Here is a 56,508-nt window from a genome sequence, read left to right on the forward strand (position 1 = left end):
GTGCAGAACCACATCGGTACTTTCCATGCCATCGCGGCCTGCAACCTCGCCGAAACCGCAATGGGGATGGTGATGGAGGCTACGACGCCGCACACCCATCAGTGGATTCCCAAGGGAATGACCGTGCAGTACCTCGCGAAGGCAGGCACCAGCCTGCGCGCCGTGGCCACACTCGACCGAGACCTGGCAGCCGTCAACGAAGGTGAAGACGTTCCTGTCGAGATCGCGATCTACGACAATAACGGCGTAGAAGTTGTGCACGCACAGATCGTCACCTGGGTGCGGCCGAAATCCGATGGCCGCCCAGGATCGACACCCGGTTGAACGCGTTGATCGTGATCGCGGCTCAGATCAGCCGGTCGAGCCCCCTGTCGGCGGCGCGGGTGGCCTACCTCGAGAGCCACCCCGTTCATTGCTTTGAGCACGGACGGGGTCTGCTAGTCGACGTAGACCCGCCGACGCGCAGTCACGAGAGCGCTTCCACCGCGCGAGTGTGATCGGGAGTGACCGGATCGGCGTGTGCCGCGAATTCGTCGTGCTTCTCGATGTAGCCGGCGATGAACGAGCAGATCGGCACGATCCGCAGCTCTGTCCGCACGGTGTCGGTGAGTGCCTCCTTGGCGAGGGTGCCCGCCAGCCCCCGGCCGCCGAACTCTTCACCGATCTCGGTGTGAAAGAAGATCCGTTGCTGATCGCGATCGAGATATTCGGCGAACCCGGCGACAGCGCCGTCGACGGTGATTTCGTAGCGGTTTTCAGTTGCGGATTTGCGGACACTCGGATTCGAATCGGCAGTCATGTTCCCACTGTAGGTGTGGCGTCAGGATCCAACCTTGGCAGTGGTGTGGACGATGATCGCGCAGGAAGCGGGCACACTGGCGGGCTATGCAACCGAATGTGAAATCGAGCTTGTGGAACGGAGGCGGTTTCGCCGTGCTCTCCGCTCCGTTCGCCGCTGGTCTGACGGCCCTGGCGTGGCAGTTCCCCATAGCTGTCGCCGGCACCCACGGCCACTCGATCGGAGCCGCGATCGGCGCGACGATCACCATGGTCATGTTCATGACGTTGTTCTCTATTTTTGCCGGTGTGGTCGCAATAGGCGCGGTGGGAGCCGGAGCCGGTTACCTAGCACGGCACCGTTCTCCCGCAGCAGTGCGTATCTCCGGTATCGCCGTCGGCTGCGTCTCAGCGGTGGTGGTGGCTGTCGCAGACGTCGTTCTCACCGGTCACTAGATCTGTGTATGCACGCAAACCCGTGATCACGAACCCACCTTGGGCGTTGCGCGCGCGATGATCGCTGCGGTGTCGACGCTGGTCGGCAGTGTCCCGAACACGCTGCCCCAGTCGCCTGCCAGCCGGGTCGAGGTGAAGGCATCCGCGACGGCGGGATGCCCGAACCGCACCAGCAGCGACCCCTGCAGGGCGAGGGCCATGTCGCCGACGATGCTGCGTGCCCGATGCTCGAGTGTGCCCATGTCGGAGAAGCTTGCCTTGACCCGGGCTACGGCGTCGTCGAGCCGGCGGTCCACTCCTGCGCTGCGATCGAGCTCGTCGAAGAACGCCTGCAACGACTCCGGCTGCTTCGCCATCGCCCGCAGGGCATCCAGCGCGGCCACATTGCCGGATCCTTCCCACACCGACAGGACCGGCGCCTCGCGGTAGAGCCGCGGCATTCGCGAATCCTCCACGTACCCGTTGCCGCCCAAGCATTCCAGCGCCTCCGCTGCGTGGATCGGGCCGCGTTTGCACACGAAGTACTTGCTGACGGCCAAGGAGATGCGGCGCAGGGCGATGGCCTGCTCGTCTCCGGACGTCGCCCGGTCGGTGAGCGCTGCCAGCCACATCGCCACCGTGGTGGACGCCTCGGACTCCACCGCCAGATCGGCAAGGACGTTGCGCATCAACGGCTGGTCGACGAGGTGTTTGCCGAACGCGCTGCGATGCAGTGCATGGTGGGCTGCTTGGGCGGTCCCGGCTCGCATCCCGATGCTGGTGCCGATCGTGCAGTCGAGGCGGGTCATATTGACCATCTCGATGATGGTCGGAACGCCGCGCCCCTCGTCGCCGACCATCCACGCCACGGCGTCGTTGTATTCGACCTCTGCGCTGGCGTTGGAGTGGTTGCCCAGCTTGTCTTTGAGTCGCTGCAGGTACATCCGATTGAGAGTGCCGTCGGGCAGCACTCGGGGAAGGAAGAAGCACGAGAGACCGGATTCGGTCTGTGCGAGGACCAGGAAGATGTCGGACATCGGTGCCGAGGTGAACCATTTGTGGCCTGTCAGGAGGTAGCTTCCGTCGCTTTGCCGTACCGCCTGGGTGGTGCCGGCCCGGACGTCGGAGCCGCCCTGCTTCTCGGTCATCGACATGCCCGCGATCAAGCCCGTCTTCGTGAGCGGGACGCCGAGTTTCGGATCGTACGTATGGGAGGTCAGGAGCGGCTCGTACTGGGCGGACAGCTCCGGATTGTGGCGCAGGGCCGGGACGACGGCGTACGTCATCGAGATGGGGCACTGATGCCCGGCGTCCACCTGTCCCCAGACGGCCAGCTTCGCGCCCCGAACCAGATGCGCGTGCGGATTCGGGTCCGCCCAGGGGGAGCCGTGCAAGCCGAGTTCGACGGCCGTGTTCATCAGATGGTGGTAGGCGGGGTCGTACTCCACCTCGTCGATCCGGTGCCCGTACCGATCGTGGGTTCGCAACACGGGTGGGTGGGCTTCGGCAAGATCACCCCACCGCTGCGCCTCATCGCTTCCGGCGAGCCGGCCGACCCGATGCACCTCGTCCAAAGATTCGTGGGCGCCCTCGCGTTGCAGCGCCTCGAGGATGGGCGCGTACTCGGCGGCGTCGTAGTCCACCAGGGGCGGCGTCTGGTTGAACACTTCGTGGGTGGCGGTCATAACGGACTCCCTAACGATCGGAGGGTGAAGGTGCGGAGTGCGGGCAGGATGGCCGAGTCGGCCGATCCTGTGGCAGCTGATCTCTTGGCAAGGGGGAGAACGAGGGCTTCGCCGATGGCGCCGACGAGACAGGCGGCGGTCACGGTCGCATCCTGGGGCGGGAGTTCGCCTCCGTCCACGGCTGCGGCGATGGCAACGGCCAGGGCATCGCGGAACGATTCACGGAACAACAGTCGCTCCGTGTCGACGGCGGGATCGACGGGCTCGACGAGAAGTGCGTACGCCATCGTCGGGGCACGGAGCGCGCGTTCGGCGAAGGTGAGTACGAACGCCGTCGCCGCGTCGGTGCTCGAACCCGACGCCGCTCGGGCAGCGCTGCCTGCTTGCACCGATGCGTCGACCTCGCGGCCACACGAGATGCGGAACACCTCAGCGAACAATTCGCCTTTGTTCGCGAAATGCCGGTAGACGGTTCCGGTGCCCACCCCGGCATCCGCGGCGACCGCGGCGACGGAGCAGCCTGCGTACCCGTTTTGCGCAACCAGGCCCGTTGCAGACTCGATCAGCCGCTCGCGGAGTGCGTCGAGGCGGTCTTGAACGGCAGGGGTGCGCCGGTAGGCCATACAAGAAGTGAACACCTATTCCGTTCTTGGGTCAACATGGATACTGGTTTCGACCGTCAGCCGCCACTCCCAGGAGAACTCCCCTTGCCGGATCGAACGAACTTCGAGCTCTCGTCCATACCCGATCAAACGAACAAGACAATCTTGATCACCGGAGCGAACAATGGTCTGGGTTTACAGTCGGCGACAGAACTGGCCAGAGCGGGCGCTCGCGTGTTGCTTGCCTGCCGGAACCAGGAGACCGCGGCGGCGGCCCTCGCGCAGGTTCGGAAGGTCTCACCTGCCGGGGCCGAGCACCTCGTTGTCCCACTCGACCTGGCCGACCTGTCATCCGTCCGCGATGCGGCCGAGCAGGCACGCAAGGCAGCGCCGGTCATCGACGTTCTCATCAACAACGCGGGCCTGATGGCCGTACCCTTCGGCCGCACCGTCGACGGCTTCGAGATGCAGCTGGGGATCAATCATCTGGGGCACTTCGCACTCACCGACGCACTGTTGCCCGCGCTGATGGCCGCCCCGGCCCCACGGGTGGTGAGCCTCTCCAGCGTGGCTCACCGCCGTGGACGCATCGACCTCGACGACCTGAATTTCCACCGCCGCGAATACTCGCGTATGGGCGCCTACAGTCAGTCCAAACTTGCAAACCTGATGTTCAGCAGTGAGCTCGCACGACGAAGCGACGCGGCAGACGGACATCTGACAGCGGCTGCCGCGCATCCGGGGATCGCCGCTACCAACCTGTTCGACTCGATGATCCCCGCCATCCCCGGCGCACTCGCGTTGACCCACCTGGGCATGAAACTGTTCGCAAACGACGAGAAGGACGGTGCGCTCAGTCAGCTCTATGCCGCCACCATGCCCGATGTGCGCAGCGACGACTACCTGGGTCCCAACGAGCTCGGCGGGGCGCGCGGCCCCGTTCGAAGGTCCCCCCGGACCCGAACCTCGAAGAATCGGGAGCTCGCAGCCGGGCTGTGGGAGAAGTCCGTGGAGCTGACGGGCGCCCGGTACGAGGGGCTCGGCGCGGCGCGCGGGTAGTGTCACCCGGGACTTTCTGGGGAGGACGCAGCATGGGCAGTAGGGCACGGATCGCGGCGATCCTCGGCGTGGGGATGGTCCTGGCTGCCTGCGGTGGAGCAGAGGGTAGTCCAGCGCCGGTGCCGCCGAAACCCTTCAGTCCGGCACAGTCGCGTCAACTGGCGGTCGAGGACGCCCTGCGTGCTGCGGACCCGTGCGGACTACTCGACGAGAAAGTGCTGGCCGGCGAAGGCGAGGTGCTGCAATACGGGTCTGCGGTGCAACCCTCCGTCTGTTCCGCACTGATTCGCGACGGCGCAGGCGCCGAGACCGCTGTGGACGTCTCATTGCTCCCGTCGATGCTGTCGGACACCGCAGTGTCGAATCCTGTCGAGATGAACGGCGTGACCGCCTACCTCGGCGGTGGCCCGGATCTCGGGCGCGGCACCTGCCAGCGTGTGTTCGAGCTCGACCTGGGCGATCTTCCGGAACGCACGCCGGCGCAGTACGCCACCGTGCGAACCGGCGGGCCTGCCGACACGGACAGTTGCCCGCTCGCCGACGCCGTACTCGAAGGTGCGACCGCTCGTATGCAGGCGGGGCTCCCCAGCCGTGTCGACGGTGCCGACTGGTCCGTGGACGCCGTGGACTCGAACCCCTGCGAGATTCTCACGGCATTCCCCGAAGCAACTCCCATCGTCGACACTGCGCTGCCGCCGACCCCCTTCGAGTGCACCTTCTATCCGGACGGTGTGGAGTCGAATGGAAACGAGGTGTCGTTGGCCATCGGCGTGAAGGCAGTGAGCGACCGGGAAACGGACGAATCGTACGAGCCGGAAACGGTCGCGGATCGCTGCCGATCGAGCTTTCCGGTGGGTCGGGAGATCGACGTCACACGCCCGGATGTCGAGGTCGACCAGTTCGCCCGCGACCTGGGTCACGCTCGCGCCGTCATCACTGTTCACGGTGGTGACTGCACTGTCGTCCGAAAGGTGGCCGACGCGGCCCGATCCACCTTCGAATGAGGCGCTGTGGGCAATCCGCCTGGGGTTTCGAGGCCCTCCTCGGTAGGCTCACCACCTGGATAAGTTCATTTTTGTCGACCTGGAGGTAGAAACGCGTGGCTCTCGTCGTCCAGAAGTACGGCGGATCCTCGGTGGCATCAGCCGAGCGGATCCGACGCGTCGCGGAACGAATCGTAGAGACCAAGAAGGCCGGCAACGATGTCGTCGTCGTGGTATCGGCGATGGGTGACAGCACCGACGAATTGCTCGATTTGGCGCAGCAGGTGTGCCCGTCCCCGCCGGCCCGTGAAATGGACATGCTTCTCACCTCGGGTGAGCGCATCTCCAATGCTTTGGTAGCTATGGCCATCCACTCCTTGGGAGCGGAGGCCCGTTCGTTCACCGGTTCGCAGGCAGGTGTCATCACCACCAGCAGCCACGGTAAGGCCAAAATCATCGACGTCACCCCCGGCCGTGTGCAGGATGCACTCGACGAGGGTTCGATCGTTCTCGTTGCCGGATTCCAGGGTGTGAGTCAGGACAGCAAAGACATCACCACCCTCGGGCGCGGCGGTTCCGACACCACGGCAGTCGCACTCGCGGCCGCACTGAATGCGGACGTCTGCGAGATCTACACCGACGTGGACGGCATCTACAGCGCCGACCCGCGCATCGTGAAAGACGCGCAGCACCTGGCAAAGGTGTCGTTCGAGGAAATGCTCGAACTCGCAGCCTGCGGCGCGAAGGTTCTCATGCTGCGGTGCGTCGAATACGCCCGCCGCTACAACGTGCCCGTGCACGTTCGCTCGTCGTACACCGCCAAGCCCGGCACGATCGTGTCCGGATCGATGGAGGATATTCCCGTGGAAGAGGCCCTGATCACCGGTGTCGCGCATGATCGCGGCGAATCCAAGGTCACCGTTGTCGGCATCCCCGACAACCCCGGCTACGCGGCGCGGGTCTTCCGTGCGGTCGCGGACGCCGAGATCAACATCGACATGGTGTTGCAGAACATCTCGAAGATCGACACCGGTCGCACCGACATCACCTTCACCCTGCCGACCGCCGACGGTCCCCGCGCGGTGGAGATGCTGACCAAGCTGCAGGACGACCTCGGCTTCACCCAGGTGCTGTTCGACGATCACATCGGCAAGGTGTCGCTCGTCGGCGCGGGTATGCGCAGCCACCCCGGCGTCACGGCCACGTTCTGCGAGGCGCTGTCGGACGCGGGCATCAACATCGACCTGATCTCGACGTCGGAGATTCGCATCTCGGTTCTCGTCGACGACGACGAACTCGACGACGCAGTTCGGGCCATCCACAACGCATTCGATCTCGGCGGCGATCAGGAAGCTGTCGTGCATGCGGGAACAGGGCGGTAGATCTTCATGACCACCATTGCTGTAGTTGGTGCCACCGGTCAGGTCGGCATCGTCATGCGCACCCTCCTCGAGGAGCGCAACTTCCCGGCCGACAAGGTGCGGTTCTTCGCATCCGCGCGCTCGGCCGGTAAGAAGCTGCCGTTCCGCGGCGAGGAGATCGTCGTCGAGGACGCGGAGGCCACGTCGGACGAGGATTTGAAGGGTATCGACATCGCCCTGTTCTCGGCCGGTGCCACGTTGTCTCGCGTGCAGGCTCCGCGGTTCGCCGCTGCCGGTGCCACCGTCGTCGACAACTCGTCAGCGTGGCGCAAGGACCCCGAGGTGCCCCTCGTGGTCAGCGAGGTCAACCCGGAGGCCACCGAGAATCTGGTGAAGGGGATCATCGCGAACCCCAACTGCACCACCATGGCCGCCATGCCGGTCCTCAAGGCCCTGCACGACGAGGCCGAACTGAAGCGTCTGGTCGTGTCCAGCTACCAGGCCGTGTCCGGTAGCGGTGTTGCCGGTGTCGAGGAGTTGCTCGGTCAGGTGCGCGCCGTGGTCGACGACGCCGAGAAGCTGGTTCACGACGGCAGTGCCGTCGACTTCCCGGCACCGAACAAGTACGTCGCACCCATCGCGTTCAACGTGCTCCCGATGGCGGGCGGCATCGTCGACGACGGCAGCGGCGAGACCGACGAGGATCAGAAGCTGCGCAACGAGAGCCGCAAGATCCTCGGCCTTCCCGACCTGTTGGTGTCCGGCACCTGCGTGCGTGTCCCGGTCGTCACCGGTCATTCGCTGTCGATCAACGCCGAGTTCGCGAACCCGCTGTCGGTCGAGCGTGCCCAGGAAATCCTGAAGGCCGCCCCCGGAGTTCAGCTGGCGGACGTGCCGACGCCCCTCGCGGCGGCAGGCGGCGACGCTTCGCTTGTCGGCCGTATCCGTCAGGATCCGGGAGCGCCGGAAGGCCGCGGACTCGCGCTGTTCGTCACGGGCGACAACCTACGCAAGGGCGCGGCACTCAACACCATTCAGATCGCAGAACTGCTGGTCTGAGTCACCGACAGTTCTGTGTCGCGTCACCCGCGGCGAGCATGTCTCGCCGCGGGTGACGCGTCTTCCAGGCCGCTTGCCCAGGCCCCGGTTTGCGTGTCGACATGGACTGCATAGGGTTGCCGAGTGCGACATTCTGGGCAAAACCGAATCGACTCGACACCATCCGAACTGTTCCTCGGCAACCGGGGCCGTGCTGCCGTCGCGGTGTCCGCAGTGGTGGTTTCGCTCTATCTCGGCGTCATGTTCCTGCTCGGTGACTTCATCGACCTGCTCGTGTACCGGCTCGGCGCAACGGTGTTGCTCGACGGCGACGACATCTACGGCTCGTTGCCTGCGGTTGTCGACGGCGTCTGGTTGCCGTTCACGTATCCGCCGTTCGCGGCAATGCTGTTCGCTCCGTTGGCGTTGATTCCGGTCGAGCTCGGCAAGGTCGTCTTCACTCTGGTGTCCGTTGCGGCGCTGGCGATGACACTGCGGATGGTGCTCGCTCGGGTGTGGCCGCAACTCGAGGCGAGGGCTGCATGGGCCGCCAGTGCCATCGCGGTAGCGGTGGCACTTGTGCTCGAGCCGATCCGCGAGACCGTCAGCTTCGGGCAGATCAACATGATCCTGATGGCACTGGTGGCGATCGACGTCCTGGCGAAGAATCCGAAATGGCCACGTGGATTGCTGATCGGTATCGCAGCCGCGATCAAGTTGACCCCCATCGGGTTCCTGCTGTTGTTCCTGGTCAAACGAGACTGGCGGACCAGTGCCCACATCGTCGGTGGGGCACTGGGAGCGACCGCACTGGCCTTCGTCGTGATGCCCGGGACCTCGGTGAAGTATTGGCTGCACACTCTCGCTGATACGGGGCGAATCGGCGCCGAGTACTTCGCCAACAACCAGTCCTTCAAGGCTGTCATCTCGCGTTTCGGGCCGCCCGATCAGCTCGGATCGGTGTTGTGGGTGATTGCCGTCGCGGTGATGCTCGTGGTTGCGGTGATCGCCATCCGGCGGGCCCTCGACCGCGGTGACATCGTGTTGGCAATGACGGCGAACGCGGTGGCAATCCTGTTGGCATCACCGGTGTCGTGGTCGCATCACTGGGTGTGGGTCGCCCCCGCGCTGCTGGGATTGGTGGTCGGAGTGCTTCGAGTTTCCGACGCCCGGAACCTCGCCGGAGCGGCCGGTCTGGGTGTCGTCTTCTTGGTCGGTCCGCACCACCTCCTGCCGGCCGGTGACGACCTCGAACTGGACTGGGCGCTGTGGCAGCACCTGCTCGGAACCCTCTACGTGACGGTCGGCTTCGGATTTCTGGTGTGGCTTGCTTTCGCGGCTTATCGGGGGCGGCCGCAGTCGGCTCCCACCGAGGCCTTTTCGAATTCGGGGGGTAGTGCGTCGATTCCGGAGTACCGTCCCGAACGGTAGGCAACCGGATGCGGGGAGGGGAGTGTGCCGATGGCCAGACAGTTCTCGCGGCGAGTGATGGTGCGTGGTCTTGCCTTCGCGGCTGGGGCCGGGGCAGTCGGCGTGGGCGCCGCCAGGGCCTTCCCGTTCGACGTGGATCCGGCCAACCCGCTGATCTTCTCCTCGCCGCCGCTGGAGCCTTTTCGTGAGCAGTTGCCGATCCTGCCCACACTCGGCGGGTCGTCGATCGACCTGCAGGCGCGCACCACGCTGCACCGGTTCCACCCCGATCTGGCTGTGTCCTCGGCTCTCGCGTACGGCGGGGTGGACTACCTGGGTCCGACGATCGAAGCGGAGGTCGGACGGCAGACCACCATCGTCTACCGGAACGACATTGCAGTTCATCCGCTGGCCGCGGACTTCGACACGAGCCTGCACGGGGTGAACGACCACGATCGCACAGCCGTCCCTACGTCGATGCATCTGCACGGCGGATCCACGCCACCGGAATCCGACGGCCACCCGGAGTTGACGCAGCGACCGGGCCAGGAGTTGGTGCACCACTTTCCGAATCGTCAGGAGGCGTGCGGTCTCTGGTATCACGATCACGCGATGGGCATCACGCGGCTCAATCTGTATGCGGGCCTGGCCGGGATGTACCTGCTGCGTGACCGGTACGACACGGGCGGGCCGAACAATGTGCTCGGGCTTCCGTCCGGGGAGTTCGAGTTACCGCTCGTCCTGCAGGACAAGAGATTCACGGAGTCGGGGCGGCAGAGCGTGCGCACGTACGTCTTGGCGCCGCAGGGAACCTGGGATGTGGCTACACCGGGTGACGTCGGCCTCGTCAACGGCAAGGTGTGGCCTGAAATGGAGGTGGCGCGGGGCCTGTACCGGCTCAGGCTGCTGAACGCGGCGTCGTTCAGCGTGTGGAACCTGCACTTCGGAAACCGTATGCGGTTCTGGGTGATCGGGATGGAAGGCGGGCTGCTCGACGCGCCGGTGCCCACCGATCATGTGCGACTGAGCCCCGGCGAACGGGCGGACGTGTTGGTGGACTTCGGCGGCTTGGCCCCCGGCGACTCCGTCGAACTTCGTAATGATGAACCAGTGCCACTGGGAGTGGCGCAGCGCGGAGTGCAGGTGATGCCGCTGTTCTGCCGGTTCGTCATCGGTGGTGCGCGGGGCTTCACGGGACCGGTGCCCGAGACGTTGCGCGGCCGCTCGGGGCAACCGGCCGTGCTGGCGCCGGTGTCCACGCCGCAGCGGGTGCGAAACGTGTCGGTGATGCAGTTGTCGAACCCTCTGGCGTCACCGTCGATCACCATGTCCCTGAACAATTTGCACTACACGACCACCGACATCGAAACGCCGCGGCAGGGCACGGTCGAGCAGTGGAACATCGTCAACATCACGTCCGAGCCGCACCCCATCCATCTGCACCTGGTCACCTTCCGGGTGCTGGGCCGCCAGGCGCTCGACACGGCGCGTCTGACCGGTGCGCACCCCATACCTCCCGTGGGCACCCGCTGGACCCCCGATCCCGAGCCCTTCGTGCTCGGATCACCCCGGCCGCCGCAGCCGTGGGAATCCGGGTTCAAGGACACCGTGATAGCCGAGGCGAACTCGGTCACCCGAATCATCGTCCGTTTCCCGACGGCCGACGAACTCGGCTTCGACCCCGACGCCACCTTCGGTGCGGGCATGCACGATCACGGCGGTCGTTCCGAGCCGCTGCAGGGGTACGTGTGGCACTGCCACATGCTCGATCACGAAGATCACGACATGATGCTCAGATACCGACTGCTGCAATGATTCGCAATCCACCATTGCACCGTCGATTCGGTGGGCCTTTTCTCAGTCCCGCCGGTTGCCGGGGATGCCGATAATCGCGAACAGCAATGCGCCGACCAGCAAGATTGCCACAACTCGTGTGCTCCGGGCATCGGCGCCCAGCTCTGACCACGTCAACGCCTGAGCAACGACGGACAACCCGTATAGACCGACGGCAGCGGACTGAAAGCGGTTCACACGCCCACCCTAATCATCGCTGTCGTCGAGTACGCTGCCGATGCACCTATGTCCACCATCCGTGGGCTGCGAGATCGACTGACAATCACCCGCAGCTGGTGGAGAACCTGATCTGAGAATCGGTACGGCTGTGTGGGTTCGCGGTCGCCCGGAACGACATGACTCCATCCATCCCAAAGAACGAAGTCTCCGGACACGCCGGGGTGATCCACTGCGCGACACGCTGTGGGGGAGCAGTACTTGGCCCCGATCGGTGAACGCCTGGCGCAGGAGATGCCCCGGGGTGAGCCGATGACAGAGGCATGGGATTCTCACACCGACACTGCCAAGTGCCTGACATTGGAGCTGGCGCTGTGGGCGCGCACGAACGGCGCAGGCATCGTTTAGCAGCCCTACCCACGGCGGCGACCGAGTTCGGCGCGCGCGGCGTCGTAGACGAGGAACGGCTTTCCCGGTTCCGCATTCGGCACGGCTTCGCGCTCGAGATCCTTCAGGAAGTCCTCGAGCTGTTCCGTAGTCCACCTGTCCAGTCCGGTGACGCGACGATTCTCGGTCATGACTTCACGATCCACCCTATGCCCGACAACCGTCATATGCGCTGGCCCGGGTCATTCATGCCTGCGGACGTATCGGAACCGCACGTTATCGAAAACGGTTACCGATAATATGTCAGGTAAACGCTAATTCGCCTCTTCTGTAATCCAATTCACGTTCCTGGCGACGAGGGCATCGTTGGGACTCGGACGTGTCTGATCGCCCAGTATTCGGAGCCGGGGTCATCGACCCGATCGAGGGGATCGGGGATCGGGAAGGCGCTCCCCGGTAGGCAGGCCCGGCAGCCCTTGCTGTGTCCGATCGACCGCTGGGGGCACCTGTCGTATGCGCAACCGATGACACCGCACTCGGTGTCCGCGTTGGCGCGGGGGCATCGTCCGCCCAGGCCCCGGTCTGGAAGGTACTGCCGGTACGTACACAGGATGGGATCGATGTCCGGGTCGAGCCCGACCTCACCCTCGATCCGTCGCGCTACGACCGTGGCACGGCAGCCTGCCGCCGTGACCACCAGGACCTCAAGGATCTGACCGCCGCCTTCGATGAGATCGAAGCCCGCGCCGATGCGTTCTGCGATGAGCTGCTCACAGTGCTGGAGGGGCTGTAGCCGCTGGTCGGCACAACCGAGGGGTGCGCTCGATACCGGACGCCGAAGTAGAGCCCCCTGGTCACGCTGCAGGAGCGTCGAGGAGTCGACATCGCATACGCTGTGATGGACTACGAAACTTACGCACGATACGATAAATCGCAAGACTGTAAATAACGTATGTTGCAGGAGGATCCATGGCCAACGCGACAAGGTCCCGCAAAACCCTCGGCCTTCGAAAGGCGTACAAGGAGACGACACTGCACCGGTCCGTAGACCGAACCGCTGCAGTTCCGGTCACAAAAATTCGGCCGGTCACCCTCAAAAAGCTTGCGGCCCGATCCTCAGCCGGCGGCCACTTCATCGTCCGCAGATTCCCCGCCCGGCCGTCGCCCGGACCTGCCGCAAACAAGATTACGGTCGACGACGCGGCCCAGGACTTCCAGGCCTGGGCCAAAGAGATCAAAAGTGTGGTCTCCTCCTTCGAAATCGCAGCCCAAGACGTCGTTGGAGAGATAGGACTGGACTTCGTAGTCACCTTCAATCTGCGGGAGACCGGACTCACCTTGGAGTGGCTCACCAAGACGTTCCGCAACGCACTGGATACAGTCGAAGTACCCGCAGTTCGGGATCTCGTCATGAGGGCAGCTTTCGATGCCGGCAACACCGATGAGGTGACCATCCAGCTGCTCTCAGCGCTTCGTCAGGCTCGTAACGTCGTCGTTCACGGGACCGATCTGCTGTATTCGACCGTGGCAGAACCCGCCTCCATAGGACATGCAGGCGATCGGCTGGATGCCACGGAGGATCCTGATCGTCCCGACGTTGTCGAGTTGGGGACCACCACCGGTCACCTGACCTACGAACTGCCCATTTCTCTGTCTCGAGACACCCTCACGTCAATGCAGGTCTCCGAAGTTCTCTCCCCTCAAGGCAAGCCGAATCGCGCGCTGGCCAACAACAAGAGAAGATCGAATCAGCTACTCGGGCTCAAGGTTGGCAACTTGTACCGCTATCCGCGGTTCCAGTTCGACCGCGAACGCAAGCAGATCCGCCCGATCGCCGAGCACGCCAACCGGGCGATGGAATGCGCCCTCGACCCGTGGGGAACGCTCGACTGGTGGTTCACCGAGAACCACCTCATCGGCGGGGATCGACCTGCGGATCGGCTCGAGCAGGGCCTCCTGTCCAAGCACGATGTCGATCTCATGGTCGAGGCCGAACAGCTGGGCATGGACTGATCGGTGGCCACAGATCAATACAACGGCAGACGTCCACAAACACAGCTGATCCCCGCCGGGACCGAGCTACACCGGATCTCGAGCACGTCCTCGGACCACCCGCCAAACTCATTCAATCTGAAAGGTATCCGCCATCTAGGCCATCCGCTCCAGGGCAGGTTCGAGCCTGTAGATACCTCACACGGCGGGTATCTGTACGTCGCGTTCTCGCTCGCAGGCACGGTCGCGGAGGGCATCCTGCGCGACATCGACATTCCCTCTAGCGGCATCCTGCGACGCAAACGTCTCGCAGACAAAACTCACACGGTGATGGTTCTCGAACGCCACATCACTGTTGCGTCACTGCTGGATGGAGACCTGCAATCACTGAACCTGTCCGGAACCCTCGTCGGGTGCGGCCGGGACGGCTACAACTGGTGCCGATCCACGTGTCATGCCATTCTTGACACCCTCCTGCACGCAGATGGGGTGATCTATCGCTGCCGGAACAATCCGGCTGAGAAAGTACTGATACTGCTGGACCGCAATGACCTCGGCTCGACCGCACTGCGGATTGTCAGCTCTCAGGATGTACTGACCGACTCTGCCACGTTTGGACAGGTGGTGAAAGTGCTCGACGAGGTCCACCATCTGAAGTACATCGGTGACCGAGGAGCAAAACGTATCTGACTCCACGCAGCCAAGTGGTCGGTGACCGTTGCCTTGTGGTGAGCAAGTGTGAGCATGCTCATCTGGCAGTCCTCTTGCGAGGCGACGGTCCCGGTCTGATCAACCCTTGTCGGGTTACGTCGAAGATCTTGTGGCTGTGTCGGCCGCTGCGGTGCTGGACACTGTGGGGCTCGGTTCGGCGGAACGGTGGCGGCGATTCGAGTCGCAGCGCAGGATGGGATCAGCCTGACCGAGGAGGAGTCGTCGAATGGCAGATGCGGTGACCGGCCCGCTGGACGGATACCGGGTGATCGAACTCGGCACGTTGATTGCGGGCCCGTTCGCAGGAAGGCTGCTCGGCGACATGGGTGCCGACGTCATCAAGATCGAATCACCGGACCGGCCCGATCCGCTACGAACCTGGGGGCAGGCCGAGCGGGACGGGCACCGATTCTTCTGGACGGTGCACGCCCGCAACAAGCGGTGTGTGACGTTGGACCTGCGCGTCACCGAGGGGCGCGAACTGTTCCTCGACCTCGTGGAGCAGACAGATGTTGTGGTCGAGAACTTCCGTCCCGGCACCCTGGAGCGGTGGGGTCTGGGGTTCGACGTGCTGTCCGAGCGGAATCCGGGGCTGGTGCTCGCCCGGGTGTCCGGGTACGGGCAGACCGGACCGAAGGCCGGAAGCGCCGGCTACGCCTCGGTGGCCGAGGCCGTCAGCGGGTTCCGTCATCTCAACGGCTATCCGGGCCAGGCTCCGCCGCGTATCGCTCTCTCGCTGGGTGATTCGCTCGCCGGAATGTTCGCTGCGCAAGGTGTTCTGGCAGCGCTACTGGCGCGCGAGAAGACCGGCCGCGGGCAGGTGGTCGACGTCGCCCTCACCGAGTCCTGCCTCGCAGTGCAGGAATCGACCATCCCCGATTACGACGTGGGCGGTGTGGTCCGACAGCCCTCCGGCACCCGGTTGGACGGCATCGCGCCGTCCAACATCTACGCCGTCGCCGACGGAAGTTGGGTGGTGATCGCCGCCAACCAAGACACCCTGTTCGCGCGCCTCTGCGAGGTGATGGGGGTGCCCGAACTGGCGCAGGACCTACGCTTTCGAACACATGTCGACCGCGGCCGTAACCAAGACGAACTCGACGAGATGATCGCCGCATGGGCTGCGCAGCAGGATCCCGACACGATCGTGGAGAAGCTTACGGCCGCCGGCGTGGTGTGCGGTCCCATCAATACCGTCGAGGACGTGGTGAAAGACCCACAGCTCATCGAACGCGGGATGCTGGTACAGCACTTCGACGAACGCATCGACTCGGATGTGCTCGGTCTCGGCGTGGTGCCCACGTTCAGTCAGACGCCGGGGTCGGTCCGGCGTGCCGGTGCGCCGAACCCGGGGACCGACAACCACGGGGTGTGGTGCGAATTGGTCGGCAAATCGGACGACGAACTATGGGCGTTGCGTGAGAAAGGCGTGATCTGAATGATTCCCGAGGCGGTCAGCATTCGTGAGGTCGGCCCCCGCGACGGCCTCCAGATCGAGGATCCGGTGCCGCTGGAAGCGAAGATCCGGCTACTGGAGGCGCTCGCCCAGACGGGGGTGCCGCGTATCGAGGCCACCTCGTTCGTGTCGCCCCGCGCGGTTCCTGCGCTGGCCGACGCGGCGGACCTTGCTGCCGAACTACACAGGTGGCCGGACGTGGAGTTCTCGGCCCTGGTCGCCGGGATCGGCGGCACGAAGAGGGCGCTGGCGGCCGGTATGCGGACGGTCGAATACGTGGTGTCGGCAGCGGACGGGCACAGCCGTGCCAACGTCGGGTCGTCCACCGACGACGCGGTGGCGCGGATCGAGGACATCGTCCGGCTCGTTCATGGGGAGGGCGGCAAGGTCGAGGTCATCATCGCCACGGCCTGGGACTGCCCGTTCGACGGGCCTACCGAGCAGGAGCGTCCGTTGTGGATAGCCGAGCATGCGGTCGAATGGGGTGCCGACCAGATCTCCGTCGCGGACACCATCGGCACTGCCACGCCGGGGCGGGTGTCGAGGCTGATCGAGTCGATTCATTCTCGCCTGGGCGATGTGAATCTGGGGGCGCATTTCCACAACACCCGAGGGGTGGGCCTGGCCTGTGCCCTCACGGCAGTGGAGCACGGGGTTCGGTATCTGGACGCGTCCGTCGGCGGTCTGGGCGGATGCCCGTTCGCTCCTGGTGCGAGTGGGAACATCGCCACCGAGGAGCTGGCCTTCATGTTGTCGGACCTCGGCGTCGGTACCGGTGTAGACATTGCAGCTGTGATCCGGGCGGCGGAAGTGGCCGAAGAGATCGTCGGGCACGAGGTGCCGAGCAACCTGCTGCGCGCCGGACTGCCGGCACCCGTCACCGGCTGAACAAACTTAAAATCAGTCTGGACTGTTTTGTAGTTGTCACATACGGTGCTGATTGTGACTCCGAACACAGAACTGGCTGGGCCGGCTCCGGCAAAGCAGACGCGAACCCAATCAGAGCGCACCGCGACCATGCGCGGCACCCTGCTCGACGCCACGATCGACTCGTTGGTCGAACACGGGTACGCACGTACCAGCACTCAGGGCATTGCTCGTAGGGCGGGCGTCTCACGCGGTGCTCAGTTGCACCACTTTCCGACCAAGGAGTCGCTGGTGGTGGCGGCGGTGGAGTATCTCGTAGAGAAGCGGCTGGCCGAAATTCTCGCCGTCGACGCCACTGAGGAGCCGGGGCTCGAGCTGCTCGCCGACGCATTCTCGGGCCCGCTTTTCTACGCGGCGCTCGAACTGTGGGTGGCCGCGCGAACCGACGCTGTTCTGCACGAAGCGATGGTTCCACTCGAACGGACCATCACCGAAGCGTTGCACGCCGGTTGCTCGGAGCTTTTCGGAGAAAGGTTCGATTCCGACTCCATCGAGCTCAGCATCGAACTCGTTCGCGGGTTGGCGGTGTCGGCACTGTTTCGTTCACAGGAAGCGGACCGTGAATTCCGCGCACGGCTACTACCGCTATGGCAATCGAAGGTGGAGAACTCATGAGACTTCCCGAGCACGTACGAACGCTCGTGGTGGGCGCCGGATTTGCCGGTATCGGCCTTGCCGAGCGCATTCTCCGCGACGACCCGGGCGCGGATGTGGTGATCATCGAACGGGGTTCGGACGTCGGCGGAACCTGGCGCGACAACACCTACCCCGGCTGTGCGTGCGACGTGCCCACATCGCTCTACTCCTTTTCGTTCGCGCCGAGCGCAGCATGGAGCCACACGTTCGCGCGGCAGCCCGAGATCTACGCCTACCTGCGGAAGGTCGCAACCGACAAAGGCATTCGGGATCGGGTGATCACCGATTGTGAACTTGTGGATGCGGTGTGGGACGCAACCGAGGAGCTCTGGCGCATCACCACGGGCCTGGGAACTCTGAGCGCGAACATGCTCGTGGCGGCCACCGGTGCATTGTCGACGCCCAGCATCCCGGACATCCCCGGGCTGGAGACGTTCGGCGGCACCGTATTCCATTCGGCCACCTGGAACCACGATCACGATCTGACGGGAGAGCGGGTGGCGGTCATCGGCACGGGCGCTTCCGCCGTGCAGTTCGTGCCGGAGATCGCGGATGCAGTGACGCACCTGACCGTCTTTCAGCGCACACCGGCCTGGGTTCTCCCGCGTCTCGACCGCCGGCTCCCAGCGCTCGAGAAGCTCCTCTACCGACGTCTTCCGTTCGCGCAGAAAGTGGTGCGCGGATCCGTCTATACGCTGCGCGAGGCGCTGGGGGGCGTGCTGTCTCACGCAACAGGTCTTTTGCCGTTGTTCGAGGTCGCCGCGAAAGCACACCTGTTTCGGCAAGTACGCGACCGAGAACTCCGGAGGAAGTTGACACCCGGTTTCACGATCGGGTGCAAACGGATGTTGTTGTCCAACGATTGGCTGCGCACACTGGATCGCTCCGATGTGTCCTTGGTGGATTCGGGACTCGCCGCCGTCACCGACAGTGGCGTGGTGGACGCAGCGGGGAACGAACACGAGGTCGACACGATTATCTTCGCAACGGGCTTCACACCGACGGAACCGCCTATTGCACACGGTATTCGATCAGGTGGACGCACCCTGGCAGCGCACTGGGACGGCAGCCCGAGCGCGTACAAGGGGACAACCGTGGCAGGGTTTCCCAACCTGTTTCTGATGTACGGGCCGAACACCAATCTCGGACACAGCTCGATCGTGTACATGTTGGAGTCCCAAGCCGCATACATCGCCGATGCCATCCAACTGATGAAACGCACGGGAGCCGGTTCCGTGGAGATCTGCGAAGCGGCACAGGCACGCTACAACGACGAGATTCAGCGTGATCTGCACTCCACCGTATGGAACAAGGGCGGTTGCTCGAGCTGGTATTACGACTCGCAGGGGCGCAACTCGGTTCAATGGCCCACGTTCACCTTCGAATTTCGTGCGCAGCTTTCGCATTTCGACAGACAGAACTATGTCGTCGGTAGCGCACCCGAGGGAGCAAGCGCATGACCCACTACGACGTCGTCGTGATCGGCTCGGGGTTCGGTGGCAGCGTCGCAGCACTGCGGCTCACCGAGAAGGGGTACCGGGTCGGTGTTCTCGAGGCAGGCCGCCGGTTCGAAGACCACGAGCTGCCCGAGACCAGCTGGCGCCTGCGTCGCTACCTGTGGGCGCCGTGGATGGGTTGTTATGGGGTGCAACGCATCCATCTGCTACCCGATGTTCTGGTCATGGCCGGTGCCGGGGTGGGCGGGGGCTCGCTGAACTACGCGAACACGCTGTACCAGCCGCCGCGCCGATTCTTCGAGGACAAGCAGTGGTCGCACATCACCGACTGGCACGGGGAATTGGATCCGTACTACCAGCAGGCCAGACGAATGCTGGGTGTGAACACCAACCCGTCCTTCACGCCGGCGGACGCAGTGATGCGCGACGTGGCAGAGGAGATGGGTGCAGCAGACACCTTCACATCGACGCCGGTGGGCGTCTACTTCGGTACGCCCGGCACGCGTGTTGCGGACCCGTACTTCGGGGGAGTGGGGCCCGATCGCACCGGGTGTACGGAGTGCGGCGCCTGTATGACCGGATGCAGGGTGGGAGCAAAGAACACCCTCGTCAAGAACTACCTGTACCTAGCCGAACGCGCGGGGGCGCGCATCCATTCGTTGACGACGGTGAAGGAGCTCCGGCCACGTCCGAACGGCGGATACGAAGTGCGCACCCGCCGCACCGACGGTATCCGAAAACGAGAGACCACTTTCACCGCCGATCAGGTGGTGGTCGCCGCAGGAACCTACGGGACGGCGCGTTTGCTCCTCGCGATGCAGGAATCGGCGGCATTGCCCAACCTGTCACCGCGGTTGGGGTCGGTGGTGCGCACCAACTCCGAGGCCGTACTGGCGGCAACGTCGAAGAGCCGTGACACGGACTTCACCGAGGGCGTTGCGATCACATCGTCGTTCCATCCGGATGACCACACGCACATCGAGCCGGTGCGGTACGGCAAAGGCAGCAACGCGATCGGACTGCTCCAGACGGTCCTCAGCGACGGCGGCGGACGGGTTCCGCGCCTGTTGAAGACGGTGGCCGTGGCGCTTCGGCATCCCGGCGCGTTCGCCCGCAGTCTGTCGGTGCGCCACTGGTCCGAGCGCACGGTCATCGCGCTGGTGATGCAAACGGACGACAACTCTCTCGAACTGACGAAGGGCAGACGACGCTTCGGTCGGGCAGTCGTGTCCCGGCCGGGATCGGGGACAGCGCCGCCGTCGTGGATTCCCCAAGGGCACACGGCCATCAGGAAGGCGGCGCGCAAGATCGGGGGTGATGCGGGAGGATCCCTCGCCGACGTCGTCAACATCCCCATGACCGCGCACTTCCTCGGTGGATGCGCGATTGGTGACTCACCCGAGACCGGCGTGGTGGACCCGTATCTGCGGGTATACGGGCACGAGGGCCTACACGTGTCCGACGGTTCGGTGGTGAGCGCCAACCTCGGTGTCAACCCCTCGCTCACGATCACCGCCCAGGCCGAACGCGCATTCGCACTGTGGCCCAACAGGGGTGAGCGGGATCCGCGACCCGAGCCGGGCACTCCGTACGTACGTATTCGCCCTGTCCCGCCGCATGATCCGGCCGTTCCCGCTCACGCACCCGGTGCGTTGCGCCTACCGACCGACACGAGACGAGAGGAGCCCGTCGATGTGGAGCGTGGCTGAATCGACCACCGAGCGCATCGACTGGCCGACGAGCGGGCCACCCCCGTGGCCGGCACGCGTCCGTGCCACGATCTGGTGGCACCGCAGCACTGCCGAGGCGTGTCGGATCGGTACGGGCGGTCCGCGAGATGGCGTCGTTCCGCTCACCCTGGCAATGATGGTGGAGTACCTGGAATCGCCGGTGGGACAGTATCGCGAGATACTCGCGAGTCCCGTGCTGCGGGCGCCGGGTGTCAGAACGGGCCTTTTTCCGCGGATGGCGGTTCCGTTCATCGCCGTGGACTCCGAGGCATCCGTGCACGGCGGCCGGACACACTGGCGGCTTCCCAAGGTGATGGCAGACTTCGACGGTGACGTGCTCGGCGGCTTCTCAGCTTCGGGCGTCGGCTGGCAGGTGTCGACGGCAACGACGCCCCACGGCCCACGGCTGCCCATCGCCGGTGCACTCGGCTTCGCGCAACCGGACGGGCAAGGTGACCGTCTCTCGGTGGCGTCGGCGCGTTTACGGGGTCACGGTCGGTTCGCGCGGGTGGAGGTTCGAGCCGATGGGCCGACGCTCGATAGCTGGTTGACTCCCGGCCCCCACTTCGGTGCCGTGATCACGGACGGACAGATGACGACTGGCGCTGCGGTGATCGACTGACGTCGACGTCCATAAGGGTGTGCGATGTCGCGACGATTGTCGGCGGCGACGGTGAATCCTCTTTTCTTGACTAATTCCAGAAAAGGGGCATACTGGTTCCCATGAGACACGACATGGATCCCGCAGCGCTGTTGCGCAGTGTGGGCCTACGTGTCACTGCGCCACGTGTTGCGGTGCTGAATGCGGTGACAGCCCAACCGCATTCGGACGTCGACGACATCGCGACAGTCGTGCGCCGTGAGCTCGGGAAAGTCTCGACTCAGGCGGTGTACGACGTACTCAAGGCGTGTACGGCGGCGGGTCTGCTCCGTCGCATCGAACCGGCCGGGTCTCCCGCGCGCTTCGAAACGCGGATCGGAGACAACCACCACCATCTCGTGTGCCGGAGCTGCGGCACAGTCGTGGATGTCGACTGCACGATCGGTGCGGCGCCGTGCCTCGAGCCGTCGCGCAGTCACGGCTTCGTCGTCGACGAGGCCGAGGTCGTGTTCTGGGGTCTGTGCGAGCAGTGCCGAACACTGCACGCCACTGCACCCTGACGCCCTGACTTCCTGACGCTCTGAACAGCTCTTTCCGCTCATCCCGTCCGACCACCCTCGACGAGGAGGATTTGTCATGCCCACAACGCCCGCAACAACCACGAACGCCGGTATCCCGGTCGCAAGCGACAACGAATCGCTGACCGCCGGCAAGCAGGGCCCGATCCTGCTCCACGACCATTACCTGATCGAGAAATTGGCTCACTTCAACCGTGAGCGCGTCCCGGAACGCGTCGTCCACGCGAAGGGCGGCGGTGCCTTCGGTGAACTCGAGGTCACCGGTGACGTCAGCAAGTACACGAAGGCGAAGCTGTTTCAACCGGGTGCGAAAACGGAGTCTCTGGTTCGGTTTTCAACCGTGGCAGGTGAACAGGGCGCCCCGGACACGTGGCGTGACCCGCGCGGTTTCGCGGTGAAGTTCTACACCGAGGACGGCAACTACGACCTCGTGGGCAACAACACGCCCGTCTTCTTCATCAAGGATCCGATCAAGTTCCCGGACTTCATCCACTCGCAGAAGCGCCTGCCGGGATCAGGCCTGCGTGACCACAACATGCAGTGGGATTTCTGGACTCTGCGCCCCGAGTCCGCGCACCAGGTGACCTGGGTGATGGGTGACCGTGGCATTCCGAAGACGTGGCGCCACATGGACGGCTTCGGATCGCACACCTACCAGTGGATCAATGCCGACGGGGAACGGTTCTGGGTGAAGTACCACTTCAAGACCGACCAGGGCATCGACTTCCTCACGCAGGCCGAGGCGGACGAGCTGGCCGGCACGAGCCCCGATCATCACCGGGCGGATCTGTACAACGCCATCGAGCGGGGAGAGTTCCCGAGCTGGACACTCAAGGTGCAGGTCATGCCGGTCGGCGAGGCCGAGGGCTACCGCGTGAACCCGTTCGACCTGACCAAGGTGTGGTCGCAGCAGGACTACCCGCTGATCGAAGTCGGTAAGTGGACGTTGAACCGTAACCCGGACAACTTCTTCGCCCAGATCGAGCAGTCGTCTTTCGCTCCCTCCAATGTCGTGCCCGGGATAGGTTTCTCACCGGACAAGATGCTGCTCGGCCGTGTCTTCTCGTACGCGGACGCGCACCGGTACCGGATCGGCGCCAATTACGAGCAGCTCCCGGTGAACGCACCCAAAGCGACGGTGAATTCGTACTCGATCGACGGTGCTATGCGGTATTCGACCAACCCGCCGCAGGCTCCGGTGTACGCACCGAACTCGTACGGCGGCGCGCACGCGGACCCCGCACGTGCAGGCGACGAAGGGCAGTGGGGGTTCGACGGGCAGGCGATCCGCGCCGGATACGTCGAGCACCCGGAGGACGGCGATTTCACGCAGGCCGGAACTCTCGTCCGTGAGGTGCTGAGTGACGAGGAGCGCGACCGGTTGGTCGACAACATCGTCGGTCACGTACTCGGAGGCGTCAGCGAACCCGTGCAGCTGAGGGTCTTCGAGTACTGGAAGAACGTCGACGAGGACCTTGGGAAACGCGTCGAAGAGGGGGTGCGTGCCGGTCAGCAAGGCTGACCGGGCGCCCGCCTCAGAGCAGCCCGAACCAGTACACGGCACAAGCAAGTGCGAACACGACCACCGTCTCCATGACGACCCTCCTCCAGTGGAACCCGAACTGACTCCATCATCCATCGCGGAGGGCCGAAACGCCCAATCCGGGCAGCGGAATTTTTCAAGATGTAGCCGAAAGTGAGGTAATCATGAACACGCCTGTCACGAGCGCACTCGATACCGATCAGCAGAAGATCACCGGCACAGCCCTCCAGGGCACTGTGGTGGACCTCATAGATCTGTCCTTGATCGCCAAGCAGGCGCACTGGAATGTGATCGGACAGAATTTCCGGTCCGTGCATCTCGCGCTCGACGAGCTCGTCGCCGCAGCCCGCGCGTTCACCGATCAGGCAGCAGAGCGGGCGGCCTCGATCGGGGTCAGCCCCGACGGGCGTGCCGCGACGGTCGCCAAGGATTCTGGAACCAAGGGCTTCGGCGAAGGCTGGACCAAGGACACCGAGGTCACGGCCGCCGTGGTCGGCAACCTGACCGCCGTGATCGAGCGACTGCGTGAGCGAATCGGTGACACCGCGTCCGCCGACCCGGTCACACAGGATCTCTTGATCGGGATCACAGCGCGCCTCGAGCAGTTGCACTGGATGTGGCAGGCGCAGATCGCCTGACCCAGTCGACGGGGATGCACGGCGAGGAGGACGACGCCTCGGGCCTCTGCGCCGTGCATCCGGATCGTGGGACGGCCGGTGTCATGGACTGGCGACCCGCAACGGCAGCACGCCCTGGTGGATCCGGCCGGCGATCTCGATCCGCGTCAGATGCACCTCGACACCGAAGGCCCGCCGCATGTGAGCGGGCGTGATCACCTCCTCGGTGGGCCCGAAGCAGGGCTTGTCGTACGCACTGAGCAGGAGCGAGCAGTCTGCGGTCTGCAGCGCGTGGGATGGGTAGTGCGTGTTCATCACCACCGAGATGCCGCGCTGGTGCGCGAGGGTGTCGAGCAGGTCCAGGACGATGAGTTGGTTCTTGAAGTCGAGGCCGGTCTCCGGCTCGTCGAGTACGAGCACCGCCGGCTCGGCGACGAGGGCGCGGGCGATGAGCACCATCTGGAACTGGCCGCCGCTCATCTGCCCGCACGGCACGTGGTGTAGGTGGCTGATTCCGATATCCGCCATCACCTGTTCGGCCATCCGGACCTCACGTGCGCCGGGTTGGGAGAGCAGGGGCAGATGGGCGCTGCGGCCGATGGTGACCATGTCGAGCCCCGTCAGAGACACGGAGGATGCGTTACGCGCTTGGGGCACGTAGGCGACGCGGCGCCACAGTTCGGTGGGGCGCATGGTGGCGATATCGTTCCCGTCGAGCGTGCTGACCCCGGAAGTCCAGGGCAGCAGGCCCACCATGCACCGCAGCAGGGTGGTCTTGCCGACGCCGTTGGGGCCGAGGATGGCAAGGATCTGCCCGGCCTCGACAGTGAAGGAGATGTCTCGGAGGACGGGCTGGCGCCGACGGTAGCCGAAGGTGCCGGACTCGATGACCAGAGTCATTCCCATTTCCCCCCGGTCTTGCGCAACAGCACCACGAAGAACGGCGCGCCGACGAAGGCGGTCAGCACCGAGATCGGGATCTCCGACGTGCTGACGGTGCGGGCAAGGGTGTCGATGACCAGTAAGAACGTGGCTCCGAGGAGGACACTGATCGGGACCACGAAGCGGTTGTTGTTGCCGCAGAGCATTCGGGCGCAGTGCGGGATCAGCAGCCCGACCCACCCGACCTGCCCGCACATCGACACCGCCGAGGCGGTGATGAGGGTGGCCGCCACGATGATGATCGCCCGCGTGCGGCGGATGTTCATGCCCGATGCCCGTGCCTCGTCTTCGCTCAGCGCGAGGACGTTCAGTCGCCATCGCAACAGTACGATCACCGCCACCCCCAGGAGGATGACAGGGACGCCGATGAGCAGACTCTCGCCGCTCGCGCCGGCGAGGGAACCCATCAGCCAATAAGTGATCTGCGGGAGCTTCTCGTTGGGGTCGGCGGTGTACTTGAGCATCGAGAGGATCGCGGTGGCGATGGCCGCGACCACGACGCCGGAGAGGATCAACATCACGATATTGCTGCGGCCGTTGGTCTTGGAGATCGCGATCGTCAGCGCTACCGCGCACAGCCCGAACACCAGCGAGATCAGCTGCACGCCGATCATCGGGAGGCTCAGGATCAACCCGAGCACGGCGCCCACGGAGGCACCCGCAGTGACGCCGAGGGTGTCGGGGGTGGCCAGGGGATTGGCGAAGATGCTCTGGAACGCGGCCCCGGCGCATGCGAGGCCCGCGCCGACAATGACGGCGAGCACGATGCGCGGCAACCGCAACCCGAACACGACGGAGTCCAGCACGGGGCTCACCGCATCGCCGCCGAGCCGCGAGCCGAGCGCGGCGACCACTTCCCCTGCCGATAAGGGGAAGCGGCCTGCCCCGACGCACAGCGCCGCCGAAACGGCCAGTGCCAGGACCAGCGCGGCGGGTACCCACCAACGCAGGCGCCCTTCGCTGACCGCGAGGTCACTCATGCGCGAAGTGACCCTGGTAGATCGAGTTCGCCTGCTCCTTGCCGAGATCGAACCCGTAGATCGCCCGGTAGTAGTCCTGGGTCTCCGCGATGAGGTCGATGTCGTCGAAGTTCGCCGGGTAAAGGACCTTGCCCAGCCATTCGGCGATCAACGGAGCATCCGGGTTCGGTGTGAACCAGCTCCACATGCCCAGGTCGTTGCTGAACACGGTGCCCTCCTGCACCGCGCGCAGCGCTGACAGGTCGAGGCCGTCGACGGTGTTCGTGAGCATCTGTTCGGGGGTGATTCCGGCCTGGCCGGACCCTCCTATCAGGATCACGTCCGGGTCCCACGCCAGGATCTGCTCAGCGGTGACGGCCGCCAACCCGCCCTGGGCGCCGACCGCGGCGTTGTCGGCATTGACCGCCTGGAGCCAGTAGTACCCGAAGAACGGGGTCTCGCCCGCCACACGGAGGGTGCCCGAGGAATAGTTGAAGATGATCAGAACGCTGCGTTTCGCTTCCGCGGCGATCCCCTCTGTCCGGCTGGTGGTCTCGGCGATCATCTCGGTGCCGCGAGCTATCACCGCGTTCATCTTCCCGGGCTCCTGAAACACGTCCTCGAGGAGTCTCAGCCAGTCCTGATACACCGTGGTCGGGTCACCGCTGGTGGAGAAGCCGACGGCGGGTATTCCCGCGGTGGCGAACAGTTCCGCGTGGCCGGTGTTGTTCGCGTTGTAGAAGACGACGTCGGGTGCGAGCTCGAGCAGCGTCTCGACGTTGAGCTCGCCGTTGTCGTAGTAGCTGGTGTCCACCTCGAGGATCTCCGGTGCCATGTCCGCGACCACCGTCTCCTCGAGTGAGCGCACCACCGCGTCGGACATGCCCACCAGGTGCGGGGCGTCACCCTGGTGATACGCAACATAGGTCGAGGCCAGGGGGATCTCGTCGATGGCAACCCGCTCGATATCGGCGGGAATGATCACCTCCTCGCCGGTGTGGTCGACGATGGTGATGGTGTCCGTGCCGTCGGCATCGGTGTTCGCTGCGCAGCCGACCAGCGCCAGGGCCATGGTGCCCGCGAGGACGAGAGCAGAGAATCTACGTGGCATCGAATTGTCTTTCGGGCTAGGAGGTGATGCTCCGCGCGCCGCGGAGCTGTGGCGAACCGGCGCATCAGCCGACGAGGGTGACGATCAGCCGGGCCCGCTCCCGCGCGGTCACTTCATGCGGGTTCTCTGCGGCAACATGCAGGATGGCTCCGGTTCGCAGCGTGTGGATGTTGCCGTCCACGGCGAAGTCCACCGACCCCTCGACGACGTGCACGAGGATCGGCAGGGGCGCCTTGTGCTCCGCGAGGACCGCGCCCTTGTCGAAGGCGAGTTGCCGGATGCGGAACCCGTCCCCGTCGAACGTGAAGTGCGGGGAAACCTTTCCGTCGAGGATGGGGTTCTGCTCGGCGAGCGCACCGAGACCGTCAGCGACGAGGGCGGTGGACGATTCGGACATGGCGGGAGTCTCCCTTCTCAGGAATCAATGATGTTAGCCTTGCCTAATTAGATACGGTGATGCTCGCACATTGCGCGGGGGATGTCCGTTGCCATGGCAACCAGCACCACGAGAGGCGTGTCACAGTGAAGGGTTCGGTCGAACGGGATCGGCAGTGGATTGCACAGGCTGCGCAGAGCGAACTGTTCGCCGGCTTCTCGGAACGCGAGATCGTGCAGGTGACCGACTGTCTGGGCGCACACTTGGTCGCGTTCTCCCCTGGGCAGGTGCTGGTGCGGGGTAACTCGCGAGTGGGTGCGGTCGGCCTGGTCCTCGACGGTTCGGTGTTCGTCAGCGCGTACGACGAGAGTGGTTCGCGCAACCTTGTCAGCGCAATGACGAGAGGAGAGGTGTTCGCGGAGGATCTGCTCGCGCACGCCAACCACCACACGGAGCATGCTGTGACCGGTGCGGAGTCAGGACGAGTGTTGCTACTCGGTATGGACAAGATCGTGCATGCGCAGGGGCCACTGTGTCATTTGCGGAGCCGCGTCGTCGAGAATCTCTTCCGCGTCATGGCGGCGAAGAATCGGATGCTGCGGAAGAAGCTCTTGGTCGTCTCCCGGAAGTCTTTGCGCGATCGGATCGTCTTGTTCCTCGAGGAGCAGCAGAAGAATGCCACGTCCTCGAACTTCACCGTGGTGTTCTCCCGTGCGGAACTTGCCGATTATCTCAATGTCGACCGTGCGGCGCTCTCCCGAGAGTTGACGCGGATGAGAAGCGAGGGCCTGATCGACTTCCACCGGAACAGCTTCGAGGTGAAGTCGGACCTCGCCGCATACTGGACCGAGACCTCCGCCGCGCTCGACTGAATCTCCCGGGTGTGCCCGCGGGCGAGAACTGTTCTTGCCCAGTCGATTGGTGAACTGTCGGACAGCATTGCTAGGTTGAACCGCACTCCGGCGTGTGCGTGAACCTTCGCACCGAACTGTTTGTGCGAAAGGTGCTGTCTTCCATGGTGATGGGTGCGACCCACGCAATGTCGGGTGCTGCGGTGGGGCTTGTCGTCGCAGACCATCTTCCCCTCGAGTGGGGAGGCCCGACCTCCACGGCCGAGACCTTCACCTTTGCGGCAGTGTGTGCCGGTGCCGCCCTGATTCCAGATCTCGACACCACACAGTCCACCGTGTCCAGGTCGTTCGGGCCGTTCAGCAAACTGCTAGCCCGGGCGATCGATTCGATCTCACTCGGCTTCTACACGATCACCAAGGGTGGCAAAGATGGAAAGCGCCGCGGCGGGCACCGAACCTTCACGCACACCGCGCTTTTCGCCGGTGGACTCGGTGCGGGGGTTACCGCACTCGTGATGCACTTCGGGAAACCGGCGATCATGGGAGTGCTCTTCTTCGCAATGGGATTGGCGTTGCGGGGTCTGGCGGGCGAGTTTGCGAAGAAGAAGGGCTGGCTGGTGGTTTCGCTGCTGGCTGCTGCGTTCGCGGCGTTGACGTGGCAGTGGTATCCGACGGACGCCGGGTCCCTCGGTCTCGGCGTCGCAGTGGCACTCGGTTGCGTCACCCACTGCCTGGGCGACGCCATCACGAAAGAGGGGGTTCCTTTTCTGGCGCCGTTCATTCCGTGGCGGCGCGAACATTGGTGGGAATTGCGTCTGCCGTCGTTCCTGTCGATCCGGGCGGGGGGCAAGTTCGAGAAGATCGTGTTGGGTCCGGCCCTCACCTTGGCGGTGGTCGCACTCGGTGTGTGGGCGGTCGACGGCGCGCCGGAAGCGATCTACGACGCGTTCGTTCCGGCGGCGGTGCAGATGTGATTCGACCTCGCGGCCACTGAGCCTCAGCCGAGTCGGCGCACCTTCTCGACGACCCGCGTGAATACGTCGTCGAACTCCGACTTGGGCGGCTCCTCGAACGCGATGACCACAACGCTGTATTCGTCGACTGCTGCGTACCCGAGAAAGACTTCGGTGTCCGACCAGTCCGGGTTGTCAGGATCGCCGACCTCGTGCAGGATCGCGGCATCCTCGTCGGCGAGCGCTGGAGGAAGATCGAGGCTCTCCGTCCGATAACTGCGCTGGCTCGTGCTGCCGAAACTGGTGGACGTCACGGTGTGAGACGAGCACTGCCCGGTGTGCGCCTCGACCACCCGAGGTACATCCGTGCGTGTCTCGCTGACCAGCATCATGTACGCGCCGCCGCTTTCGAGGAGTGCGCCGCTGGCAGTGCCGTTCTCGATCAGGCGTGCACGTGCGTTGTCGGCGTAATGGCTCTCGCCCTCACAGTGGGCTGGAGCGAACACGGGATTCATATCCGCTCCGGTCCCGGAACTCGGGGCGTGGATGTTGAGGTTCAGGATCATCTGATCGTCGCGCGGAAGCCGGTGGACCTGCGCTCCGGCCGGCAACTCCGATGCTTCCAGCAACAGGTCCGCGACGTCGACGCCAGTGTCGTTGACTGAAGCCGTGTCCGGGCTCCCGCACGCGCTGGCTCCCAGCACACCCACTGCGGCGACGGCAATCAACCAGTTCTTCGACACGAGCTGTCCCTTCGAAACGATGAGGCCCTGTCCGAATTACATCCGGACAGGGCCTCATCTGTATCAACTCACTGTCGGGGTGGCGGGATTTGAACCCACGACCTCTTCGTCCCGAACGAAGCGCGCTACCAAGCTGCGCCACACCCCGTGTTGAACCTCGGCCAGCTTACAGTATCGAGTCAGTGGGGATTAAATCGCCAGGTCAGCCACGTAGTGCAGTCGACTCCGGTGGAGCTTTCAGGTTCCGCTCGGCACCCGCGTCGGGGCCACGATTCTTCGATGCCACCAACGTCAGGAGAGTGGCTTCGGGTCGGCAGCAGAACCGCAGCGGAACCCAAGGCGACGTTCCCAGCCCTGCCGAAACGTGAAGCTGGGTGTGCGCACCCCACGTCGACGGGCCCTTCACCCGCGAACGATCGATCTCACAATTGGTGACCAGTGCCCCGTAGAACGGCAGGCACAACTGACCGCCATGGGTGTGCCCGGCGAGAACGAGGTCGTAGCCGTCGTCGGCGAAACGGTCCAGCACCCGCGGTTCGGGGGAGTGTGTGATGCCGAGGCGCAGGTGTGCCAGAGGGTTCGGCGGCCCGGCGATCGTGTCGTATCGGTCCCGCTTCAAGTGCGGGTCGTCGACGCCCGCCGACGCAATACGAACGCCTGCCACCTCGAGTTCGCGGCGCACATGTGTGACGTCGTGCCACCCGCGTTCGGTGAACGCTGCCCGCAGATCACCCCAGGGCAAGGGGGCACCGAAAACCCGCTTGTTGGACTTCGTCAGGTAGTGGAAGGGATTCTTCGGCCGCGGCGCGAAGTAGTCGTTGCTACCGAAGACGAAGAGGCCGGGACGAGCGAGCAGGTTGCCCATCGACTGAACGACCGAGGGAACGGCACGCGGGTGCGCGAGATTGTCGCCGGTGTTGACGACGAGATCGGGATCGAGCCCGTCCAGTTCGCGAAGCCAGTTCTGTTTCAGCCGTTGTCCGGGCATCATGTGCAGGTCGCTGATATGCAGCACACGCAGGGACGATGCGCCCGGTTCGAGTACGGGCATCGTCACCTCGCGCAGCGCGAACGCATTGCGTTCGACGAGGGAGGAATAGCCGATCCCCAGTGCGGCGGCACCCGCCGTAGCGGCGGCAGTGCGGGTCAGATTGGTACGGAACTGGTCAGACACTCCTTCAGGATACTGATGGATGCAATCGAGATGCCGATTGTGATCAAGGGCGCGTAGCGTTCCGCTCATGCCGGACACACTCAAAGAACGACTTCGCGCTGACATGACCGCCGCCATGAAGGCCAAGGATGTGTTGCGCACATCGACCATTCGGATGCTCATGGCGGCTGTTCAGAAGGAAGAGGTCTCCGGGAAGGAGGCGCGCGAACTCACCGACGACGACATCGTCAAGATTCTCACCAAGGAATCCAAGAAGCGCGGTGAGGCCGCCGAGATCTACACCGAGAACGGGCGCGGGGAACTCGCTGCCAAGGAGCACGCGGAAGCGCAGATCATCGACGAATATCTGCCCACACCCCTCGACAACGCCGAACTCGCGGAAGTCGTCGACACCGCGATCGCGCAGGTTGCGGAAGAGATCGGGCAGCGACCGGCGATGAAGCAGATGGGTCAGGTCATGAAGGTGGCCACCGCTCTCGCCACAGGAAAGGCCGACGGCTCCCGAATCTCGGCAGCCGTCAAATCCCGCCTCTGACCTGCGTGTCAGTCGATCCGACCGGACCCCCGGCCGACGCTAGGTCAGCGGGGGATCGGGGGGATCTGAATGGGCGGTAGTCCGGGAATCTGGATCGGCGGCACCTCGATGGCCGGCGCTCCATCGGAGGGCGCCGGTGCCGACTCCGGTGCCCGCACCGAACCGTCACTGATGTAGATGGTGATGGACGAACCGGGGACTGCCGAACCCGAAGGCGACATCCCGGTCACGGTGCCTTGTTCGGCCGAACTTTCGGTGGTCACGGAATTCACCGTGAAACCGCTCTCCTGAAGGCGCTGCGACGCCGTGGCCTCGGTCAGGCCGGTCACGTCGGGTACCTGCCCGTTCTGTGAACCGCGCACGTACTTTTCCGACACCGGGGGCAGATGCGTCGGTCCCCAGTTGCCGACGATCGGCATCATCGCCTGGAACCAGGTTTGTGCCGGGGTGGTGCCACCGAACAGGTTTCCGTCACCGCAGGGACGCAGCGGCGCCGTGCAGATCTCACCCGGTGTGGGCGAGTCGCCGTAAACGTACACGGCGGCGGCGAGATTGTTGGTGAATCCGAGGAAGCCGGACGACATGTGCGATTCGGTGGTACCCGTCTTACCCGACATGGGCAGGGTCCATCCGGCGGCAGCGGCTGCGCCCGCCGACGTGCCGCCGGGTTGATCGTCCTTGCTCAATGCGTTCGCCAAGGTGTCCGCCAGCCCTGGGTCGACAACCTGCTCACAGGCTTGTTCTGTGAGGGAAACCGGTTTGCCCTCGCGGTCGAAGATCGAATCGATCGGTGTGGGTGGGCACCACTTGCCGTGCGATGCCAAAGTCGCCGCCACGTTGGACAGCTCCAGCGGGTTGATCCAGGTCGGTCCGAGGGTGAACGAACCGAGATTCTGCGCCTTCTGGAATTCCGCCATGCTGCGGTCGTCGAATCCGGAGGTCCCCGGTTCGGTGTAGGAGCGCAGACCGAGTCGCACCGCCATGTCGACAGTGGGTTCGACCCCGGTCGCCGCGATCAACTTGACGAAGGCGGTGTTCGGAGACTTCGCGAGCGCATCCGTCACGGACATCTGGGGCGGGTAATTTCCCACGTTCTCCACGCAGTACGTGGCCGGGGGGCATCCTGCTGCGCCGCCGTCACCCATACCCCGGACCTGGAACCGTTGAGGCACGTCCAGGACAGCACTCGTGCCGAGGCCCTGTTCCATTGCCGCAGCGGTGGTGAAGATCTTGAAGATGGAACCTGCACCCGCGCCGACCAACGAGTACGGCTGCGGCTGCACGGTCTCGTGTGCCTCCGCATCCAGACCGTAAGTGCGGCTGCTGCCCATCGCCAAGACCCGGTGTTGGTCCTGTCCGGGTTGCACCACGTTCATGACGTTCGCGATGCCGTCGAGTGTCGGGGATGCGTTGTCGACGAGGGCGCGTTTGGTCGTGTCCTGAACCTGCGGGTCGAGGGTGGTCTTGATCAGGTATCCGCCCTTCCTGATCTGCTCACGGCTCATCCCTGCCTCGGCCAGATACTGCAGCGCGTAGTCGCAGAAGAAGCCGCGGTCTCCGGCAGCGATGCAACCGGCCGGAAGGATGTTCGGTTCGGGAAGGACACCGAGTGGCTCGTCCTTCAGGGCGCGGAACTCGTCGGCCCGGTCGGGAATGGTCTCGATCATCGTGTCGAGCACGGTGTTGCGGCGATCCACCACACCGTCGGCGTTGGTGTACGGGTTCAGCGCGGAACTCGACTGCACCATGCCGGCGAGCATCGCGGACTGCTTCACGTTCAGGTCGGCGGCGTCGATACCGAAGTAGGTTTGTGCCGCGGCCTGGATGCCGAACGCCCCGTTGCCGAAGGGAACCAGGTTGAGGTACCGAGTGAGGATTTCCTCTTTGCTCAGCTCCTTGTCGAGCGTCAGTGCCATCCGGATCTCACGGATCTTTCGGGCGGGAGTCGTCTCGATAGCTGCCCGACGCTCCGCATCGGTCTTGGCCACGACCAAGAGCTGATAGTTCTTCACGTACTGCTGATCGAGCGTGGATGCACCCTGCTGGATTTCACCACTCGTGGTGTTCGTGAGGAAGGCGCGAATGGTGCCCTGCCAGTCGACGCCCTGATGCTCGGCGAAGCGGCGGTCCTCGATGGAGACGATCGCCAGCTTCATCTGGTCCGAGATCTGCTCGCTAGGCACCTCGAATCGGCGTTGGTCGTACAACCACGCGATCGGGTTCCCTTCGATGTCCACCATCGTCGAGACGGCAGGAACGGTCCCTTCGACCAATTCCGCGGACACGTTGTCGACGGTGTCCGCGGCCCGGTTCGAGGCATAACCGAACCCTCCGGCCAGCGGAAACATGACTCCGGCGAGCAGGACGCCCGCCAGAGCGGAGCATCCCGCGAGCTTCGCCACTGTTTTTACGATCGGCACGCGCTACAGCGTACGTGCCATGTGCTCGAGGAGCTGCGTCGTGGCCCCCAGCAAACTCGACTTTTCTACGGGAAAAGCCCCTGAACACCGACGATGCACGGACGTACCAAATAGAGCGAACTTTCGTCTTGCGCGTAGAGATTTCTTTACCTAAATTGTGTGAACAGTGTGATGGAGATAACACTTCATTGCCGATGTGGTGCAGGTTGCTCGTGTTACGGGCGAATCCTGTGCAGACACTCCGTGTGTTGCGAGGCACACGGACTCGGAGAGGGGAAGAGAATGCACCTGACCACCCCAACCAGTCGTCTCGACGTCGAGCAGGCCGAAGCTCGAATTGCCTGGGTCACCCAGGCCCGTTGCCGGGAGGTGGATCCGGATCAGTTGTTCGTCAGGGGAGCGGCGCAACGCAAGGCGGCGACGATCTGCCGACATTGCCCGGTGCTGATGCAGTGCGGTGCGGATGCACTCGACAACCGAGTCGAGTTCGGTGTCTGGGGTGGCATGACGGAACGTCAGCGGCGCGCGCTCCTCAAACAGCATCCCGAGGTCGAGTCCTGGTCCGCATTCTTCGAACGTCAGCGTCAGCTTCAGCGTCAGTCCGCAGGCTGACCTCGGTTCGAGTCCGTCCTCGGGCTCGGTCCGTCCTCAGTACGAAGGGGGTCAGCTCGTTCGAGTGAGCTGATCCCCGACCGCACGCAGCGCCTCGAGGTCGGAGACCTCGAACGGCAGCGAGGGGACACCCACCAGCGGCACGTTCGGATGCGCGGCAGTGAATCGCGTCAGCAACTGCAGTTCGCGTTTCGCTATCACGCCGCGGTGGGCGTGAACCCGAAGGACCGCCGCGGTCAGTTCGTCGCCTTCACTCCGACGCTCGTCCGCCACGGTGAGCGCATGATCGGTCGACAGTGAACACAGCGTGGGGTGTGTCCGATTGAGTACCAGACCGGCAAGCGGCATGTCGTCGCCCGACAACCGGTCGACGAAGAACGCCGCCTCCCGCAAGGCATCGGGTTCGGCGGCCGCGATCACGAGGAACTTGGTCGTCGGCTTGCGAAGCAACTCGTAGGTGCGGTTGGCGCGTTCGCGGAAACCACCGAACATCGAATCGACCGACTGCACGAAATTCGATGCGTCGGACAGCATGCGGCTGCCGACGATGGTCGAAACACCCTTGAGGGCCAGTCCCATCGCCCCCGTGACCAATCGGCTGATGCCGCGACCGGGGGCCGTGAACAACCGGATCATCTTGCCGTCGAGAAAGGCGCCGAGGCGCTGCGGGGCGTCGAGGAAATCGAGCGCGTTGCGCGACGGTGGTGTATCGACCACCACGAGATCCCACTGTTCGCTCGAGGCGAGCTGGCCCAGCTTCTCCATCGCCATGTACTCCTGCGTGCCGGAGAACGACGTGGCCACCGTTTGGTAGAAGGGGTTCGCGAGGATCTGCTCGGCCTTCTCCGACGGAGAATGCTCGATCACCATCTCGTCGAACGTGCGACGCATGTTCAGCATCATGGCGTGCAGTTCGCCCTTCGAATCCGGGCCCAAAGGCACCCGCTGCGGCGAATTGTCGAGGTCTTGGACGCCCAGCGCCTGGGCGAGTCGGCGGGCGGGGTCGATCGTCAGCACCACCACACGTCGCCCTTGTTCGGCCGCTCGTAGTGCCAGCGACGCGGCCGTGGTGGTTTTACCGACACCACCGGCCCCACAGCAGACCACGATTCGGGTGTCGCGCTCGGCCAGGATGTTCGCAACATCGAGTGCCGGCGCGGTGCGGCGGTGGTGATGGCCGGTCTTGGTCATGACACGCCCTGTTCTGTCAGGTATTCGGCAAGTTCGTACAGGCCACCCAGATCCACGCCGTCGGCCAGGGTCGGCAGTTCCAACCGGGCGCCGTCAACCTCGCGGAGGGCCTCGGCGCTTTCGTCCTGAGCTCGGAGAACGGCTGCATGCTCGATTGTCTCGGTCAGAAGCCCCGCGAAGTCGTCGTCGGAAAGGATGACACCGGAAGCCTTCAGGCCTGCCTGGATTGCCTTCGCGTCCACCTCGGCCCGGGCGATCGACTCGAGTGCGTCGTCCGGAAGGAACTGCGGGCTCGTGCGGTTGACGATGATCGAGCCGAGCCGAAGATCCGATGCAGCCAGGGCAGCCGCGGCATCAGCGGTCTCCTGCACGGGCAACGCCTCGAGCAGCGTGACCAGGTGGACCGCCGTCTCGTCGGAATGGAGCAACCGGACGACACCCTCGCTCTGAGCGCGGACCGGTCCGCCCTTCGCCAGGTCGGCCATCGCCTTCGTCACGTCCAGAAAGTTGTTGATCCGCCCCGTCGGGGGTGCATCGACCACCACCGTGTCGTACACGTGGTTACCCGATGCGTCCGAACGCACCACGCACTCTTTGATCTTTCCGGTGAGCAGCACGTCGCGCAGCCCCGGTGCGATGGTGGTGGCGAACTCGATGGCTCCGAACCTGCGCATCGCGCGGCCCGCGAAACCGAGGCTGTAGAACATGTCGAGATATTCGAGGAATGCCGTCTCGATGTCGATCGCCAACGCGTGAACCTCGCCGCCGCCGTCGGCAGATGCCACCTTGGTCTCCCGGGGCGGTAGTGGGGGCACATCGAAGAGTTGTGCGATGCCTTGCCTGCCCTCGACCTCGACGAGCAGCACTCGTCGTCCGCCCTGGGCCAAAGCCAACGCCAGAGCCGCAGCCACCGTGGACTTCCCGGTCCCGCCCTTGCCCGAAACGAAGTGCAGGCGGGCCTGCGAGGCATTCTCCGGCCACGTCTGTGCGCGCTGATCCGATGTCGCTACCACGCGACGAGCCTATAAGTCCGAAGACCGAGATGTGCGGGGGATAGGCTCACCGGCATGAGTGAATTGATTTCCTGGGAGTACGCGACCGTTCCGCTGCTCACCCACGCGACCAAGCAGATCCTCGATCAATGGGGTGGCGACGGATGGGAACTCGTGTCCGTGCTGCCCGGACCCACCGGCGAGCAGCACGTGGCCTACCTGAAGCGTCCGAAGGGCTGAACGTCGTGGCAGACACCTCGCAGATCTGGACGGCCCGACTGGCCGAACTGAACGTCGTGCTCCCGCCCGTCGCCGCCCCCGTGGCCGCATACGTGCCGGCCGTCCGCACCGGCGACTACGTGTACACCTCGGGGCAATTGCCGATGGTGGACGGCAAGCTCGGGCTCACCGGAAAGGTCGGTGCCGACGTGTCCGAGCAAGACGCGAAAGCGGCGGCGCGTACCTGCGTGCTGAACGCCCTCGCTGCGGTCGACGATCTGGTCGGCATCGACTCCGTGGTGCGGATCGTGAAGGTCGTCGGATTCGTGGCGTCCGCAGACGGATTCACCGGTCAGCCGGGCATCGTCAACGGGGCGTCCGAGTTTCTGGGCGAGTTGTTCGGGGACGCCGGCGTGCACGCGCGTTCCGCCGTCGGAGTTTCGGAACTTCCGCTCGGATCGCCTGTCGAGGTCGAACTGATCGCCGAAGTCCGCTGAGGCGAAGGTTTGCTGACATGACCCACCCCGCCTACGCGCAGTTGCGAGCGGTGACCCCGCTGGCCTCGGTGATGCTGGAAAACAACCCGGGGATGATGACCCTGGACGGCACCAACACGTGGATTCTTCGAGTCCCGGGCAACGATCGGTGTGTGGTCGTCGATCCGGGGGACCACGACGAAGAGCATCTGCAGCGCGTGGCGGGTGTGGCGTCGGTGGCCCTGACTCTGATCACCCACCGTCACTTCGACCACACCGGCGGTGTGGACCGGTTCGCCGAGATCACCGGAGCGCCGGTCCGCTCGGTCGATCCCACGTTCCTACGGGGTGGTGCGGCTCGGCTACAGGCGGACGAGGCGCTCGAGGCTGCCGGGCTGACCCTGCGTGTCGTACCCACTCCGGGGCACACCGCCGACTCGGTATCGATCCTCGTCGAGGCTCAGGGGTATCCTTCCGCCGTGCTCACCGGGGACACCATTCTGGGCCGGGGCACCAGCGTCCTGGACGACTCCGACGGAAACCTCGGTGACTACCTCGCGTCGCTTCGCCGTCTCCTCGAACTCGGGGAAGGGCTGGTGGTTCTGCCCGGTCACGGTCCGGACCTACCCGACCTGACAGCCGTCGCGCAGGAGTACCTCGACCACCGCGAAGACCGCCTCGAGCAGGTGCGGGTGGCTCTCGAGGTTCTCGGTGCCGACGCCTCCGCGCGTGCGGTGGTCGAACATGTCTACTCGGACGTCGATCCCAAGCTGTGGCCGGTTGCCGAGAAATCCGTCAACGTTCAGCTCGAATACCTGCGGTCGTGAACTTCGGCCACCTCCGGGTTGCGGGGGTGGCCGAAATTCACGGACAGTTCGAACGAGTGATCAGTTCCCGATGATCAACGGGCGCGTCGCGCGAGTCGCTCGGAATCCGAGATGAGCACGCTCTTGCCCTCGAGGCGCAGCCAACCGCGGTGCGCGAAGTCGGCGAGTGCCTTGTTCACGGTTTCGCGGGAAGCGCCGACGAGTTGGGCGATCTCTTCCTGCGTCAGATCGTGGGTGACCCGGAGCGAACCTGCCTCCTGGGTGCCGAACCGCTGCGCGAGCTGCAGCAACGCCTTGGCGACACGGCCGGGAACATCCGTGAAGATGAGGTCCGCGAGGCTGTTGTTGGTGCGGCGCAGGCGGCGAGCCAACACGCGCAGCAGCTGCTCGGCGATCTCGGGTCGATGGTCGATCCACTGCTTGAGTGCCTCGCGGTCCATGCAGACGGCGCGCACTTCGGTGACAGTTGTGGCGGTGGAGGTACGTGGACCGGGGTCGAAGATCGACAACTCGCCGAACATATCGGAGGGGCCCATGATGGTCAGCAGATTCTCTCGACCGTCGGGGGACCGGCGGCCGATCTTCACCTTGCCGCTCGCGATGATGTACAGGCGGTCGCCGGGTTCACCTTCGTTGAAGATGACGTGACCGCGAGGGAAGTCGACAGGCTGCAGCTGCTTGGTCAGCGCTGCCACTGCTGAGGGCTCGACTCCTTGGAAGATGCCGGCTCTTGCCAGGACGTCGTCCACGTGCGCTCCTTGGGAATTGTTCGTCTGTGTCACTCGATGCCCGCCGTCGTTGGGTGCACCGTTCAGGTGTGCGGTGTAACTGGTTCGGCCTCGAAGTCTACGACGACACACCGGTGCTCGAGTGACTGATGGCGTCTAAGTGCCGGAAAGTTGCGCCGAAAGCTGCTTCCGGTGCTGCGTCAGCTTGCGCGACGGGAGCCTGCGTCGGCGATGTTCGTCGCGTCGGCGGGAGGGCTCGGGACGCCTTTCTTGCGCAGGTGGAGGCGTTCTTGGGCATGGGGAAACCCTTTGTCTGCCAGGTTGGCCACGTCGTCCTGGCCCGCCTGGTCGAGGAATTCCTCCACCTCCTGCTCGCGCACGGCGAGGCGCCGCAGCCGGTATTCCACGCGCTCCATGGCCAATGCGAACAGCATCAGAAGCACTGGGAAGAGGATCACAGCGAGACCTTGCATACCGGAGAGTAAACACGGAGAAGGTCTCAGATGCGACACAGCAGCGAATCCGATCGCACCGGCATCCGTATTGTCGGAGGCGTGAAACCGACGCGATCCGAGGAACCTCGAGTGCGTCGGCGGCCTTCTGTCGCTGCCGACGAACCGGAGTCCCGCCTTGCTCTCGTTCGCAGAGCCCGGCGGATGAACCGCAAGCTCGCGGTCGCGTTCCCGAACGTGTATTGCGAACTCGACTTCACGACGCCGCTCGAACTGGCGGTGGCGACCATCTTGTCGGCACAGTGCACAGATGTCCGGGTCAACCAGGTCACGCCTGCCTTGTTCGCCCGCTATCCAGACGCGAAGTCGTACGCGGAGGCCGACCGTGTCGAACTCGAGGAATACATCAGAACCACAGGCTTCTACCGGAACAAAACGACATCGTTGATCGGACTGGGGCAGGCATTGCTCGACCGATTCGACGGTGAGGTGCCGGCAAATCTGAAAGACCTCGTCACCCTGCCGGGAATCGGCCGCAAAACGGCCAACGTCGTTCTCGGCAACGCGTTCGGTGTGCCCGGAATCACTGTCGATACCCATTTCGGACGCCTGGTGCGGCGATGGAAGTGGACGGCGGAAGAAGATCCGGTGAAGGTCGAGCGCGCGGTCGGCGAGCTCGTCGAACGCAAGGAGTGGACCCTGCTGTCACATCGCGTGATCTTTCACGGCCGCCGGGTGTGTCACGCCAGGAAACCGGCCTGCGGGGTGTGCGTCCTCGCGAAGGATTGCCCGTCGTTCGGTATCGGTCCCACCGATCCTGTCGAGGCGGCGAAGCTCGTGAAGGGTCCCGAGACCGATCATCTGCTCGCACTGGCGGGAGTGTGACGGTGACCGATGTCTAGTGCAGCACGGTGGAGCCTCGCCGCCCTCGTGGTGGTGGTTGCTCTCGTTGTGGCGATGTGGCCCCGTACCGACACCGACGATGCCGGTCCCGGCCAACGCGGCGGAGCCACGTCCGCGAACGGACAGTCGTCCGTGGGCGACGCCGAGCTGGCAGGCCTGCGAACGGATGCCGGACTTGCCGAGTGTCCACAGCCGGAAGAAGTGCCCGAGCCCGGAGCTGCGCTTGCCGGTGTGAACGTGTCGTGCCTGACAGACGGCAGTTCCGTCGATCTTGCGTCCGCGCTCGCCGGTACCCCCGCGATCGTGAACCTGTGGGCCTACTGGTGCGCACCGTGCGCCGAGGAACTGCCGTACCTCCAACAGTTTTCCGAACGCGCCGCCGATGCGGTTACCGTGCTAACGGTGCACACCGATCCGAACGAAGCTGCGGCTCTCTCCCGGCTCACCGACTACGGCGTGACCTTGCCCGGCGTCCAGGACGCCCGGGCGCAGGTGCGGTCAGCGGTGAGTGCGCCGGCAGTTCTACCGGTATCCGTCCTCCTTCGTGCCGACGGAACGGTTGCGCAGATCCTGCCGCAGCCCTTCGACAGCGTCGACGAGATTGCGGCCTTGGTGGAGACACACCTGGGGGTCACGGTATGACCGAACGTCTCACGGACCGTGGCATACCGGGCTGGTTGCGCGGTGTCGTCGACAACATGCCCGCCGACCCGATGAACATCAATCCCGTCATCGAACGCCGCGCGCCACAGGGCGCATCGTCTCGCGCGGCTGCCGTGCTGGTTCTGTTCGGTGGCACTGCCATGCCGGAACCGAACACGCGCGGCGGGCTGCCCGTCGACGCCGACATCCTGCTCACCCAGCGCGCCTCGACGATGCGTCAACACCGGGGCCAGGTCGCCTTCCCCGGCGGCGCCTCGGATCCGGGGGACGACGGGCCCGTGGGTACCGCGCTGCGTGAAGCGCAGGAAGAGACCGGCCTCGACCCGGACGGGGTGCGTCCGCTGGTCGTCCTGCCCGAGATCTTCATTCCGCCGTCCGGCTTCGATGTCACCCCGGTGATCGCGTACTGGGAGCGTCCCACCCCGGTCTCGGTGGTCGACCCTGCGGAGGCGGAACGGGTCGTGCGGGTCCCTCTCGGCACGCTCATCGACCCCGAGAACCGTTTCCAGGTGCGCCACCCTGCCGGGTACCAGGGTCCGGCGTTCTCGGCCGAGGGAATGCTCGTGTGGGGTTTCACCGCCGGCATCCTGGCCGCGCTGCTCTCCGTGTCGGGGTGGGAACTGCCGTGGGACGTCCGCGACGTCCGTGATCTCGACGACGTGTTGTCGGCGTACGACCAGGATACCGTCGGGGCCCGACAGGTCGATACCGTCGGGGCCCGACGAATCCATCCCGAAGCGCCGGCGGTGGAACAGTGACCGGGTCCACCTGGATCGACATCGCGATCTGCCTCATCGCGGTCGTCGCGGCGACGTCGGGTTGGCGGCACGGGGCGGTGGCGTCGATTCTGGCGTTCGTCGGAGTCGTGCTCGGGGCGGTGGCGGGCATTCTGCTCGCTCCGCACCTGCTCGTTCACGTCGAGGAGGGGCGTGGACGCATTCTCGCGGGCATTGCCCTCATCGTCGTGCTGGTGGTGATCGGCGAGGTCGCCGGAATGGTGCTGGGCCGAACAGTCCGCGGCAGCATGCACAGCCCGACCACCAGGTCGGTGGACAGCCTGATCGGTGCCGGGGTCCAGGCGGTGGCCGTGTTCATCGCCGCGTGGTTGTTGGCCGTCCCTCTCACGACCTCGTCGCAGCCACAGGTGGCCGCAGCGGTGCGCGGGTCCACGGTGCTCGAGAAGGTCGACGGGGTCGCCCCCGACTGGGTGCGGAAGCTGCCTTCCGAGTTCTCGGCGTTGCTCGACACCTCCGGTCTCCCGGACGTGATCGGCCCGTTCGGGCGTACTCCGATCACCACCGTCGACCCACCGGACGCCAGCGTGCTGCAGAGCCCCGTCGCTGCGCGGCTGCACGAGAGTGTGCTGCGGATTCGTGGCGTCGCTCCGAGCTGCCAGCGTGCACTCGAAGGCACCGGGTTCGTCAGCGCTCCCGAGCAGGTGATGACCAACGCGCACGTGGTCGCCGGCACCGAACAACTCGTCGTGGATACCGCGAACGGTCCGCTCCCCGCGACGGTGGTCGTCTTCGACCCGTCCACCGACGTCGCTGTGCTCCATGTTCCGGGTCTCGACGCCCCCGTACTGCAGTTCGCTCCCGAGCAGGCAGAGACCGGAGACGACGCCCTCGTGCTCGGATACCCGGGTGGTGGCCCGTATACGGCCAGCGCAGCGCGCGTCCGCGAAGTCCTGAACCTCAGCGGACCGAACATCTACCGATCCGGGACCGTGGAGCGCGAGGTGTACACGGTGCGTGGGTCGATCCGTCAAGGCAATTCGGGTGGGCCGCTCGTCGACAGCTCCGGTCGCGTGATCGGCGTCGTGTTCGGTGCGGCCATCGACAACAGTGACACCGGCTTCGCGCTCACCGCCGACGAGGTGTCCCGGCAGCTTGCCGAGGCATCAGCGGCCTCGGCCGAGGTGGAAACAGGGGCCTGCATCTCCTGACGGGGCCGGGCGGAACCGAGAGTGGTCAGTCGGCCGCCACGAACTCGGTCAGGGCCGCGTTCACATGTTCCGGGGACTCCCAGTGCACGTAATGACCGGCTCCGGCAATCGACACCAGCCTCTGATGGGGTGCGTAGCGGTGACCTCGCCGGAGGGTGTCGGCCAGCACGTACGGGTCGAGTTCGCCGTGCACCTGCATGACGGGTAGCGACAGGACCCGATCCATCGAAGTCATGAATCGGCGACCGTCCGGACGGAACTGGCTACGGAAAGCCCACCGCTGATACTCGAGCGTGCAGTGGGCGGTCCCGGGAATGCGGATCGCGGACCGCATCTTGGCGACCACGTCATCGCACTCGGCACCGCTGCGCCATCGAGCGCTCGAACGTGCACGGACGATCTGTGCTATCTCGGCGCCGTCGTCGCGGGTCAGGCGCCGCTCGGGCAGCCACGGCAGCTGGCCGGCCACGAACGACGGCAAGAAAGCCCGGCGCTGCCTGCGGTCCCGAAGGACACCCTCGCGCAGCGCGATCGGATGTGGCGACCCGATCGGGGCGATCGAACGGACGAGATGGGGATGCAGGACGGCAGTTGCCCAGCAGACCAGCCCGCCGTCGGCGTGACCGACGAGAGTCGCGTTCGGGTAGCCCATTGCGCGAATCAGTCCCGCCACATCACCTGCGAGCGTCCAACCGTCGTAGCCACGGGGCGGCTTGTCGGAGTCGCCGTAACCGCGCAGGTCCACGGCAACGGCACGCAGACCCGCCTCCGACAGCGCACCGAGCTGATGGCGCCACGACCACCAGAAATCGGCGAAGCCGTGTAGTAGCACCACCAAGGGTGCGTCGGGGTGCGCATCACCCGCTTCCACCGTGTGGAAGCGGATCCCGTTGGCATGGATGTCGCGATGAATCCAGGGGCCGGCGAAGCGGACAGTAGACGGATCAGGTGGTGCCACGGTGCGGAGCCGTATGTCAGCGCGCGTGGCGACCACTGGGTGCTTCCACCGCAGGCGCATCAGGGTGCGAGGTGGGGAGCACGGTCTTCGCCTGCTTCAGGGAGTCGATGGTGCGTTCCGGCGCCCGTAACTTACGTACACGCAGGTAACCGAGCAGTGCAAGGAACGCGGTCGCCAGGACCATGATCCCGAAGACGATCAGGAACGCCGCCCAGCGATCGAGCCACACGGCGAGCAGTTCGGCGAGGAAGAAAAAGAAGAAGAACGAGCTGAACAGCAGCACCGTGATGGCGAGAATGAAGAAGACACTGCCCTGCAGGCCCTTCTTGATTTCGCCGGTGACCTCGGCCTTCGCCAACTCGACCTCGGCCCGTACCAGGGTCGAGACCTGAGTGGTGGCGTCCTTGACGAGGTTGCCGATGCTTGCTTCGGCGGGTGTCCGCGCATCAACGTCGGTCAACGGGATCGACGACACCGTGCGGGGTACCCCGTCTCCGGTGAATCGCTCGCCGTCTCCCTTCCCGTGTTTGCCGCCGCGGGTGTTGCTGCCGGTGTTGCTCACTAGTCGACCCCTCCAGGTAGCTCTTGCATGTCCGAGTCCTCCGATCGGGCTGCATGCACCCGACCGTGTCATGGCCGGGCTGCATGCACCCGACCGCGTCGTAACAGTAGCGCTGATCCGACCAGCGACGCCGCCACGGAGCTGATGAGCACCGCAGCTTTCGCTGTTTCGGCTTCGCTGCCGTCGCCGATGCCCGCCAGCGCGAGATCTGCTACGAGAAGGCTAACGGTGAATCCGATTCCGCCGAGCACCGACAGTGCAAACATGTCACGGAATTCGAGAGATCTGGGCTTTTCCGCGATTCCGAGCTTGATCGTCAGCCAGGAGATTCCGAAGATTCCGACGGGCTTACCGATGAGAAGTCCGGCGATCACGGACAGCGAAACCGGGTCCGAGAGCAGGCCGCCCAGCACACCGCCACCCAACGGCACGCCGGCCGCAAACAGAGCGAACAGTGGCACGCACAGACCGGCCGAAATCGGCTGTATTCGATGTTCGAGGCGTGCAGCGGGCGAGTCTTCCTCGTCGGGATCGGTTTTGACACGGGTCAGCAGCCCCAATGCCACTCCGGCGATAGTCGGGTGAATGCCGGCTTCGTGGATGCAATACCAGGTGAGCAGGGCGACCGGGAGGTACAGGAACGCTGTGGTGATGCGCCGATGCTGGGCGAACGCATACACGGTCAGGCAGGCTGCGGCGCCCGCGAGCCACAGGGCGGCAATGGATGCGGTGAACAGGATCGCGATCAACGCGATGGCAAGGAGGTCGTCCACGACCGCAAGACTGAGCAGGAACACCCGGGCGCTGGCCGGAATCCGCGAACCGGTGAGGGCCAGAACACCCAGGGCGAACGCGATGTCGGTCGCTACCGGAATCGCCCATCCACGGTCCATTCCTGGCGTGCCCCACCCGATGGATGCCGCGATGATTGCCGGGACGATCACACCGCCGCATGCCGCGATGACCGGCAGCAGCGCCTTCTTTCGATTGGCGAGCTCACCGACCACCAGCTCCCGCTTCAGCTCCAGGCCCGCGACGAAGAAGAACACGGCGAGCAACCCGTCCTGCGCCCACGTCCCGACGGAAAGATCGAGGTGCAGCGCGTGCGGGCCGATCCGAAAGTCGCGCAGACCGGTGTAGGCGTCTGCCCACGGCGAGTTCACCCAGATCAAGGCGATGGCGGCAGCAGCAAGAAGCAGTGTCCCACCGACCGTTTCGGTGCGCAGATAGCGAGCGAGCTCGGAGCCCCTGGGGCCTGTCACGGTGTCTCGCCCTTCGTCGTGTCCGGGTATGTCGATTGAATCGCCGACCAGACTTCCCGGCACACCGTCCCGCACCATACCCCTGGCGACTGGTTGGCGAGGGTGGGGACTCGTGTCTCAGGACGTACGGGACAAGGCGTCAACGTCGAAGCTTGCGTGCCACTGCCTTGCGGGAAGCCAGTTTCGTCAGAACCAGTGGGCCGACGGCGGCGACGGTAGCTGTGCCGCCGGCAAGTAGCAGTCCTATCACTGCCGTTCGGCGTGGGAGTCCGTTGCGAGCCGCGTTCGCGACGACGCCGGCATCGAAAACGTCCATGGCGATACCAGCTTTGAGTGTCACATTTCGCACGGTCGCATCGGGGTGCAGCGCAGCCGCGCCGAGGATCACGTCCCGTACACCGAAGGCTTTGATCCAGATTCCGTGATCAGGTCCGGGGTAGTCGAGGTCGAGGGCGCGATACACCTGACGCGACGCCAATGCCGTCGTGGCCCCCCACACGATTCGGCCGACCCCTATCACGGTGAGTGCACGTCGTTCGGCAGTCACGTCCACAGTCATTCTTCGACCGTACGCTCCGGCCGGCCCTCTTCGGCAGCACGCCGGAAGTAGCTGGGCGCAACGCCTTCCCAACGCTTGAAGCTGTGCGTGAAGTTCGCGGTTTCGGCGTAACCCAACTGCGCGGCAATATCGGCGACCGGAACGCCCTGTGCGAGCAGTTCGATGGCCCGTGCGCGCCGCACCTCGTCGACCAACGCGCGGAAAGACGTTCCTTCCCGCGTCAGATTGCGGCGGAGGGTTCGAGGGTCGAGGTGCAGTTCGTGTGCGACGGTGTCCATCGACGGCCAACCGTCCGCCACGTGCATCAGTCTGCTGCGCACCTGGCCGGTCACACCGACACGCGCCAACCGGCGAGCGAGGAGGTCCTGGCATTGACTTTCGAAAATGCGCGCGGTGTTCGCGTCCGCCTGTGGCAGCCGCAGGTCGAGAGTCGACAGTGAAAGCACCAGTCTGTGACCGGTGTCGTGCGGGCGAACACACTCGGGTCCCATTCCCCATTCCTGCGCGAGCAGGATGGCGCGCGCCGGTTCGAGTGCAGTGTCGAGACGCTCCGGTGCCAGGTCGATCTGACCGCCGCGCAGTGCAGTCGCGAGACCTGCCATATCTCGTTCGACGATGAACGACCTGATGTCCGACGGGAGTTCGTCGTCCGAACCCACCACGTACGCGTGGTCTGCGTCGGTTTCGAGAGAGAAACGCAGGTGTGTCGGCGACAGGGCGAGGTGCGCGATGGCGCGCTCTGCAGCATCGGAGAACGTCGGGCCCGCAAGCAGCATGAACCCGATCACCCCGGTGCGGCCGAGGGTCGAGTGTTTTCCGACCTCGATACCCAAACCCGGACGATCACCAATCCGGCCCAGGATATTGCGAATGACGTCGAACTCCTGGTGCGCCCAGATCTCGACGTTCTCGTCGTCGAGTTCACGTTCGATGATTCCCGTGCCCTGCAGACAGTCGGCTGCGGTCAGACCGTGTTCGGCGCCGCCTTCGAGCATGATGCGCACGCCCTCGGTGCCGCGTGGCACCGCCCACACCGGCGACGACGTCATTGTCCGAAAATACCAACTTTCCGTCCGAAAGGACCATTCATCTGCGGAAAGGGGGCGGCTAGCGTCACTTTCATGACCACGATCGCTGATGTTCGCTCCCTGCATGCCGACGACATCGAGCCTGGGTTGGCAGACGAATTGCTGGCGCTCTACGCCCGAGCGAAGGCCGAGGTGGGGGAGCGCGACCTCGCCCATATCCGGAACGTCACGGCCTACGGTCAGGCAATCGAGTCCCGTCGGCTGGAGTTGCTGCGCGAGGGTACGGTTCGGTCGGTCAGGCGGGCTGCGGCGCTCGAGATGCTCTACCGGCTGATGCAATTCTCGGAACTGGGCCACAACATCATCCACGGCAGCTACGACCATCTGCCGAACAACGGCGACTACCACTCCGAGCGGTATCGGTGGGACTTCAATGTGGACGTCGACCACTGGAAGACGATGCACCACGTCGGTCATCACCCGAACACCAACATCGTCGACAAGGATCACGACCTCGGATACAGCATCATGCGCGGACTCGCCGGCCAGGACTGGTACGGCCACCATCTCGGCCAGATCGCAATGGTGGGAGCGCTCGCAACCTTCGCCCCGCAGGCAGCGCCGTTCTTCCTCGCGAACGTGGCACGACGGGTCGAGGGCAGGCGGTTCTTCAGTTCCTACACTCTGCGATCACCGGCGGCGATTGCGATGCGTGACGCACAGCGCCGGTACTTCCGCGAGCCGCGCTCGGCAGGGGCGAAATTGCCGCAGGCGTTGGTGGCGAACTATCTCGGAGGGGTTGCGGGGTACATGTCCGTGCTGTTCCTCGTCTTCATCGAGCACCACGCGGGTGAGCTGGAACTGTTCGCCGATCCAGGCCCGAACGAGACTGCGGACCAATACTACGAACGCCAGATCCGGGCGACCCGAAACTTTCTGCCCTGTCCCCAACTGGACGATGCGCTCGAGCGAATCCTGCTCGAGGAAGTGCCGTTCGAGAAGCGCCCGGAGATGAACATCTTCTACGGGGGACTCGACACCCACATCGAACACCATCTGTTCCCGGACCTACCGCCGACGAAGCAGCGCGAGATCGCACCCGAAGTGCGGGCCATCGCCGCGAAACACGGACTCCCGTACCACGAGACCCCGCTGCTGGCCACGGCACCGCTCGTGGCGAAAACGTTGGCACGCCTGTCTGTTCCGGTCGGCGAATCGGAGTTCGGGCACTCACGCAGATTGCTCGCGCACCCGGCCACTCTCGCCAGACGGATCGCCTACGGAATCGCCTACAAGACGCTGCCGGAGTCGCCGTACCTGGACAAGCCCCGGTTCCACAACGCCCAGGTCAAGGTCGTCGAAGTGACGTCGGTGGCAGGGGGCAGCGCTCTGTCGGTCCAATTGGAGAAGCCACACGGCTGGGACGCTGTTCGGTGGGAAGCAGGCGCTTTCGTGTCGATCCGGGCCGAGGTCGAGGGTGAGGATCTGGTCCGGCAGTACAGCCTGGTGCACGACAGCGATTCGTCGCACATGATGGAGATCTGCATCAAGCGCGTTCCTGGCGGCCGGGTATCGAACCGACTGAACGGCGAACTGCGAGCGGGTAAGTACGTCACCCTCGTCGGTACGCCCAGCGCCACCGGGGACTTTGCGGTGGAAGGCGCTGCACGCAAGACGTTGTTCATCGCGGGCGGCGTCGGCATCACCCCGGTCATCAGCGTGCTTCGCCGGATCGTCCGAGAGGCTCCGGAATCCGATGTGGTCCTGCTCTACTTCAACAAGGACGACCGGTCGATCATTTTCGAGCATGAACTACGCGAGCTCGCCCGCAGATCCGGGGTCAGGGTGCACCTGTTCACGAGCGCACCCTCTCGGCGCGGAAACATCGGCACGGGGCGGCTCTCGCTCGATCTCATCCGGAAGTACGTGAACGACTGCGCCGAGCGTGAAACGTACGCCTGCGCACCGCCCGCGATGGTGGACCTCGCACGCGGATGGACGAACGAACTCGGTGTGCCGCGCACTCGTTTTCATGCCGAGTCGTTCACGCCTCCCGAACTGGAACGTCCGGCAGATGACGGTTCCCGCTACACGGTTCGCTTCCGCAGAAGCGGAAGCTCCGTGGAGATCGACGGCGCAACCACGCTGCTCGAGGCAGCGACGCGGGCGGGCATTCGCGTGCCCACCGGCTGTGAGCGTGGACTCTGCAAGGCTTGTGTGACACCCAAGTTGAACGGCGTCACACAGCGAGAGGTCGACGGTCCACCGCTCGATCGGATCACGGTTTGCAACAGCATGGCCTGCTCCGACGTCGAACTCGACCTCTGACAACCCCTGTGAGTGGTTGACGAGTCTCCACACTCCTTTGCCGCTCACAGGTACCCTCGGTGTGGTGACCAAGCGGGTAACACTGATCCGGTCGGCGGCTCTGTCGGATGTCGCCGAGTATGCCTATGCGGCAACCGTTCCGGGCGACGCCCGACTGATCTTCCTGGCAGGCGCCTGCCCGCTCGAATTGGACGGGACCACTGCAAGTGTCGGTGACTACGCCGGTCAGGCAGCGAAGTGCATGGAGACGCTGACCACGGCTCTGGCTGCCGCAGGGGCCGTACTCGGTGACGTCGTACGCACTCGGGTCTTGGTCGCCTCTGCTGATCAGGCCGACCTGGTGACAGCCTGGGAGATGGTGCGCGATACCTTCGGCGATCACGATCCGCCCAGCACACTGATGGGCGTGACGGTGCTGGGATACGACGATCAGCTCGTCGAGATCGAGGCCGTAGCGGCAGTCGACGCGCCCCTCGGTTCAGCGTGAACACACGGTCATCGCTTGGGTTCTGACGCCCGCCGGCCAGTCCGCTTTCGGTCGCTCGTTGCGCGTCGATCGGCGATCCCGAAGAGGTCGGACCACTGTTCGGCGGAGAGATCCTTCGGCAGCGGTGTTCCTCGAAACCGTTGTTCGGCCAGCCACTTCCCGACCTCGGCGCTCGATCGGTCGTGTGTCGCCCTCGGCAGGATTTGATTCAGACCGCGTCCCTTGCTCGTGAACACGGAGTGCACGAAGGAGCTGTAACGGTTGCGATGCTCCGGTTCGACGAGGGGGACAGCCCGTCGGTTGATGGTCATCAGTCCCGCATCGACTCCTGGCCGTGGTGTGAATGCCGACGAGGGAATACGGCCGGCCAGTCGGAAGTCGTACCAAGGCCACCACTGTGCAGTCATCATGGTTGCTCCACCTACCGCCGCACGACGGCGCGCAACCTCCCACTGTGTCAGTAGAACCGCCGCCGTCCAGTATTCGTTGTGCAGAATGCGCCGAAGGATCGCGGTGGTTTGGTGGAACGGGAGGTTCCCCACGATGGTGTGCGGTGCTCGCGGTAGTCGGTAGTCGAGGAAGTCTCCGTGCACGACCTTCGTGCCGGTACCGACGCGACGGTCGAGGGTTCGCGCGTGCCGTGGATCGATTTCGATTGCTGTGATGGGTCGGTGTAGTGCTTGAAGTGGAACAGTCAATGCTCCATCGCCTGGACCGATTTCGATGATCGGACCAGCTGTTCGGGAGACAAGTCCGACGATGGTATTGGCCGTTTCGCGGTCTGTGAGGAAGTTTTGGCCGTGCTCGTGACGACCGTCGCGGAATGTGGGCATGGATAGGAACTCCGGGCAGTATCGGAATGGCCCGGGCAGCGAAAGCGCCACCCAGCAACTGACGTGCTGAACGCGGCGGAGTGAATTCGAAGGCTTGTTTCAGCCGCTAGGAGCGACGGATCTTGGTCACTGCGATGCTGGTAATCCCCATGGCTGCACCGTACAACCTCGCCGGTGCGCCGGCTACCGAGTATTCATGATGCGGACCGGTCAGCTCAGAGTGAAGACCTGGGCAGTGCCGGTGTCGCTCCACTCGGAGAACTGCGGACCACAGGTGATGCGGACCTCGCTCCGGTCCGTTCTCGGGGCGCTGAATGCGGCCACGCTGATGGGCCATACGATCGCTTGCCCGTATGCGTCGGCAGGCCCGACAGGTGCGCCCGTCGGGTCGCTCTTGCAGACGTGATTCGGCTCGGCATCGATCACTGCGGAGAAGGTGCTCGCGCCCAGCGAACCTGCGAATACGGTCAACGTCGGTGCAGGTGGAGGAATCTTTGGTTCGTCCGCGGCAGCGGCCGTTCCAGCACCGACTGTGGCGAGACACGACACCGCGGCTCCGACGGTCAGGGTACGTCCGACGTTGTTCAACGCGATCAACTCCCTCGCGGTGCCCCGTCAGCACCAGTTCGGTCCGAACGTTTGCGACAGCGGTTACAGCGTGCCATCTTTCGATGCATCGCGTCGAGACTTCCGACCCCGGATCACCATTACTATGAGGGGTCGACGAGGGTAGGGGCTCGTCGACCACTCACAGGTATCGGCTCCACCGAGAGGGGCGGAAGCGCATGATCTCTGACGACGATCTGTGGCAGCTCGATCTGGCTAACGACCTGTTCGGGCAGCTGCTGGCCGGGCAACGCCTCATCGGGTCGCAACCGAGTCGCTGCCGGGGATGGAGCACTCGGGATGTCGCGAATCATGTACTCGGCGGAGCCATCCGGTATGCGCACTACTTCACCGGTGGTGATCCGTCAGAAGTTGCCTGGAGTCGGACCGCCGACCACGCCGGGGACGACCCGAGCAGCGCCCATCGTGGGCTTGCAACTGCCCTTCGTTGCGAATTCCTACAACATCGTGACGACGGCATCGTCCTGCACCACCCACTCGAGGACGTTGGTGCGCCCACGCTGTTGGTGATGCGAATACAGGAACTCGTCCTGCACGGTTGGGACATCGCTTCGGTGGCCGACCCGGACGTCGAGATAGATCCGGCACTGTGTCGGTTCCTGCTCGATCGGGGGCAACCGGTGCGGTCGATGCTGCGGTCGCACGGTGCACTCGGACCGGAGACGAAGCCCGCAGGAACTGGGCCGACTGCACAGTTGCTTGCCGTCTGGGGGCGCCGTCATGAGGCAGACCCTGTGAGTGGTTGACGAGGGTAGAGACTCGTCAACCACTCACGGGTGCTATTTGCCTCGGATGGCGTCGAACACCTTGGGGTCGACCAGGGTCGAGGTGTCACCCAGGTCGCGACCTTCCGCTACATCACGCAACAGGCGGCGCATGATCTTGCCCGACCGCGTCTTGGGGAGTTCGGGCACGATCGTGATCTGACGGGGCTTGGCGATGGGGCTGATGTCCTTGGACACTTGGGCTTTGAGCTCCTCGATCAGCTGGTCGCCCGTGTTTTCGACACCCTCGCGCAGGATCACGAACGCGACGATTCCTTGGCCGGTCGTTTCGTCTGCGGCACCGACCACGGCAGCCTCGGCGACACCGTGATGCCCGACGAGAGCCGATTCCACCTCGGACGTGGAGATTCGGTGCCCGGACACGTTCATGACGTCGTCGACGCGGCCGAGAACCCACAGCGCCCCGCCCTCGTCGTACTTGGCGCCGTCACCGGCGAAGTACCAGCCTTGCTCGGCGTACCTCGACCAGTAGGTGTCTCGATAGCGGTCCATGTCGCCCCAGATACCGCGCAGCATCGACGGCCACGGCTTGTCCAGCACGAGGAATCCGCTCTCCCCCATGGCGACCGGGTTGGCGTCGTCGTCGACGACGTTGGCGGAGATACCGGGCAGGGCTGCCATCGCCGAACCCGGTTTGGTCGCGGTGATACCGGGCAGCGGGGAGACCATGATGGACCCGGTCTCGGTCTGCCACCAGGTGTCGACGATCGGTGCCGAATCCGCGCCGATCACTTCGCGATACCAGCGCCACGCCTCGGGATTGATCGGTTCACCGACGGATCCGAGGAGCCTGATCGAGGACAGATCGTGGGCGTCGGGGATCTCACGCCCCCACTTCATGAACGTGCGAATCAGCGTGGGGGCCGTGTAATAGATGCTGACACGGTGGCGTTCGATGATCTCGAAGTGCCGGTGCTCGTTGGGCGAATTGGGCGTGCCCTCGTAGACCACCTGGGTGGCACCGTTGCTCAACGGTCCGTAGACGATGTACGAGTGGCCGGTGACCCAGCCGATGTCGGCGGTGCACCAGTAGACATCCTCCCCGGGTTTGTGATCGAACACGTAATGATGGGTGTATGACGTCTGAGCCAGATACCCACCGCTGGTGTGGATGATCCCTTTGGGCTTGCCCGTGGTGCCGGACGTGTAGAGCACGAACAGTGGCTGTTCGGAGTCGAAGGGCTGGGCTTCGTGTTCGGGAGAAGCCTTGTCGACGGTGTCTTCCCACCACAGGTCACGGCCTTCGGTCCAGTCGACGTCGATACCGGTGCGTTTGACCACCAGAACCTTGCTCACCGATTCGGCGCCATCCACTGCTTCGTCGACGGCAGTCTTGAGGGGTGCCGCGCTGCCGCGCCGCCATTGTCCGTCGACCGTGACGACGAGTTTCGCCTCGGCGTCGTCGATGCGTGAGCGCAGGGCGGCGGCGGAGAAGCCGGCGAACACCACCGAGTGGGTGAGGCCGAGCCGGGCGCACGCCAGCATGGTGACGATGGCTTCGGGGATCATCGGCATGTAGACGGCGACGCGGTCCCCGGCGACGAGTCCGAGCTCGGTAAATGTGTTGGCGGCTTTGCTGACCTCGGCGAGCAGGTCGCTGTAGGTGAGCTCGCGGGTGTCGCCGGGCTCGCCCTCGAACGCGATGGCGACGCGGTCACCGTTCCCGGCGATCACGTGGCGGTCGACGCAGTTGTAGGCGACGTTGAGCTTGCCGCCGACGAACCACTTCGCGACCGGCGCATCGGACCAGTCCAGGACTTCGGTCCAAGGCTCGTGCCAGTGCAGCCGCGATGCCTGATCGGCCCAGAACTGCAGCCGATCTTTGTCGGCGGCCGCCTGCAGCTCGGGTCCGGCGTTCGCGGTCGCCGTGAATTCGGGGTTCGGCGGGTACGTTTCCGGGGCGGGGTCGACTTCGGATGCGCTGGTCATGTTGGCCGGGCCTTCTTTCCAGATCTACGGACTGTTGTGACGTACTTGTGAGCGTAGTCACAAGGTGTGTGGATCGCAGGAACGTGCGCCTCCACGCGCCGGTTTCGTGCGCTGATCGGTCGGACCGGTGCGATGGACGGTTCGGAGACCGCCAGTTCGCCGAGACCGCACAGCCGATACGACCGGGCCGTGCCGCGTTGCCCAGCCGGGGTACGGTCAAGGCCGTGAACGACCCACTCGCACCCTTGGCCGACCTCCCCGGAGTCCGCGAAGCAGCGGATCGCGCCCGTGACGCACTCGGAGCCGTGCATCGCCATCGGGCCAACCGTCGCGGCTGGCCCACTACCGCGGCTGAAGCGTCCGTCAGGGCGGCCAGGGCATCGGCGTCGCTCGACGGCGGATCGACGGAACTCCCTGCCGACGGTGAGCTCGCGGATCCGATTCTGACGGGGGCTCTGCGTGTCGGTCAGGCACTGGACGGCGAGGCGCTCGGGTTGATCGAAGCGACCTGGTCGCGTGCCCCACTCCAGGCGTTGGCGCGGCTGCACCTGCTCGCCGCTTCTGGACTCACCGAGGATTCCGAGCAGCTGGGCAGGCCACGTACGGACCGCGGGGTGGGGGAGCGCCTCGACGCTCTTTCCCAGCTGGTGACCGGAGGAACGGACGTTCCGGCCCCGATTCTTGCCGCGGTCGTCCATGGTGAACTGGCGACGTTGCGGCCGTTCGGTGTCGCGGACGGCGTGGTGGCGCGGGCTGCATCGCGGTTGGTTTCGGTGTCCACCGGCCTCGATCCACACAACCTCGGCGTCCCGGAAGTGAGTTGGCTGCGTCGCCCGCAGGCGTACACGGACGGTCTTGCCGCCTTCACCTCCGGTACCGCGGAGGGCGTGGGCAGCTGGGTCGTTCTGTGTTGCGGGGCTCTCGAAGCCGGTGCTCGTGAGGCGACATCCATTGCCGAGGCTGCAGCCGAGAGCTAGCGCGGGGTCGACGCTTCAGTGCATCCGGCGGGGCCTCATACGTGTCAGCGCCCCCAGTACGCGAAACGGGCGGCGCTGCCGACTTCTGTCGACTTCGCCGCCCGTCAGCACGGACATCGGTTACCAAGCGTGCTTGGTGGGTTGTGTGAGTGGCCTCGGCGAGGATTCGTGTATCACCGGTTCGTCTCTGCAACCTGTGCAGAGTCCTTGCCCGTGAAAACTACGAGTCTCGCAGGCCCACAACGCTTCTGCCCTTATAGTGGCTTGTGCTCCGCGTGGGTGCCTCGTGTCCGTGCTAGGAATCCCGGTCGGGAGGGCGATCCTTCTCTTCTGGGTCGACCTTGGCCTTCCGTTCTTCCGTAACTCCTTTGTACTCTGTGGCACCCGTCACATCAAGTACCAATTCGGCTTTGTGGCCGAACGTGTCGCGTGTGCGGCTCAGCGTCCTCGGCGCAGGATTCCGAACGTGAGTGCGCCGGCCACGGCAGCGCCCACGGCGACTGCCGCCGTGGCGGCGACGGTGCGTGTCGATGCTTCGGGAAGTCGGGAGCGTAGTGATACCGGGTTCGAGAAAGTCAGTATGGGCCAACCGTTTTCGGCTGCCGCTTTCCGTAGCGCTCGGTCCGGGTTCACTGCGGTGGGGTGGCCGACGGCTTCGAGCATCGGCGTGTCGGTGAACGAGTCCGAGTACGCGTAGCTCGAGGTGAGGTCGTAGCCGTGCTCTGCGGCGATCTGTTCGATCGCGGTGACCTTGCCCGCGCCGTAGCAGTAGAAATCGAGGTCTCCGGTGTAGCGGCCATCGGAGACCGTCATGCGAGTCGCGGTGCTGTGCGTTGCGCCCAGCAACTCCGCGATCGGTTCGACCAACTCTTCGCCGGAGGCGGAGACGACCACCACGTCGTGTCCGCGGAGTTTGTGGTCGGCAATCAGGTCGGCAGCCTCCTCGAACACCAAGGGGTCCACGATGTCGTGCAGCGTCTCCGCCACGATCGTTTTCACCTGTTCCACGTTCCAGCCCGCGGTCATGCTGGTGAGGTATGCGCGCATCCGTTCCATCTGGTCGTGGTCCGCGCCCGACAGCAGGAACAAGAACTGCGCGTAGCTGC

The 56,508-nt window shown here is 64.7% G+C and carries 59 protein-coding genes, 1 tRNA gene and 1 pseudogene (2 of these 61 cut by a window edge); 35 read left to right on the forward strand and 26 right to left on the reverse strand.

The features are described 5' to 3' along the window. Positions 1-324 carry the 3' portion of a hotdog fold domain-containing protein gene (locus tag ACZI8Q_RS05035; protein ID WP_463372398.1) on the forward strand. It extends 183 nt beyond the left edge of the window, so 324 of the gene's 507 nt are visible here — the last part of the coding sequence; the start codon falls outside the window, past its left edge; its stop codon occupies positions 322-324. Between the two features lie 142 nt (positions 325-466). Here the strand turns inward: ACZI8Q_RS05035 and ACZI8Q_RS05040 are convergent, their stop codons facing one another. Next, positions 467-799: a GNAT family N-acetyltransferase gene (locus tag ACZI8Q_RS05040; protein ID WP_463372399.1), complete on the reverse strand. Its 333-nt coding sequence runs from the start codon at positions 797-799 to the stop codon at positions 467-469. A gap of 86 nt (positions 800-885) precedes the next feature. Here ACZI8Q_RS05040 and ACZI8Q_RS05045 point away from each other — a divergent pair, with 86 nt between their 5' ends. Then, positions 886-1,233, forward strand: coding sequence for a hypothetical protein (locus tag ACZI8Q_RS05045; protein ID WP_463372400.1), 348 nt, complete (start codon positions 886-888; stop codon positions 1,231-1,233). Between the two features lie 26 nt (positions 1,234-1,259). On the opposite strand, the gene ACZI8Q_RS05050 is transcribed toward ACZI8Q_RS05045, so the two are convergent. Both ACZI8Q_RS05050 and ACZI8Q_RS05055 read right to left on the reverse strand, forming a co-directional pair. After that, a complete protein-coding gene (locus tag ACZI8Q_RS05050; RefSeq protein ID WP_463372401.1) occupies positions 1,260-2,897 on the reverse strand; it encodes an acyl-CoA dehydrogenase family protein in 1,638 nt (545 codons plus the stop codon). After that, positions 2,894-3,520, reverse strand: coding sequence for a TetR/AcrR family transcriptional regulator (locus ACZI8Q_RS05055; protein WP_463372402.1), 627 nt, complete (start codon positions 3,518-3,520; stop codon positions 2,894-2,896). The genes ACZI8Q_RS05050 and ACZI8Q_RS05055 overlap by 4 nt, the downstream gene beginning before the upstream one ends. Positions 3,521-3,604: 84 nt before the next feature. Here ACZI8Q_RS05055 and ACZI8Q_RS05060 point away from each other — a divergent pair, with 84 nt between their 5' ends. The 6 genes from ACZI8Q_RS05060 to ACZI8Q_RS05085 all read left to right on the forward strand — a co-directional run bounded on the left by ACZI8Q_RS05060 (position 3,605) and on the right by ACZI8Q_RS05085 (position 11,165). Beyond that, positions 3,605-4,558 (forward strand): oxidoreductase, encoded by a 954-nt coding sequence (locus tag ACZI8Q_RS05060; RefSeq protein WP_463372403.1) that lies wholly within the window; start codon positions 3,605-3,607, stop codon positions 4,556-4,558. A gap of 32 nt (positions 4,559-4,590) precedes the next feature. Continuing rightward, positions 4,591-5,562 carry a hypothetical protein gene (locus ACZI8Q_RS05065; protein WP_463372404.1) on the forward strand — a complete coding sequence of 324 codons (972 nt, stop codon included), beginning with the start codon at positions 4,591-4,593 and terminating at the stop codon, positions 5,560-5,562. 95 nt (positions 5,563-5,657) lie between these two features. Then, positions 5,658-6,923, forward strand: a complete 1,266-nt coding sequence (locus tag ACZI8Q_RS05070; protein WP_463372405.1) for an aspartate kinase — start codon at positions 5,658-5,660, stop codon at positions 6,921-6,923. 6 nt (positions 6,924-6,929) lie between these two features. After that, on the forward strand, positions 6,930-7,961 hold the full coding sequence (locus tag ACZI8Q_RS05075) for an aspartate-semialdehyde dehydrogenase (protein ID WP_463372406.1): 1,032 nt from the start codon (positions 6,930-6,932) through the stop codon (positions 7,959-7,961). A 123-nt stretch (positions 7,962-8,084) separates the two neighbouring features. Then, the gene (locus tag ACZI8Q_RS05080) at positions 8,085-9,371 is read left to right on the forward strand and encodes a glycosyltransferase 87 family protein (protein ID WP_463372407.1); all 1,287 of its coding nucleotides are present in this window, start codon (positions 8,085-8,087) and stop codon (positions 9,369-9,371) included. A 30-nt stretch (positions 9,372-9,401) separates the two neighbouring features. Then, a complete protein-coding gene (locus ACZI8Q_RS05085) occupies positions 9,402-11,165 on the forward strand; it encodes a multicopper oxidase family protein (protein ID WP_463372409.1) in 1,764 nt (587 codons plus the stop codon). Positions 11,166-11,207: 42 nt separating this feature from the next. Here ACZI8Q_RS05085 and ACZI8Q_RS05090 read toward each other — a convergent pair whose 3' ends face one another. Both ACZI8Q_RS05090 and ACZI8Q_RS05095 read right to left on the reverse strand, forming a co-directional pair. Then, the gene (locus ACZI8Q_RS05090; protein ID WP_463372410.1) at positions 11,208-11,381 is read right to left on the reverse strand and encodes a hypothetical protein; all 174 of its coding nucleotides are present in this window, start codon (positions 11,379-11,381) and stop codon (positions 11,208-11,210) included. Between the two features lie 392 nt (positions 11,382-11,773). Next, positions 11,774-11,938 (reverse strand): hypothetical protein, encoded by a 165-nt coding sequence (locus ACZI8Q_RS05095; RefSeq protein WP_463372411.1) that lies wholly within the window; start codon positions 11,936-11,938, stop codon positions 11,774-11,776. A 290-nt stretch (positions 11,939-12,228) separates the two neighbouring features. Here ACZI8Q_RS05095 and ACZI8Q_RS05100 point away from each other — a divergent pair, with 290 nt between their 5' ends. From ACZI8Q_RS05100 to ACZI8Q_RS05155, 12 genes are all read left to right on the forward strand, one after another. Then, complete coding sequence (locus ACZI8Q_RS05100) at positions 12,229-12,540, forward strand: hypothetical protein (protein ID WP_463372412.1); 312 nt, start codon at positions 12,229-12,231, stop codon at positions 12,538-12,540. 176 nt (positions 12,541-12,716) lie between these two features. Beyond that, positions 12,717-13,760 carry a hypothetical protein gene (locus ACZI8Q_RS05105; RefSeq protein ID WP_463372413.1) on the forward strand — a complete coding sequence of 348 codons (1,044 nt, stop codon included), beginning with the start codon at positions 12,717-12,719 and terminating at the stop codon, positions 13,758-13,760. A 3-nt stretch (positions 13,761-13,763) separates the two neighbouring features. After that, positions 13,764-14,429, forward strand: a complete 666-nt coding sequence (locus ACZI8Q_RS05110) for an RES family NAD+ phosphorylase (protein WP_463372414.1) — start codon at positions 13,764-13,766, stop codon at positions 14,427-14,429. A 259-nt stretch (positions 14,430-14,688) separates the two neighbouring features. Then, positions 14,689-15,888, forward strand: coding sequence for a CaiB/BaiF CoA transferase family protein (locus ACZI8Q_RS05115; RefSeq protein ID WP_463372480.1), 1,200 nt, complete (start codon positions 14,689-14,691; stop codon positions 15,886-15,888). Next, a complete protein-coding gene (locus ACZI8Q_RS05120) occupies positions 15,889-16,794 on the forward strand; it encodes a hydroxymethylglutaryl-CoA lyase (protein ID WP_463372415.1) in 906 nt (301 codons plus the stop codon). A gap of 45 nt (positions 16,795-16,839) precedes the next feature. Beyond that, entirely contained in the window at positions 16,840-17,448 is a 609-nt protein-coding gene (locus ACZI8Q_RS05125; RefSeq protein WP_463372416.1) for a TetR/AcrR family transcriptional regulator, read from the forward strand. Continuing rightward, entirely contained in the window at positions 17,445-18,929 is a 1,485-nt protein-coding gene (locus ACZI8Q_RS05130; protein ID WP_463372417.1) for a flavin-containing monooxygenase, read from the forward strand. Before ACZI8Q_RS05125 ends, ACZI8Q_RS05130 begins: the two co-directional genes overlap by 4 nt. Continuing rightward, positions 18,926-20,635, forward strand: coding sequence for an FAD-dependent oxidoreductase (locus tag ACZI8Q_RS05135; protein ID WP_463372418.1), 1,710 nt, complete (start codon positions 18,926-18,928; stop codon positions 20,633-20,635). Before ACZI8Q_RS05130 ends, ACZI8Q_RS05135 begins: the two co-directional genes overlap by 4 nt. Further along, positions 20,619-21,278 carry a hypothetical protein gene (locus ACZI8Q_RS05140; protein WP_463372419.1) on the forward strand — a complete coding sequence of 220 codons (660 nt, stop codon included), beginning with the start codon at positions 20,619-20,621 and terminating at the stop codon, positions 21,276-21,278. The genes ACZI8Q_RS05135 and ACZI8Q_RS05140 overlap by 17 nt, the downstream gene beginning before the upstream one ends. A 101-nt stretch (positions 21,279-21,379) precedes the next feature. After that, positions 21,380-21,817 (forward strand): Fur family transcriptional regulator, encoded by a 438-nt coding sequence (locus ACZI8Q_RS05145; protein ID WP_463372420.1) that lies wholly within the window; start codon positions 21,380-21,382, stop codon positions 21,815-21,817. A gap of 76 nt (positions 21,818-21,893) precedes the next feature. Beyond that, complete coding sequence (locus tag ACZI8Q_RS05150; RefSeq protein WP_463372421.1) at positions 21,894-23,357, forward strand: catalase; 1,464 nt, start codon at positions 21,894-21,896, stop codon at positions 23,355-23,357. Positions 23,358-23,542: 185 nt separating this feature from the next. Then, entirely contained in the window at positions 23,543-24,016 is a 474-nt protein-coding gene (locus tag ACZI8Q_RS05155; RefSeq protein WP_463372422.1) for a Dps family protein, read from the forward strand. An 81-nt stretch (positions 24,017-24,097) separates the two neighbouring features. Here ACZI8Q_RS05155 and ACZI8Q_RS05160 read toward each other — a convergent pair whose 3' ends face one another. From ACZI8Q_RS05160 to ACZI8Q_RS05175, 4 genes are all read right to left on the reverse strand, one after another. After that, positions 24,098-24,895, reverse strand: a complete 798-nt coding sequence (locus ACZI8Q_RS05160; protein WP_463372423.1) for an ABC transporter ATP-binding protein — start codon at positions 24,893-24,895, stop codon at positions 24,098-24,100. Continuing rightward, on the reverse strand, positions 24,892-25,917 hold the full coding sequence (locus tag ACZI8Q_RS05165) for a FecCD family ABC transporter permease (RefSeq protein ID WP_463372424.1): 1,026 nt from the start codon (positions 25,915-25,917) through the stop codon (positions 24,892-24,894). Before ACZI8Q_RS05165 ends, ACZI8Q_RS05160 begins: the two co-directional genes overlap by 4 nt. Further along, positions 25,910-27,007, reverse strand: a complete 1,098-nt coding sequence (locus ACZI8Q_RS05170; protein WP_463372425.1) for an ABC transporter substrate-binding protein — start codon at positions 27,005-27,007, stop codon at positions 25,910-25,912. The genes ACZI8Q_RS05165 and ACZI8Q_RS05170 overlap by 8 nt, the downstream gene beginning before the upstream one ends. Before the next feature lie 64 nt (positions 27,008-27,071). After that, positions 27,072-27,404 carry a cupin domain-containing protein gene (locus tag ACZI8Q_RS05175; RefSeq protein WP_463372426.1) on the reverse strand — a complete coding sequence of 111 codons (333 nt, stop codon included), beginning with the start codon at positions 27,402-27,404 and terminating at the stop codon, positions 27,072-27,074. 125 nt (positions 27,405-27,529) lie between these two features. On the opposite strand from ACZI8Q_RS05175, the gene ACZI8Q_RS05180 reads away from it, so the two are divergent. Then, positions 27,530-28,255 carry a Crp/Fnr family transcriptional regulator gene (locus tag ACZI8Q_RS05180; RefSeq protein ID WP_463372427.1) on the forward strand — a complete coding sequence of 242 codons (726 nt, stop codon included), beginning with the start codon at positions 27,530-27,532 and terminating at the stop codon, positions 28,253-28,255. A gap of 143 nt (positions 28,256-28,398) precedes the next feature. After that, entirely contained in the window at positions 28,399-29,208 is an 810-nt protein-coding gene (locus ACZI8Q_RS05185; RefSeq protein ID WP_463372428.1) for a metal-dependent hydrolase, read from the forward strand. Between the two features lie 23 nt (positions 29,209-29,231). Here the strand turns inward: ACZI8Q_RS05185 and ACZI8Q_RS05190 are convergent, their stop codons facing one another. The 3 genes from ACZI8Q_RS05190 to ACZI8Q_RS05200 form a co-directional block, all read right to left on the reverse strand. After that, positions 29,232-29,930 (reverse strand): hypothetical protein, encoded by a 699-nt coding sequence (locus tag ACZI8Q_RS05190; protein WP_463372429.1) that lies wholly within the window; start codon positions 29,928-29,930, stop codon positions 29,232-29,234. A 74-nt stretch (positions 29,931-30,004) separates the two neighbouring features. Then, positions 30,005-30,078: transfer RNA gene (locus tag ACZI8Q_RS05195), tRNA-Pro, on the reverse strand. 54 nt (positions 30,079-30,132) lie between these two features. After that, entirely contained in the window at positions 30,133-31,104 is a 972-nt protein-coding gene (locus ACZI8Q_RS05200) for a metallophosphoesterase (RefSeq protein WP_463372430.1), read from the reverse strand. A 67-nt stretch (positions 31,105-31,171) separates the two neighbouring features. Here ACZI8Q_RS05200 and ACZI8Q_RS05205 point away from each other — a divergent pair, with 67 nt between their 5' ends. After that, positions 31,172-31,639 (forward strand): GatB/YqeY domain-containing protein, encoded by a 468-nt coding sequence (locus tag ACZI8Q_RS05205; protein ID WP_463372431.1) that lies wholly within the window; start codon positions 31,172-31,174, stop codon positions 31,637-31,639. A gap of 44 nt (positions 31,640-31,683) precedes the next feature. Here ACZI8Q_RS05205 and ACZI8Q_RS05210 read toward each other — a convergent pair whose 3' ends face one another. Further along, the gene (locus tag ACZI8Q_RS05210) at positions 31,684-34,041 is read right to left on the reverse strand and encodes a penicillin-binding protein (RefSeq protein ID WP_463372481.1); all 2,358 of its coding nucleotides are present in this window, start codon (positions 34,039-34,041) and stop codon (positions 31,684-31,686) included. A 300-nt stretch (positions 34,042-34,341) separates the two neighbouring features. Between ACZI8Q_RS05210 and ACZI8Q_RS05215 the strand changes: the two genes are divergently transcribed. After that, on the forward strand, positions 34,342-34,671 hold the full coding sequence (locus tag ACZI8Q_RS05215; RefSeq protein ID WP_463372432.1) for a WhiB family transcriptional regulator: 330 nt from the start codon (positions 34,342-34,344) through the stop codon (positions 34,669-34,671). Between the two features lie 51 nt (positions 34,672-34,722). Here ACZI8Q_RS05215 and ACZI8Q_RS05220 read toward each other — a convergent pair whose 3' ends face one another. After that, a complete protein-coding gene (locus ACZI8Q_RS05220; RefSeq protein ID WP_463372433.1) occupies positions 34,723-35,862 on the reverse strand; it encodes an ArsA family ATPase in 1,140 nt (379 codons plus the stop codon). Next, positions 35,859-36,875 (reverse strand): ArsA-related P-loop ATPase, encoded by a 1,017-nt coding sequence (locus ACZI8Q_RS05225; protein ID WP_463372434.1) that lies wholly within the window; start codon positions 36,873-36,875, stop codon positions 35,859-35,861. Before ACZI8Q_RS05225 ends, ACZI8Q_RS05220 begins: the two co-directional genes overlap by 4 nt. A 54-nt stretch (positions 36,876-36,929) precedes the next feature. On the opposite strand from ACZI8Q_RS05225, the gene ACZI8Q_RS05230 reads away from it, so the two are divergent. From ACZI8Q_RS05230 to ACZI8Q_RS05240, 3 genes are read left to right on the forward strand one after another with little or no spacing between them, the layout of a single operon-like run. Beyond that, entirely contained in the window at positions 36,930-37,094 is a 165-nt protein-coding gene (locus tag ACZI8Q_RS05230; protein WP_463372435.1) for a DUF4177 domain-containing protein, read from the forward strand. A gap of 5 nt (positions 37,095-37,099) precedes the next feature. Then, a complete protein-coding gene (locus ACZI8Q_RS05235) occupies positions 37,100-37,570 on the forward strand; it encodes a RidA family protein (RefSeq protein ID WP_463372436.1) in 471 nt (156 codons plus the stop codon). Between the two features lie 17 nt (positions 37,571-37,587). Beyond that, positions 37,588-38,376: an MBL fold metallo-hydrolase gene (locus ACZI8Q_RS05240; protein ID WP_463372437.1), complete on the forward strand. Its 789-nt coding sequence runs from the start codon at positions 37,588-37,590 to the stop codon at positions 38,374-38,376. Positions 38,377-38,450: 74 nt separating this feature from the next. Here the strand turns inward: ACZI8Q_RS05240 and ACZI8Q_RS05245 are convergent, their stop codons facing one another. Continuing rightward, the gene (locus tag ACZI8Q_RS05245) at positions 38,451-39,125 is read right to left on the reverse strand and encodes a Crp/Fnr family transcriptional regulator (RefSeq protein ID WP_463372438.1); all 675 of its coding nucleotides are present in this window, start codon (positions 39,123-39,125) and stop codon (positions 38,451-38,453) included. A 179-nt stretch (positions 39,126-39,304) separates the two neighbouring features. Next, the gene (locus tag ACZI8Q_RS05250) at positions 39,305-39,577 is read right to left on the reverse strand and encodes a hypothetical protein (RefSeq protein ID WP_463372439.1); all 273 of its coding nucleotides are present in this window, start codon (positions 39,575-39,577) and stop codon (positions 39,305-39,307) included. A gap of 30 nt (positions 39,578-39,607) precedes the next feature. On the opposite strand from ACZI8Q_RS05250, the gene nth reads away from it, so the two are divergent. The 4 genes from nth to ACZI8Q_RS05270 are packed head-to-tail and all read left to right on the forward strand — an operon-like array spanning position 39,608 to position 43,067. Next, complete coding sequence (gene nth, locus ACZI8Q_RS05255) at positions 39,608-40,441, forward strand: endonuclease III (protein ID WP_463372440.1); 834 nt, start codon at positions 39,608-39,610, stop codon at positions 40,439-40,441. A 9-nt stretch (positions 40,442-40,450) separates the two neighbouring features. Beyond that, positions 40,451-41,101, forward strand: coding sequence for a TlpA family protein disulfide reductase (locus ACZI8Q_RS05260; RefSeq protein WP_463372441.1), 651 nt, complete (start codon positions 40,451-40,453; stop codon positions 41,099-41,101). Then, a complete protein-coding gene (locus ACZI8Q_RS05265) occupies positions 41,098-41,880 on the forward strand; it encodes an NUDIX hydrolase (protein ID WP_463372442.1) in 783 nt (260 codons plus the stop codon). Before ACZI8Q_RS05260 ends, ACZI8Q_RS05265 begins: the two co-directional genes overlap by 4 nt. Continuing rightward, complete coding sequence (locus ACZI8Q_RS05270) at positions 41,877-43,067, forward strand: MarP family serine protease (RefSeq protein ID WP_463372443.1); 1,191 nt, start codon at positions 41,877-41,879, stop codon at positions 43,065-43,067. Before ACZI8Q_RS05265 ends, ACZI8Q_RS05270 begins: the two co-directional genes overlap by 4 nt. A gap of 25 nt (positions 43,068-43,092) precedes the next feature. Here the strand turns inward: ACZI8Q_RS05270 and ACZI8Q_RS05275 are convergent, their stop codons facing one another. The 5 genes and pseudogenes from ACZI8Q_RS05275 to ACZI8Q_RS05295 all read right to left on the reverse strand — a co-directional run bounded on the left by ACZI8Q_RS05275 (position 43,093) and on the right by ACZI8Q_RS05295 (position 47,457). Continuing rightward, a complete protein-coding gene (locus tag ACZI8Q_RS05275) occupies positions 43,093-44,025 on the reverse strand; it encodes an alpha/beta fold hydrolase (RefSeq protein WP_463372444.1) in 933 nt (310 codons plus the stop codon). Positions 44,026-44,041: 16 nt separating this feature from the next. After that, entirely contained in the window at positions 44,042-44,587 is a 546-nt protein-coding gene (locus ACZI8Q_RS05280) for a phage holin family protein (RefSeq protein WP_463372445.1), read from the reverse strand. Further along, positions 44,587-45,849: pseudogene (gene nhaA, locus ACZI8Q_RS05285) on the reverse strand (Na+/H+ antiporter NhaA). Before nhaA ends, ACZI8Q_RS05280 begins: the two are co-directional and overlap by 1 nt. 139 nt (positions 45,850-45,988) lie before the next feature. Beyond that, positions 45,989-46,408 (reverse strand): hypothetical protein, encoded by a 420-nt coding sequence (locus ACZI8Q_RS05290; RefSeq protein WP_463372446.1) that lies wholly within the window; start codon positions 46,406-46,408, stop codon positions 45,989-45,991. Further along, positions 46,405-47,457 carry a helix-turn-helix transcriptional regulator gene (locus ACZI8Q_RS05295; RefSeq protein WP_463372447.1) on the reverse strand — a complete coding sequence of 351 codons (1,053 nt, stop codon included), beginning with the start codon at positions 47,455-47,457 and terminating at the stop codon, positions 46,405-46,407. Before ACZI8Q_RS05295 ends, ACZI8Q_RS05290 begins: the two co-directional genes overlap by 4 nt. Before the next feature lie 72 nt (positions 47,458-47,529). Between ACZI8Q_RS05295 and ACZI8Q_RS05300 the strand changes: the two genes are divergently transcribed. Together ACZI8Q_RS05300 and ACZI8Q_RS05305 are read left to right on the forward strand one after the other, a co-directional pair. Next, on the forward strand, positions 47,530-49,764 hold the full coding sequence (locus ACZI8Q_RS05300; protein WP_463372448.1) for a fatty acid desaturase: 2,235 nt from the start codon (positions 47,530-47,532) through the stop codon (positions 49,762-49,764). A 64-nt stretch (positions 49,765-49,828) separates the two neighbouring features. Further along, the gene (locus tag ACZI8Q_RS05305; RefSeq protein ID WP_463372449.1) at positions 49,829-50,251 is read left to right on the forward strand and encodes a RidA family protein; all 423 of its coding nucleotides are present in this window, start codon (positions 49,829-49,831) and stop codon (positions 50,249-50,251) included. 8 nt (positions 50,252-50,259) lie between these two features. Here ACZI8Q_RS05305 and erm read toward each other — a convergent pair whose 3' ends face one another. Then, positions 50,260-51,084 carry a 23S ribosomal RNA methyltransferase Erm gene (gene erm, locus ACZI8Q_RS05310; RefSeq protein ID WP_463372450.1) on the reverse strand — a complete coding sequence of 275 codons (825 nt, stop codon included), beginning with the start codon at positions 51,082-51,084 and terminating at the stop codon, positions 50,260-50,262. Positions 51,085-51,294: 210 nt separating this feature from the next. Then, entirely contained in the window at positions 51,295-51,672 is a 378-nt protein-coding gene (locus ACZI8Q_RS05315) for a hypothetical protein (protein ID WP_463372451.1), read from the reverse strand. A 197-nt stretch (positions 51,673-51,869) separates the two neighbouring features. On the opposite strand from ACZI8Q_RS05315, the gene ACZI8Q_RS05320 reads away from it, so the two are divergent. Beyond that, positions 51,870-52,457: a maleylpyruvate isomerase family mycothiol-dependent enzyme gene (locus ACZI8Q_RS05320; protein ID WP_463372452.1), complete on the forward strand. Its 588-nt coding sequence runs from the start codon at positions 51,870-51,872 to the stop codon at positions 52,455-52,457. Between the two features lie 33 nt (positions 52,458-52,490). Here the strand turns inward: ACZI8Q_RS05320 and acs are convergent, their stop codons facing one another. Beyond that, a complete protein-coding gene (gene acs, locus ACZI8Q_RS05325; protein ID WP_463372453.1) occupies positions 52,491-54,425 on the reverse strand; it encodes an acetate--CoA ligase in 1,935 nt (644 codons plus the stop codon). A 224-nt stretch (positions 54,426-54,649) separates the two neighbouring features. On the opposite strand from acs, the gene ACZI8Q_RS05330 reads away from it, so the two are divergent. After that, positions 54,650-55,402, forward strand: coding sequence for a Fic family protein (locus tag ACZI8Q_RS05330; RefSeq protein ID WP_463372454.1), 753 nt, complete (start codon positions 54,650-54,652; stop codon positions 55,400-55,402). Positions 55,403-55,840: 438 nt separating this feature from the next. Here the strand turns inward: ACZI8Q_RS05330 and ACZI8Q_RS05335 are convergent, their stop codons facing one another. Then, positions 55,841-56,508: the 3' portion of an HAD-IB family hydrolase gene (locus ACZI8Q_RS05335; RefSeq protein WP_463372455.1), read on the reverse strand. 169 nt of this gene lie beyond the right edge of the window; only the last 668 of its 837 coding nucleotides appear in the window; its start codon lies off the right edge, out of view; its stop codon occupies positions 55,841-55,843.

Source organism: Rhodococcus quanlei (assembly GCF_055231015.1).

Coding starts and splice junctions, on each gene's coding strand:
- ACZI8Q_RS05040 (WP_463372399.1), bottom strand. CDS start 799: ATGACTGCCGATTCGAATCCGAGTGTCCGCAAATCCGCAACTGAAAAC.
- ACZI8Q_RS05045 (WP_463372400.1), top strand. CDS start 886: ATGCAACCGAATGTGAAATCGAGCTTGTGGAACGGAGGCGGTTTCGCC.
- ACZI8Q_RS05050 (WP_463372401.1), bottom strand. CDS start 2,897: ATGACCGCCACCCACGAAGTGTTCAACCAGACGCCGCCCCTGGTGGAC.
- ACZI8Q_RS05055 (WP_463372402.1), bottom strand. CDS start 3,520: ATGGCCTACCGGCGCACCCCTGCCGTTCAAGACCGCCTCGACGCACTC.
- ACZI8Q_RS05065 (WP_463372404.1), top strand. CDS start 4,591: ATGGGCAGTAGGGCACGGATCGCGGCGATCCTCGGCGTGGGGATGGTC.
- ACZI8Q_RS05075 (WP_463372406.1), top strand. CDS start 6,930: ATGACCACCATTGCTGTAGTTGGTGCCACCGGTCAGGTCGGCATCGTC.
- ACZI8Q_RS05085 (WP_463372409.1), top strand. CDS start 9,402: ATGGCCAGACAGTTCTCGCGGCGAGTGATGGTGCGTGGTCTTGCCTTC.
- ACZI8Q_RS05095 (WP_463372411.1), bottom strand. CDS start 11,938: ATGACCGAGAATCGTCGCGTCACCGGACTGGACAGGTGGACTACGGAA.
- ACZI8Q_RS05105 (WP_463372413.1), top strand. CDS start 12,717: ATGGCCAACGCGACAAGGTCCCGCAAAACCCTCGGCCTTCGAAAGGCG.
- ACZI8Q_RS05120 (WP_463372415.1), top strand. CDS start 15,889: ATGATTCCCGAGGCGGTCAGCATTCGTGAGGTCGGCCCCCGCGACGGC.
- ACZI8Q_RS05130 (WP_463372417.1), top strand. CDS start 17,445: ATGAGACTTCCCGAGCACGTACGAACGCTCGTGGTGGGCGCCGGATTT.
- ACZI8Q_RS05135 (WP_463372418.1), top strand. CDS start 18,926: ATGACCCACTACGACGTCGTCGTGATCGGCTCGGGGTTCGGTGGCAGC.
- ACZI8Q_RS05140 (WP_463372419.1), top strand. CDS start 20,619: ATGTGGAGCGTGGCTGAATCGACCACCGAGCGCATCGACTGGCCGACG.
- ACZI8Q_RS05145 (WP_463372420.1), top strand. CDS start 21,380: ATGAGACACGACATGGATCCCGCAGCGCTGTTGCGCAGTGTGGGCCTA.
- ACZI8Q_RS05150 (WP_463372421.1), top strand. CDS start 21,894: ATGCCCACAACGCCCGCAACAACCACGAACGCCGGTATCCCGGTCGCA.
- ACZI8Q_RS05155 (WP_463372422.1), top strand. CDS start 23,543: ATGAACACGCCTGTCACGAGCGCACTCGATACCGATCAGCAGAAGATC.
- ACZI8Q_RS05160 (WP_463372423.1), bottom strand. CDS start 24,895: ATGACTCTGGTCATCGAGTCCGGCACCTTCGGCTACCGTCGGCGCCAG.
- ACZI8Q_RS05165 (WP_463372424.1), bottom strand. CDS start 25,917: ATGAGTGACCTCGCGGTCAGCGAAGGGCGCCTGCGTTGGTGGGTACCC.
- ACZI8Q_RS05170 (WP_463372425.1), bottom strand. CDS start 27,007: ATGCCACGTAGATTCTCTGCTCTCGTCCTCGCGGGCACCATGGCCCTG.
- ACZI8Q_RS05175 (WP_463372426.1), bottom strand. CDS start 27,404: ATGTCCGAATCGTCCACCGCCCTCGTCGCTGACGGTCTCGGTGCGCTC.
- ACZI8Q_RS05185 (WP_463372428.1), top strand. CDS start 28,399: ATGGTGATGGGTGCGACCCACGCAATGTCGGGTGCTGCGGTGGGGCTT.
- ACZI8Q_RS05205 (WP_463372431.1), top strand. CDS start 31,172: ATGCCGGACACACTCAAAGAACGACTTCGCGCTGACATGACCGCCGCC.
- ACZI8Q_RS05215 (WP_463372432.1), top strand. CDS start 34,342: ATGCACCTGACCACCCCAACCAGTCGTCTCGACGTCGAGCAGGCCGAA.
- ACZI8Q_RS05220 (WP_463372433.1), bottom strand. CDS start 35,862: ATGACCAAGACCGGCCATCACCACCGCCGCACCGCGCCGGCACTCGAT.
- ACZI8Q_RS05230 (WP_463372435.1), top strand. CDS start 36,930: ATGAGTGAATTGATTTCCTGGGAGTACGCGACCGTTCCGCTGCTCACC.
- ACZI8Q_RS05240 (WP_463372437.1), top strand. CDS start 37,588: ATGACCCACCCCGCCTACGCGCAGTTGCGAGCGGTGACCCCGCTGGCC.
- ACZI8Q_RS05250 (WP_463372439.1), bottom strand. CDS start 39,577: ATGCAAGGTCTCGCTGTGATCCTCTTCCCAGTGCTTCTGATGCTGTTC.
- nth (WP_463372440.1), top strand. CDS start 39,608: ATGCGACACAGCAGCGAATCCGATCGCACCGGCATCCGTATTGTCGGA.
- ACZI8Q_RS05260 (WP_463372441.1), top strand. CDS start 40,451: ATGTCTAGTGCAGCACGGTGGAGCCTCGCCGCCCTCGTGGTGGTGGTT.
- ACZI8Q_RS05265 (WP_463372442.1), top strand. CDS start 41,098: ATGACCGAACGTCTCACGGACCGTGGCATACCGGGCTGGTTGCGCGGT.
- ACZI8Q_RS05290 (WP_463372446.1), bottom strand. CDS start 46,408: ATGACTGTGGACGTGACTGCCGAACGACGTGCACTCACCGTGATAGGG.
- ACZI8Q_RS05295 (WP_463372447.1), bottom strand. CDS start 47,457: ATGACGTCGTCGCCGGTGTGGGCGGTGCCACGCGGCACCGAGGGCGTG.
- ACZI8Q_RS05300 (WP_463372448.1), top strand. CDS start 47,530: ATGACCACGATCGCTGATGTTCGCTCCCTGCATGCCGACGACATCGAG.
- erm (WP_463372450.1), bottom strand. CDS start 51,084: ATGCCCACATTCCGCGACGGTCGTCACGAGCACGGCCAAAACTTCCTC.
- ACZI8Q_RS05320 (WP_463372452.1), top strand. CDS start 51,870: ATGATCTCTGACGACGATCTGTGGCAGCTCGATCTGGCTAACGACCTG.
- acs (WP_463372453.1), bottom strand. CDS start 54,425: ATGACCAGCGCATCCGAAGTCGACCCCGCCCCGGAAACGTACCCGCCG.